The organism is Epilithonimonas sp., from assembly GCF_036780765.1.
In the GTDB taxonomy this organism is placed as follows: Bacteria; Bacteroidota; Bacteroidia; order Flavobacteriales; family Weeksellaceae; genus Epilithonimonas.
The window spans coordinates 1-57,671 of record NZ_DAIQCG010000005.1 but is presented as its reverse complement, the minus strand read 5'-3'; the positions used below and the strand labels follow the sequence as shown (position 1 = coordinate 57,671).

The 57,671-nt window shown below is 35.2% G+C and carries 47 protein-coding genes; 26 read left to right on the top strand and 21 right to left on the bottom strand.

Annotated elements, in window-relative coordinates; genetic code table 11:
- Window positions 1-253: 253 nt before the first annotated feature.
- From V7P73_RS09935 to V7P73_RS09880, 12 genes are all read right to left on the bottom strand, one after another.
- On the bottom strand, window positions 254-1,045 hold the full coding sequence (locus tag V7P73_RS09935; RefSeq protein WP_333853176.1) for a T9SS type A sorting domain-containing protein: 792 nt from the start codon (window positions 1,043-1,045) through the stop codon (window positions 254-256).
- Between the two features lie 356 nt (window positions 1,046-1,401).
- Window positions 1,402-2,373, bottom strand: coding sequence for a pectinesterase family protein (locus V7P73_RS09930; RefSeq protein ID WP_333853174.1), 972 nt, complete (start codon window positions 2,371-2,373; stop codon window positions 1,402-1,404).
- 4 nt (window positions 2,374-2,377) lie between these two features.
- The gene (locus V7P73_RS09925; protein WP_333853172.1) at window positions 2,378-3,322 is read right to left on the bottom strand and encodes an alpha/beta hydrolase; all 945 of its coding nucleotides are present in this window, start codon (window positions 3,320-3,322) and stop codon (window positions 2,378-2,380) included.
- Between the two features lie 28 nt (window positions 3,323-3,350).
- Window positions 3,351-5,018: a glycoside hydrolase family 28 protein gene (locus tag V7P73_RS09920; protein ID WP_333853170.1), complete on the bottom strand. Its 1,668-nt coding sequence runs from the start codon at window positions 5,016-5,018 to the stop codon at window positions 3,351-3,353.
- Window positions 5,019-5,116: 98 nt separating this feature from the next.
- Complete coding sequence (locus V7P73_RS09915) at window positions 5,117-5,953, bottom strand: rhamnogalacturonan acetylesterase (protein ID WP_333853168.1); 837 nt, start codon at window positions 5,951-5,953, stop codon at window positions 5,117-5,119.
- A gap of 26 nt (window positions 5,954-5,979) precedes the next feature.
- Window positions 5,980-7,617, bottom strand: coding sequence for a glycoside hydrolase family 43 protein (locus V7P73_RS09910; RefSeq protein WP_333853345.1), 1,638 nt, complete (start codon window positions 7,615-7,617; stop codon window positions 5,980-5,982).
- Between the two features lie 157 nt (window positions 7,618-7,774).
- Window positions 7,775-9,019: a glycoside hydrolase family 88/105 protein gene (locus tag V7P73_RS09905; protein ID WP_333853166.1), complete on the bottom strand. Its 1,245-nt coding sequence runs from the start codon at window positions 9,017-9,019 to the stop codon at window positions 7,775-7,777.
- Window positions 9,020-9,219: 200 nt separating this feature from the next.
- The gene (locus V7P73_RS09900; RefSeq protein ID WP_333853164.1) at window positions 9,220-10,218 is read right to left on the bottom strand and encodes a DUF4861 family protein; all 999 of its coding nucleotides are present in this window, start codon (window positions 10,216-10,218) and stop codon (window positions 9,220-9,222) included.
- Between the two features lie 108 nt (window positions 10,219-10,326).
- Window positions 10,327-11,349, bottom strand: a complete 1,023-nt coding sequence (locus V7P73_RS09895; RefSeq protein ID WP_333853162.1) for a pectinesterase family protein — start codon at window positions 11,347-11,349, stop codon at window positions 10,327-10,329.
- A gap of 120 nt (window positions 11,350-11,469) precedes the next feature.
- Window positions 11,470-14,040 (bottom strand): pectate lyase family protein, encoded by a 2,571-nt coding sequence (locus tag V7P73_RS09890; protein WP_333853160.1) that lies wholly within the window; start codon window positions 14,038-14,040, stop codon window positions 11,470-11,472.
- A 249-nt stretch (window positions 14,041-14,289) separates the two neighbouring features.
- Window positions 14,290-16,113 (bottom strand): RagB/SusD family nutrient uptake outer membrane protein, encoded by a 1,824-nt coding sequence (locus tag V7P73_RS09885; protein WP_333853159.1) that lies wholly within the window; start codon window positions 16,111-16,113, stop codon window positions 14,290-14,292.
- Between the two features lie 9 nt (window positions 16,114-16,122).
- Entirely contained in the window at window positions 16,123-19,413 is a 3,291-nt protein-coding gene (locus V7P73_RS09880; RefSeq protein ID WP_333853157.1) for a SusC/RagA family TonB-linked outer membrane protein, read from the bottom strand.
- 786 nt (window positions 19,414-20,199) lie between these two features.
- Between V7P73_RS09880 and kduI the strand changes: the two genes are divergently transcribed.
- The 10 genes from kduI to V7P73_RS09830 all read left to right on the top strand — a co-directional run bounded on the left by kduI (window position 20,200) and on the right by V7P73_RS09830 (window position 31,678).
- Complete coding sequence (gene kduI / locus V7P73_RS09875; RefSeq protein ID WP_333853155.1) at window positions 20,200-21,036, top strand: 5-dehydro-4-deoxy-D-glucuronate isomerase; 837 nt, start codon at window positions 20,200-20,202, stop codon at window positions 21,034-21,036.
- Window positions 21,037-21,125: 89 nt separating this feature from the next.
- On the top strand, window positions 21,126-21,911 hold the full coding sequence (locus V7P73_RS09870) for a gluconate 5-dehydrogenase (RefSeq protein WP_333853152.1): 786 nt from the start codon (window positions 21,126-21,128) through the stop codon (window positions 21,909-21,911).
- Between the two features lie 39 nt (window positions 21,912-21,950).
- Window positions 21,951-23,354: a glucuronate isomerase gene (gene uxaC, locus V7P73_RS09865; RefSeq protein ID WP_333853150.1), complete on the top strand. Its 1,404-nt coding sequence runs from the start codon at window positions 21,951-21,953 to the stop codon at window positions 23,352-23,354.
- A gap of 65 nt (window positions 23,355-23,419) precedes the next feature.
- Window positions 23,420-23,767, top strand: a complete 348-nt coding sequence (locus tag V7P73_RS09860; protein ID WP_307306081.1) for a cupin domain-containing protein — start codon at window positions 23,420-23,422, stop codon at window positions 23,765-23,767.
- Between the two features lie 61 nt (window positions 23,768-23,828).
- Window positions 23,829-24,833, top strand: coding sequence for a sugar kinase (locus V7P73_RS09855; protein ID WP_333853145.1), 1,005 nt, complete (start codon window positions 23,829-23,831; stop codon window positions 24,831-24,833).
- Window positions 24,834-24,930: 97 nt separating this feature from the next.
- The gene (locus V7P73_RS09850) at window positions 24,931-25,590 is read left to right on the top strand and encodes a bifunctional 4-hydroxy-2-oxoglutarate aldolase/2-dehydro-3-deoxy-phosphogluconate aldolase (RefSeq protein ID WP_333853143.1); all 660 of its coding nucleotides are present in this window, start codon (window positions 24,931-24,933) and stop codon (window positions 25,588-25,590) included.
- Window positions 25,591-25,622: 32 nt separating this feature from the next.
- Window positions 25,623-27,149, top strand: coding sequence for an MFS transporter (locus V7P73_RS09845; RefSeq protein WP_333853140.1), 1,527 nt, complete (start codon window positions 25,623-25,625; stop codon window positions 27,147-27,149).
- Window positions 27,150-27,153: 4 nt separating this feature from the next.
- Window positions 27,154-28,611 carry a tagaturonate reductase gene (locus V7P73_RS09840; RefSeq protein WP_333853138.1) on the top strand — a complete coding sequence of 486 codons (1,458 nt, stop codon included), beginning with the start codon at window positions 27,154-27,156 and terminating at the stop codon, window positions 28,609-28,611.
- 256 nt (window positions 28,612-28,867) lie between these two features.
- Entirely contained in the window at window positions 28,868-30,481 is a 1,614-nt protein-coding gene (locus V7P73_RS09835) for a UxaA family hydrolase (RefSeq protein WP_333853136.1), read from the top strand.
- A 216-nt stretch (window positions 30,482-30,697) separates the two neighbouring features.
- Window positions 30,698-31,678 (top strand): lipoate--protein ligase, encoded by a 981-nt coding sequence (locus V7P73_RS09830; protein ID WP_333853134.1) that lies wholly within the window; start codon window positions 30,698-30,700, stop codon window positions 31,676-31,678.
- A gap of 87 nt (window positions 31,679-31,765) precedes the next feature.
- Here V7P73_RS09830 and V7P73_RS09825 read toward each other — a convergent pair whose 3' ends face one another.
- Window positions 31,766-32,059: a helix-turn-helix domain-containing protein gene (locus tag V7P73_RS09825; protein ID WP_333853132.1), complete on the bottom strand. Its 294-nt coding sequence runs from the start codon at window positions 32,057-32,059 to the stop codon at window positions 31,766-31,768.
- Window positions 32,060-32,232: 173 nt separating this feature from the next.
- Between V7P73_RS09825 and ccoN the strand changes: the two genes are divergently transcribed.
- From ccoN to V7P73_RS09795, 6 genes are all read left to right on the top strand, one after another.
- Window positions 32,233-34,512: a cytochrome-c oxidase, cbb3-type subunit I gene (gene ccoN / locus V7P73_RS09820; protein ID WP_333853130.1), complete on the top strand. Its 2,280-nt coding sequence runs from the start codon at window positions 32,233-32,235 to the stop codon at window positions 34,510-34,512.
- A 22-nt stretch (window positions 34,513-34,534) separates the two neighbouring features.
- Window positions 34,535-35,410, top strand: a complete 876-nt coding sequence (locus V7P73_RS09815; RefSeq protein ID WP_333853129.1) for a cbb3-type cytochrome c oxidase N-terminal domain-containing protein — start codon at window positions 34,535-34,537, stop codon at window positions 35,408-35,410.
- A gap of 116 nt (window positions 35,411-35,526) precedes the next feature.
- Window positions 35,527-36,228, top strand: a complete 702-nt coding sequence (locus V7P73_RS09810; protein ID WP_333853127.1) for a response regulator transcription factor — start codon at window positions 35,527-35,529, stop codon at window positions 36,226-36,228.
- Between the two features lie 3 nt (window positions 36,229-36,231).
- Window positions 36,232-37,623 (top strand): sensor histidine kinase, encoded by a 1,392-nt coding sequence (locus V7P73_RS09805; protein ID WP_333853126.1) that lies wholly within the window; start codon window positions 36,232-36,234, stop codon window positions 37,621-37,623.
- A gap of 292 nt (window positions 37,624-37,915) precedes the next feature.
- Window positions 37,916-38,407, top strand: coding sequence for a hypothetical protein (locus tag V7P73_RS09800; protein WP_333853124.1), 492 nt, complete (start codon window positions 37,916-37,918; stop codon window positions 38,405-38,407).
- A gap of 49 nt (window positions 38,408-38,456) precedes the next feature.
- Window positions 38,457-39,305, top strand: coding sequence for a YoaK family protein (locus tag V7P73_RS09795; protein WP_333853122.1), 849 nt, complete (start codon window positions 38,457-38,459; stop codon window positions 39,303-39,305).
- Window positions 39,306-39,417: 112 nt separating this feature from the next.
- On the opposite strand, the gene trxB is transcribed toward V7P73_RS09795, so the two are convergent.
- Together trxB and holA are read right to left on the bottom strand one after the other, a co-directional pair.
- A complete protein-coding gene (trxB, locus tag V7P73_RS09790) occupies window positions 39,418-40,386 on the bottom strand; it encodes a thioredoxin-disulfide reductase (RefSeq protein ID WP_333853120.1) in 969 nt (322 codons plus the stop codon).
- A gap of 216 nt (window positions 40,387-40,602) precedes the next feature.
- Window positions 40,603-41,640, bottom strand: a complete 1,038-nt coding sequence (gene holA / locus V7P73_RS09785; protein WP_333853119.1) for a DNA polymerase III subunit delta — start codon at window positions 41,638-41,640, stop codon at window positions 40,603-40,605.
- 8 nt (window positions 41,641-41,648) lie between these two features.
- Here holA and V7P73_RS09780 point away from each other — a divergent pair, with 8 nt between their 5' ends.
- Complete coding sequence (locus tag V7P73_RS09780; RefSeq protein ID WP_333853117.1) at window positions 41,649-42,083, top strand: type I restriction enzyme HsdR N-terminal domain-containing protein; 435 nt, start codon at window positions 41,649-41,651, stop codon at window positions 42,081-42,083.
- Between the two features lie 79 nt (window positions 42,084-42,162).
- A complete protein-coding gene (locus V7P73_RS09775) occupies window positions 42,163-44,643 on the top strand; it encodes a hypothetical protein (RefSeq protein WP_333853115.1) in 2,481 nt (826 codons plus the stop codon).
- Between the two features lie 106 nt (window positions 44,644-44,749).
- On the opposite strand, the gene V7P73_RS09770 is transcribed toward V7P73_RS09775, so the two are convergent.
- From V7P73_RS09770 to V7P73_RS09745, 6 genes are all read right to left on the bottom strand, one after another.
- The gene (locus tag V7P73_RS09770; protein WP_333853113.1) at window positions 44,750-45,757 is read right to left on the bottom strand and encodes a VWA domain-containing protein; all 1,008 of its coding nucleotides are present in this window, start codon (window positions 45,755-45,757) and stop codon (window positions 44,750-44,752) included.
- Between the two features lie 4 nt (window positions 45,758-45,761).
- A complete protein-coding gene (locus V7P73_RS09765) occupies window positions 45,762-46,751 on the bottom strand; it encodes a VWA domain-containing protein (protein ID WP_333853111.1) in 990 nt (329 codons plus the stop codon).
- A gap of 33 nt (window positions 46,752-46,784) precedes the next feature.
- The gene (locus V7P73_RS09760) at window positions 46,785-47,729 is read right to left on the bottom strand and encodes a BatD family protein (RefSeq protein WP_442896969.1); all 945 of its coding nucleotides are present in this window, start codon (window positions 47,727-47,729) and stop codon (window positions 46,785-46,787) included.
- Window positions 47,730-47,865: 136 nt separating this feature from the next.
- Entirely contained in the window at window positions 47,866-48,726 is an 861-nt protein-coding gene (locus V7P73_RS09755; protein ID WP_333853107.1) for a DUF58 domain-containing protein, read from the bottom strand.
- 118 nt (window positions 48,727-48,844) lie between these two features.
- Window positions 48,845-49,318 carry a hypothetical protein gene (locus V7P73_RS09750; protein WP_333853105.1) on the bottom strand — a complete coding sequence of 158 codons (474 nt, stop codon included), beginning with the start codon at window positions 49,316-49,318 and terminating at the stop codon, window positions 48,845-48,847.
- Between the two features lie 3 nt (window positions 49,319-49,321).
- A complete protein-coding gene (locus tag V7P73_RS09745) occupies window positions 49,322-50,326 on the bottom strand; it encodes an AAA family ATPase (RefSeq protein ID WP_333853103.1) in 1,005 nt (334 codons plus the stop codon).
- 187 nt (window positions 50,327-50,513) lie between these two features.
- On the opposite strand from V7P73_RS09745, the gene V7P73_RS09740 reads away from it, so the two are divergent.
- The 8 genes from V7P73_RS09740 (at window position 50,514) to V7P73_RS09705 (ending at window position 57,621) form a co-directional block, all read left to right on the top strand.
- On the top strand, window positions 50,514-50,990 hold the full coding sequence (locus V7P73_RS09740) for a DinB family protein (protein WP_333853101.1): 477 nt from the start codon (window positions 50,514-50,516) through the stop codon (window positions 50,988-50,990).
- 7 nt (window positions 50,991-50,997) lie between these two features.
- A complete protein-coding gene (locus V7P73_RS09735; RefSeq protein ID WP_333853099.1) occupies window positions 50,998-51,441 on the top strand; it encodes a hypothetical protein in 444 nt (147 codons plus the stop codon).
- Between the two features lie 282 nt (window positions 51,442-51,723).
- Entirely contained in the window at window positions 51,724-52,476 is a 753-nt protein-coding gene (gene rlmB, locus V7P73_RS09730) for a 23S rRNA (guanosine(2251)-2'-O)-methyltransferase RlmB (protein WP_333853097.1), read from the top strand.
- Between the two features lie 71 nt (window positions 52,477-52,547).
- Window positions 52,548-53,591 (top strand): DUF6263 family protein, encoded by a 1,044-nt coding sequence (locus V7P73_RS09725; protein ID WP_333853095.1) that lies wholly within the window; start codon window positions 52,548-52,550, stop codon window positions 53,589-53,591.
- Window positions 53,592-53,600: 9 nt separating this feature from the next.
- Window positions 53,601-53,828 (top strand): hypothetical protein, encoded by a 228-nt coding sequence (locus V7P73_RS09720; protein WP_333853093.1) that lies wholly within the window; start codon window positions 53,601-53,603, stop codon window positions 53,826-53,828.
- 101 nt (window positions 53,829-53,929) lie between these two features.
- Window positions 53,930-56,467, top strand: coding sequence for a YfhO family protein (locus V7P73_RS09715; RefSeq protein WP_333853091.1), 2,538 nt, complete (start codon window positions 53,930-53,932; stop codon window positions 56,465-56,467).
- Window positions 56,468-56,494: 27 nt separating this feature from the next.
- Window positions 56,495-57,031, top strand: a complete 537-nt coding sequence (locus tag V7P73_RS09710; protein WP_333853089.1) for a hypothetical protein — start codon at window positions 56,495-56,497, stop codon at window positions 57,029-57,031.
- A gap of 86 nt (window positions 57,032-57,117) precedes the next feature.
- Window positions 57,118-57,621, top strand: a complete 504-nt coding sequence (locus V7P73_RS09705) for a GNAT family N-acetyltransferase (RefSeq protein ID WP_333853087.1) — start codon at window positions 57,118-57,120, stop codon at window positions 57,619-57,621.
- The last annotated feature ends 50 nt before the right edge of the window (window positions 57,622-57,671 follow it).

The following is a 57,671-nucleotide window of genomic DNA, read 5'->3' as shown; positions in this document are numbered from 1 at the left end:
CATTTTTCGAATTAAAATCTGCGCAATCGGTTGTCTTAATTTCACTAAAAATTGATCTGATTTCTTCAAAATAATTAATTTCAAAAAAAATCTATTATTAATATCATATTTACAGACATCCTTTGCTTCATAGTGAATTATTAAAACAAAATCATTCAAAATGGTAAATTACCGTCAAACAAAAACCCCTAGAGCATTGACTCTAAGGGCTTTCTTAAAAAAATAATACGAAAAATATTTATAACCTAATTTTTTATTTAATAATCACCTTCACAGATTTTTCTCCTGCTTCAGATTTCATATTAACAATGTAAATTCCTTTGACATTAATCTCAAAGTCTGTATTTAAAGATGTTTTTAGAGACTTAACAATTACACCATTAGCAGAATATACATTAACCTGAGTATTCTTAGCCTCTAAGTCTTTGATGTAAATTTTGTTCCCTGCAGAGAAAGCATTCAATTTATTTTTAGACTTCACATCTCCAACAGCCATTGTAACATTGTCTGTATATTCAATTTTATACAAACTGTTATCACCACTTCCTGTTGTAATCAGAATATTTCCCGCAGATCCCGTGTATGTGTAACTTGCAATAGCCACATCTGCAGTCGTACTTCCAGCAAATGTCGTTGAACTTAAAACTTTACCAGTTTCATCCGAAATCAAAATAGATCTATTCGCACCTCCACCTCTTGCCCAGAATTTAATCACAGCGTTGCCAGTTACCGCAAATTGCAAGTACCTTCTTGTTGGCATAGAAACAGCTCCCACAGCAGGATTCGTAGAACCGCTATAACTGTTACCTCCAAATTGTAAACGTTGAGTAGGAGCGTAACCATCATCAAAAGTTGCAAGACTGTTAGTCGCTACAGTAAGATTACTTCCACCTGTCACAAATGACAAACCATCTACAGTTTTATCAGCTGCAATTGCACCAGCAGGAAATTTCGTAGCATCACTAAAATCCCAAATTTTACTTTGAGCATTGAATGTAACTACGGAAATCCCCGCAAAAATTAAAGAAAATAATAGTTTTTTCATAATAAATGAGTTTATAGTTGTTTGTTTTAGTTTGTTGCGCAATCGATTACACTATTTAATGTAATAAACCGACGGTTCTAATATAAAATTATTTCTAATCCTTACAATTTTTTTATTTGAAATTTTGGAAAAACAAATTAATTTTAGTTAACATTAAACATAAAAACGCTTTTATAGTGATAGATTAAGCATTAAATATTTGTTTAAATAAATTTTTATAAATGTTGTTTAGAGTGAGAAAAAATTTCAGATTTCAATCAAAATTAAACGTAATCGATTGCATAAAAATTCCCAAAAAATAAACTTAAAACTCAAAATTTTGGAAACGCTTAAAAATTTAGTTGGTGCAACAATTCTTATGGAATCCAATTATCTGATTTTTTGAAAATATTTTCAATCGTATAATTCTTCAAATCTTTCTTAGAAAGCTGATGCGACCAATCTACTCTTTTGGCGGTTTGTCCACCTTCGCCTTTGCTTCCAAATTCTGCATAGAAAGTAGTTTTCTCTTTATCAGGGAACATTTTATCGCCTTTCCAAGGATTCCAGCCTTCTGGTAAAATATGGCTTTCCATAGTTGTATTAATGAAAACTGTCTTTGCAAATGGTCGCCAAGGTCGTCCGAGATAAACTTTGGTAATATCTTCTTTTGCAGTCAAATGACAATCAATAAAAACAAAACCATATTGATTTTCTTTGCTTGTTGCTGCAGCAGTGATGTAAGAATTCGCTAAACTTTTGATTTCACAATTCTTGAAAACTGCAGTCGCCTGCCCAAAAATAAAATCCGTAGTTCCTTCTATATAACAGTTTTCATAATATTGTCGGCTGTGATCAGTTGCTGTATAAAGCGTATCCTGACAACCTAAGATTTTGGAATTCTTCATTACAAATCGGTCACCTTCTACGTGAAGAGCAACTGCTTGTCCTTGATTGCACGATGAATTTTTAATTGTCAAATTTGAAATCTTAATATTATCTCCAGCAACTAAAAACGTATAAGAATTAAAAGTATTGAGTTTTTCATTGGTTAAAGGATTCAGTTTTCCGGAGAAATCATCATTAGTAATGATTGTATTTTCTTTGTCTTCCCCTTCAATTGTAATCCAATGTTTTGAGGAAGGAATCACGACTTTTTCATTGTAAATTCCGGATTTAATCTTAATCAAAGCTTCAGCAGGACCTAAATCCCGAATCGAATTAATCGCACTCTGAATCGTGGTAAAATCTCCAGAACCATCTTTAGCAACTGTAATCGTGATATAAGGTGATTGAGCAAAGGAAAGAATTATCAATAGAAAACTCAGAAAAGAAAATAACTTTTTCACCGGATTAATTTTTCAAAACTTTATCCAGAAAATCAACAGTATATTTTAAAGTCTCATCAAACCAAGGCTGAACCAACCAAAACGAATGCGGAGAATCTTTGATTTCGTGAAATTCTGTTGTGATATTATAACTTTTTAATAACTTCATCATATCATCTCTTCCTGCGTGAAATCTCGGTTGAGAACTGTTTATGAATAATGTTGGAGGCGTATTTTTTCCAACATACTCCAAAGGTGAAGCTTCTTTCCAGATTTGAAAATTTTGCGATTTTGTAAAACCAAACCAATAATCGCTGTAACTTCCTTCTTCAGATTCAGGATGAATGAAAGATACAATTCCGTCGATATTGACAATCGCCTGAACTTTATTTTTCACACCAACCAAAGTCGCCAATTGCGCTCCGGCAGAATTTCCTCCAATTGCAATTTTCTTTTTGTTAATAGCAAATTCTTTGTGATGTTTCTTAAAGAATTTCAAAGCATCTTCGATATCTTCAACTCCTGCAGGATATTTTGCAACATCACTCAAACTATAATTAATTGCCATTGCTACATAACCTTTTGAAGCCAATCCCTGAGCGAAAAACTTCTCATTTTCCTTACTTCCTGAAATCCAACCACCGCCGTGAACCAAAATAATTCCAGGATATTCCCGAGATGAATTTCCAGGGAAATAAATATCTGCCAAAAGTGATTTCCCGTTTCTGGTTTTGTATTCTACATCTTTTTTGACTTTGACATTTTTTGGAAATTCCAAATTCAGAGGCTGAATAAAAGGATATTTCTTTTTCAGTTTTTCGTAAGATCCTTCTATCGTATAAGGTTGTGCTTTTGGTCTTTCGATTTCCTGAGAATAAATCTTTGAAATCGAAATCAATACAATAGAAAAACGGATGAAAATCTTCCGCAGATGACTATTATGATTTAAGTTAACTTTGGTTGGCTTCATCCGTTTTAAGAAAAAAATATAAGAAAAATTATTTTACTGTATTCTTCGGAACATCTTTGGAGATAGACAATTTATCGCCCGTAATTCCTTTTGGCAATTTGATGGCTTTGGTCTTACTTCCAATAACTTTAATCAAAGGAGATTTAGAAGATTCCAAAGTCAATCCGGAGATGTCAACATTCTTACTGTTATAGATTGTTGCACCGGTTCCGTCGGTATATTTGATTTTTACATTTTTCAATGTAATTCCGTCTGCATCTACGATTGTCAAAGCTTTTTTGGTATCGAAGTTAGAATCTTCAACAATAATATTTTTAAGATTCATTTCAGATAAACCGTTTAATGACAAAGCTTCGTAAGAATTAGAAGCTGTGATATTTTTGAAGAAAACGTTTCTGAAAATCGGAGTTTCTTCAGTTACAGGTATATCCTTTACTACTCTTTTTTCGTCATCAGCATTTTGATCTTCTTCGATGATTGGTGAATTACCTTCATAGAACATATTAAAACCAATCACTTGAGCCGGAATACCTGTCATATCCACATTGTTAATCCAAATATTCTCAACAACGCCACCTCTTCCTCTCGTTGTTTTGAAACGAAGTCCGATGTCTGTTCCAATAAAAGTACAATCCGAAGCGTGAAGATTACGAACACCACCAGACATTTCGCTACCAATGACAATTCCGCCATGAGCGTGGTAAACCGTATTGTTTTTGATGATGACATTTTCTGTCGGGATGCCTCTGTCACGACCGTCTTTATCTTTTCCTGATTTGATACAAATTGCATCATCACCGACATCAAATGTATTATTGTAAACCAAAACATTTTTGCAAGATTCCAAATCCAAACCGTCGCCATTTTGAGAATACCAAGGATTTCTAACAGTTAGATTTCTCAAAATCAGATTACTGGACATTAATGGATGAAGATTCCAAGCCGGGGAATTCTGGAAAGTTGGACCGTCTAAAAGAACTCTGTCACAACTCACCAAACTCACCATTACAGGACGTAGAAAGTCCTTCACAGCTTCCAGTTGTTCTTTCGTGATTAGTTTTTCAGGAATGTTGAAATTCGCCGTGCTCTCGAAGCCTCTTTTGGAGCTTTCGCTTGGGAACCAAATTTTCTTGTCCGCAGACAAAACGCCACCTTTTGACAACAATTCTTTCCACTGTCCATCCGTCATTTTCCCTTTTTTCACATACCTCCAAGCGTCGCCGTTTCCGTCTATCACACCTTTTCCTGTAATCGCAATATTGGTTGCACCTTTTGCTGAAATCGGTGACTGGCAACGGGTTGTATTCAACCCTTCAAAACTGACATCAACCAAAGGATAATCCGCGAAATCTCTACTGAACATTATCAAAGCGCCATCTTCCAAATGCAGATTGATATTGTTTTTCAGAACGATTGGTCCTGTTAACCAGATTCCTCTTGGAACGACCACTGTTCCGCCACCTTTTTGGGAAGTTTCGTCAATCGCTTTTCTGAAAGCTTCTGTAATTTTTACAATTCCGCCCGGGACAGCACCGAAGTTTTTGATATTGACAGAAGTTGCAGGAAAAGATGTTTCTGCAACTGTCGGCATTTTGAATTCTACATTTTTGTAAATATCAGAAATACTCTGTCCAAAAGCGTTTCCTGAAATTAATGTTGCCAAGCTTAATGCTAAAATTTTAATCGTTTTCTTCATTGTTATCTTTTTAAATTCTCGCAGGTTAAACAGATATGGCTGATTTTAAAATTTGCTGAATCGGCAAAATCTACGAGATAAATTTTTGTATTTAATAATTATTTCTTACTTACAATTTTTTTGAATTCATTATAAACCAACTGAGCAACTGCTTTTGCGCCTTCCGGTTGGAAATGCGTATCATCTTTTTGACCTTTTGGATAGGCTTCGTATTTGCCTTCAGGAAGATTCATAAAATAAGTTGTGGTCACGAAGTCTTTTCCTTTTTGGGTGAAAAATTCTCTGGAAAGCCTGTTCAAATCAATAACATCTACTTTTTGTTCCTGCCCGACTTCTATCATCGCTTTCGCATAATCTACGTGGCTGTCGCCCAAAACACCATCTTTCCAAGGATAATTTCTGGAAACCGGCGTTACTAAAATCGGCGTTGCTCCTTTTTCCCTTGTCTGGTGAATGAACAATCTCAAATATTCTTTGTAACCCGGAACATCCACATAACGATCCACTTTTTTCTCAGATTCATCATTATGACCAAATTGAATCAAAACCCAATCTTTCGGTTTCAGATTTTCGAAAATATAACGCCATCTGCCTTCCTGAAAAAAAGTTCTTGTGCTTCGTCCCCCTTTAGCTTTATCGACAACCAAAACATTTTTTGTTAATGGTGATTTGAAAGTTTTAAGACTGTCAGCCACAAAAAACTCCTGAAAAACTCCGCCCCAACCTTGCTGTGGATAACGTTTTTCCTGATAATTACTTTCCAAAGTATAATCTGTCAACGTAGAATCGCCAGCTAGAAAAATATTGGTTGTATTTTTATCTTTGGAAGGTTGAACGATTCTCTCTTTTTGATTATCCTGTTCTGTCTGAGCAAAAGTCATCACAGAAGCTGTGATAAAAAATGCTGTTGAGATATTTTTGAAGGATATTTTCATTTTTGATAATTATAATTTATTTCGTTTTAATTTTTAGTAATTCTGAAAAAGTCAAAATCGGCGTAACCACCTCTTGAAACTTTGGAATCGCTGACAGAATAAATCCCGACTTTTGCGCCAATCCATTTTCCGGGTTTTGCCTGAAATGTTTCGCCGATATTCTCAAACTTCTTCCCGTTTTCACTATAACTGAAAGTACAGATTCCGTTTGGTTCGCTGACATTGACTTTCAGGTAAACTTCGTTTGATTTTAATTTAATTTCGTTCAGAATTTTTTCTTCTCCGCCTTTTTCTGCTTTTTGAGCATTTTTTAGCTGGAGATAAAATCCGTCAGGCTTGTTTGTAATCACTAATGACTGATAATCCATTCCCATTACCAGAAGTCCTGCCGTTTTTCCTTCTTTGACATCTTCAGGTAATAATTTGACTTTGGTAGTTGCTACAAAGTTTGGAGCTGGAAATTTCTGAGTTAGAAGATTCGGAACATTCCAAAGATTTTTTTCACCATCCGGAATTTTGATTGAGAATAATCTCAGATAATCTTTTCCTGGAAGTTTTGCTGACCAAACAATATTTTCATTCGCGCTCCACTTCCATTGCAAACCAATTTTATCATCATTGAATTCATCTGATTCCGCAGGTGTTTCTATTGGATATGATTTGCCAACATCAGGTTTTTTGAATGTTAGAACTGGTTCTCCTATTCCATTTTTATTATTATCAATTCCGATGACTGGCCAGTCTTTTTCCCACTTCATAGGTTGAAGATGAACGATTCTTCCGCCTGCGTCCACATCCTGAAAATGATAAAACCAATCTTCACCATTCTGCGTATCGACCCAAGCACCCTGATGTGGACCATTGATTTTAGACGAACCTTTTTCTAAGACAATTTTTTCTTCATAAGGTCCATAGATATTTTTTGAACGCAAAGCTAATTGCCAACCTGTAGCAACACCTCCAGCCGGAGCAAAAATGTAATAATAACCGTTTCGTTTGTACATCTTCGGGCCTTCAACTGTTGGATGTGCATCGTGTCCGTCAAAAACGTGAATGCCTTTGTCCAGAACTTTTGTTCCTTCTGGATTCATTTTATTGATGGTCAAAATACTCTTGACTCCTGCTCTACTTCCCGCCCAGCCGTGAACCAAATAAGCCTGACCATCTTCATCCCAAAACGGGCAAGAATCAATTAAACCTTTTCCTTCCATTACCAAAATTGGTTCATCCCATTTTCCAAAAGGATCTTTGGTTTTGACCATATAAATTCCGAAATCTGGATCGCCCCAATAGATGTAATATTCACCTTTATGAAAGCGGATACTTGGCGCCCAAACACCATCACCCCGTCTTGGTTTATTGAAATGTTCTTTTGGAATTAAATCTGTTATTGCATAATTCACTAATTTCCAATTGATCATATCTTTTGAATGAAGAATTGGTAAACCTGGCATTTCGTTGAAGCTGGAAGCAGTCATAAAATAATCGTCACCAACACGAATCGCATCCGGGTCAGAATAATCTGAATACAAAACCGGATTTTTATAAGTTCCATTTCCTAAATCCGAAACCCAAACTTCTGAAACGTAAGGTTTCGTTTTCTGTGCATCGAATTGATTGATTGCTATTGCAAACAAGGAAATGATGATATGTTTTTTATTGATTTTCAAAATTTTTATTTTATTTAGACTATTTTTTTGAACGCAAAGTCCGCAAGATTTTTTTGAACTTATTGAAAATATTTTAAGGTTCGCAAAGGCGTAAAACTCATCAAAGAAAAACAATGTAAGATTTCTAAGAATTATCAATATTACTTATTCATTATTTTTCTAATTCCAAACTGGCGAGAATGAATGGTCCGGTTCCTTTTGGATCGTTGGAACGGATCTCTTCATTAACGTAATAATCATAAGTTCCGCTTCTGTAAGGTGTTCCTCCTAAACCTGCAACTGCACAGTTTTGGTTAAGATTTACAGTTCCGTCTTTTTCAACCGTGATTAGATTTTTGATAATTCCATCATATCCTTTTTTAGCAATTGCCTTGTAAGAATCTGGCAAATAAGCTTTTCTCGCAGCTTTGGCGAATGTGTAAACAAACATAGATGACGCAGAAGCTTCCAGATAATTTCCTTTTTCTCCACCTTTGTCCAAAACCTGATACCAAAGTCCTGTTTTCTCATCCTGAACCTTCAACAAAGCTTCTGAATAAGATTTCAAATAACCAATCAATTTTTCTCTTCTCGGATGATTTTCTGGCAAGTAATCCAAAACATCTACGATGGCCATTCCGTACCAGCCCATTGCTCTTCCCCAGAAATTAGGAGAAAGTCCTGTTTCTTTATCTGCCCATTGTTGTTCCTTGCTCTCATCCCAGCCGTGATATAACAATCCGGTTTTAGGATCAACAAAATGTTTCTGGATTACGTCAAATTGATTAACAATATCAATATAAGCTCTGTCTGCTTCTGCGCCGTCATTAAACAATCTTGTATAACTCGCATAAAAAGGTTCCGCCATATATAAACCGTCTAGCCACATTTGGTTTGGATAGATTTTCTTATGCCAGAATCCACCTTCTGAAGTTCTTGGATGATCATTCAATTGTGATCTCAACAATTGAGCGCCTTTCAGATATTTTTCGTCTTTAGTTGCTAGGAAAAGATAAATCAAAACGTTGCCGGAATTCAGCATATCGAGATTGTATTTGTTGATATCATAGGTTTTGATGGTTCCATCTGCATTGACTAATTCGTCTGCATATCCTTTTATATAATCAAAATATTCTCTTTTTCCTGTTTTCTTGAAGAGTTGTTCTGCGCCTTTCAAAACCAACCCGTTGGGATAACTCCATTTTGGTGTTTTGAAAAAATCTAACATCCAAGCTTCTGGAAAACGTTTCATTTCAGACTGCATCATCCTTTCTGACCAAGGCAATTTTGTAGAAATGGTCTGTCTTGTAACTTTCGATACTTTTTGATTGGTCTGCTTCGGTTGTTGCGCATAAGAAAAAAATAATCCTGATGCGAATGCTGCAATAGTTAATATTTTGAGTTTGTTGAATCTCATTTTTCTTACTTTTTATTTTTCTCTTCTAATTAAATAGATTGAGATGATTGGTTTAAAGTTGAATTGCACGCAGCCCGACTTGAGCGGAAATCCTTTTTGTTATTGCGATTGTACTAAAGTTCAACAGATTGCTTCACTTTGTTCGCAATGACAAAAAGATTGGGAGCGGAAGGCGGATTAAGCTGCCCAAATTATTCCATTTACAATTTTCCTTCTTTATCTAGTTGGTCTAATTTTTTTTCTAAATCCTTATAGAATTCGGTTTCTGTTTTTAAGCCATTTGGTTCTTGTGACCAAGCTCCCAAAAAGTAATACGATACATTTTTGGTCTTTTTGAAAACCACCGTATGAGTGGATTTGGTCTTCACATATTTATCTAAATTGTTGATAGGATAGAAAACCGCCATCCCCAGATTGTCCTCTTTCTTAGCCAAAGTCTGCTGACCAAAAGTCGCAATGTAAGCCCACTTTTTGTTCTTGCTTACGGCTTGTTTAGCCGGAATATTATCAAATGCCACAATCCCAGTACATAATCCTGAAATGGTATTGCTCAACGTCAAATCTACTTTTACAAAACGATCTCTGTTAAAAATCGTGAGTTTGGATTGTAAGTCTATCGCATCGCCCCAAGTTTTCCAACCTTTGTAATCGATAATAGCTGAAGAATTATCTTTCCCGTTGATAACTTTTGCTGTTGTTGATTTTACCGTTTTGAATGTTTCTACAAAATCATTTTGTTCATCATATCTTCCATAAGAACCGATGCCAATTGTACGTCCGGATTTCAAAATATCCTGTCCCCAAGGCGCATCGTGATGGTAAGATTCGAAACCATCCTGACCAACTTCCGGTAATACTAAAGTGCTAACTTTTTTTCCAAAAATATCCGTTGCATTACGCCAATCCAAATACAATCTGTAACCAACCTGATTGTTTTCCAAACCAATTCCTTCGTACCTGATATACGACGAATGGTCTGTATGTTCCGCAGGAATAATTAGTTCACTAACGTTTTTGAAAGTTCCTCCAATGTACTTGTTTCTTTCCCACTTTCCGCCTTCTTTTACAGATAATTCGGCGTAAGAAAATGGTGCATTCCCATTTTTTTTAATTGATTGGATAACATCTGTCTGTGCAGAACAGTTGATGAAACTTATCAGAAGTCCTGAATAAACAGTTTTTAGGATGATGTTTTTCATTTTTACTATTTTTTTTTGAACGCAAAGTCTGCTAAGATTTTTTATTCAATTCAATATTTTTAAGTCGCAAAGACACTTCGACTTCGCTCCGTGTGACATTTCTAATAATTAATTTATTTTAAAATTCCAGTTGTCTTTTCCTGAAAGCACATTTTTGATAGCGTATTCTTTGGATTGTTCTTTGGTTAATTGATGAGACCAAGAAACTCTCTTTTCCGAATTAGCTCCAATTCCTTTAGAATTAAATTCTGCGTAAAAAGTTGTTTTCTCAGCTTCCGGTTTTTTCCAATTGTGCCAACCTTCCGCTTTTATGACATTCGAAATTTCTGTATTTATAAAAACTGTTTTCGCAAAAGGTCGCCAAGGTCTTCCAAGATAAACAGATTCTGGCTTAGCAGCGCCTTTGATTTTGCAGTCCCTGAAAACAAATCCATATTTGGTATTTTCCGGTGTTGAAGCTGCTGTAAGATAAGTTGCGCTTTCTTTCGCATAGATTGTACAATCCTTGAAAACGGCTGTTGCTGCCCCGAATATAAAATCAGTTGTACCTTCTATGTAACAGTTTTTGAAATAATGACGAATTTCTCTTTTTGGTGTCGGAACATCCTGCTCGCCTTTCAAATATAAAGTATCTTGAAATCCCAAAAATCTGCAATTTTCAAAAATGGCTCTATCGCCTGTAATCAAAACTGCAACTGCTTGCCCAACTTTTCCTGCATCATTTTGAAATGTGATATTCTTTGCCGAGAAATTATCTGAAAAAATGAAAATTGTAGAAGAACCCGTTGTTCCCATTTCTTTTACTTCAGCATTTTTTTTTGATGCAAAATCATCATTTATAATAATAGTTTCTGTCAAACTTTCGCCTTCAAAATAAATGGCACCTTTGGTTATTGGAACTGTGATTTTCTCTCTATAAATTCCTTTTTTGATGATAATCTTAGTTTTAGATTCTAACTTATCTTCAACTGCATTGACCGCTTCCTGAACTGTTTTGAAATCTCCTTTTCCGTCTTTTGAAACTGTATAAACTTTTTCAGAATTATGAATAACGCTGAAAGAATTGATACAAACCAAAACAAGGATGAAAGAAAAAAACGATAACAGGTTTTTAGACTTTAACAATTTCATTTTTTTTGAATCTTTTTTTAATATACAAGTTTCCACCCCTTTTGGGATGAAAACTTGTATGAAATTAACAATAATAATATCTTATCTAAATAAATTTAGAAAATCTAATATCATTGATGATTATTTTTTGATAATCTTCTTGGTAATAGTTCCTTTATCAGTTGTGATACTTATAATATAATTACCAGTTGTAAGGTTTCTCAAATCCACAGAATCTGCTTTAGCATCGGCAATATTCTTAACCAAAGCACCTGCAATATTGTAAACTTTAACACTTTTTACTTTTTCTCCAGCGGTGTTTATGTGCAGATAATCAGAAACTGGATTTGGATATAAAGTAACCTGAGCTTTGTTGATATCAGATGTTGCCATGGTTGCATAAGCCGTCTTGATATAGTACAAATTGGTTGTATCACCTTTCGAAATCGTATGTTGACCACCTGTGACATTAGGAATTGTAACAATACCGTTAGATGCTGTGTAATTCACGCCATCGAATTTAACTACTTTAGCAAAGTCAGCATCGAAAACTAAAGTTAATGTAGATTCTGCTGTTGTTGTGTAATTGATACTTGTAGAAGATTCCATTTTGAAACGTTTTGTCAACGTTAATCCGTCGTAAGATTGAGAACCATCCGTAGAGTTCATATTACCAGTAATTGTGTAGAACGTACTTATTTTCCCTGATGTTGTAAAATTGTGAATCATTCCATCTGTTGAACCAGGTTCACCAGGATTGCCAGGACCAACAGTTACAGTTCCACTGATAGATGCTGAAGTTCCTGAATTACCAACAGTTGTAACTGTATAAGAAGTAGTTTCAGTTGGCGTTCCAGTAATTGTAACAGTTTTAGCGTTTGCATCTTTGGTAAAAGTAAGACCGTTAGCAACGCCAGTTAATGTAACATCCGTCGCATCTCCTCCCCAAGTAAAAATAATTGGAGCAACCGCTGAACCAGTAGAAATTGTCTGATCTTTGTTCCCAGAAGTGTTTACCAAAGTCTGAGAACTTCCTTCTGCCTGAATATAAACCATAGAAGTTCCATAGCTTGTTAAAGCAGATTTTAAACCTGTAATGACAGTATAAGATTTGTCATCCACAGCGTTGTCAAAAGTCCATTTGAAATCGCCACCTTGCACACGTCCTGCATACGATTTAGTTCTATCTCTTGCTGCTGTTGGATCTTCAACCGATAAATTTTTCACATAAAGGGAAGCATCTGTGTCAAAGTTATTGTAAGTTTTTGCACCAACTTTTGATTTCACAGTTGCCGGAACAGTTTCGCCACGTGTTGTTGCTAAATATGCATCAAAATCTGTCAATGAATTGATTTTCCCCTCGATGTTATATAAAGGATTTGGATCCGCATAAGCTACAAAACGCATAGAATTAGTTGCAATATCAGCGTCCATTATGTTATTGAAAGCCTTAATCAAACCACCATCTTCACCAGAGAAAGTCCCCTGGTTGGTTGGATCATTCATTTGTTTTGAAGGATTCCAAACATCTGTTCCCTGCAAAGAAATCATCATTGGATTCTTAGCATTTCTGAAATAATTGTTTTCTAAAAATAAAGAAGAACCTTCTGTAGAGCCTGAACCGTATTTAGAAATTCCATCAAAATAATTATTATAAATATGAGCAGAATAATAACGAACTCTAGGATGTCTAGAATCTGAATGATCAAACCAGTTGTGGTGATAAGTCACGTACAAACCAGCAGTTGTATTTTCACTTAATCCTAACAAACTTGCTTTACCAGAATCCCAGAAGTGATTGTAAGCATACGTTGCATAAGATGTTCCTTTGTTATCCAATGCTCCATCACCTTTGATTTGATCCGCATCGCTACCAGCGTGTCCATAGAATAAATCGTTATTATGAACCCAGATGTAAGAATTGTTTTGTTGCATCCCGATATTATCACCTTCGCTACTGTCGCAATTCATAAATCCAAGATTTGAAATCTCAACATTGGTTGCATTCTTTACACGGATTCCCCAACCGTTAGCAGTTGCATCATTTCCGACACCTTCTACAGTAATGTAACTTAAATCGTTATTCTTGTTTTCAACCACAAGATCGCCACCTTCCATATCAGTAAAATCGGTAATATTACCAACTAGTCTGAAGATGTATGGTCTCTTGTCAATACCTTTTTTGATACCGGAAAAGATATTTTGGAAGCCAACATAGTTAGTTGTATTTCCGTTGTTATTCGTAATAACATTGAAAGAAATGGTGTTTTTACTTTTTTCAGTGATGTAAAGAATGACCGCATTATCTTTTGGTGTTCCGTCAGCTTTGTATCCGCCAGGAACCCTTCCTCCATTAAATGCAAATCCATTTCTATCCTGTGGAAGAACTGTCAAAGTACCAGTTGTAGAGCCAGAGCCTTCGATTCCTAAAATTACAGGCTTAACAGTAATTGTATAATTTCCTGCTTTAAGACCTAAAATATCAGCTCTCAGATATGATCCATAACTACGAATCAAATAATCGTCAACTTGTTTGTTTACTACACCTTCTCCGGAATAGTAAACATTATATCTTCCGGCATTTTCTACCGGTTGCCATTTTACAAAGGCAGTTTCTATCCAGCCTGCTGATTCGTTGAATGTAACAGACTGTCCTGATGCCTGCATAAATGCAAGTAAAAAGAATACAAAAAGTAGTTTCAGTTTATTCATATAAAATTTATTAAATGAGTTTTTTACGAGTTTTTATAAAAAGTAATTATTATAATTAGTGTTGACCTTCAACGAACCCTTCTCATTAACTAATTTTAAATAATATCAGTAGTTGTTTTGTGTAAAAATTTGGACAAAGAAGTCCTTAGAGTCAGCTCCATCAGGGAATAAAACCCTGACAGAGTGATTCTTCAAAAAAAATTAAAAATATAATAACTTAAAAAATTCTAGTCCAGAATTTCTTATATTCTAGTAACCGTAATCTTGTTTCAGATTATAGTTTGATAGTATAATATCATCATAGATCGGGAACAATTCTTTTCTGTTTGCCTCAAAATACTGAGCGTAACCTTTTAAAGGACTGCTTATATAATCTGCAGTTACCGCTACTCTCCAGTTAAGTCTCTTATAACCTGTAGGCGTCGTTGCAACTGATGGTGTGTAATAAACATCTGACCTATCCACACCTGCAGGAACATAAATATCGATTGCCTGAAGTGCTGATTGTGCTGATTTTGTTCTGTCATAAGGAGAATCTTTGTAATAGATGTATGAAGGAACATTCGCGTATTGTCCAGTCCCATTTAATAAATCTGATAACTTCTGTTTTGTTTCAGCAATTTTAGTTGCTAAAAGATTCCAACGGATCAAGTCATATTTTCTAAGACCTTCGCCACCAAATTCTAATAATCTCTCGTGAACAATATAATTAAAGAATCCTGTTTTATCAGTCGGGATAGTTCCAACTTGTCCAAGATTACCAACATAAGCTCTGTCTCTAACTTGCTTCACTGCATTCACCGCTTCTGCAGATGGCGAACCATTCACTTCATTATCAGCTTCTGCAAACATTAATAAAATATCAGAATATCTTAATAAGGGCCAGTCGATTGCCAAGTTCTGTGCTGTTCCAGTAATGCTCGTCCAAGATTTTCTGAATTTTCCATCTGTACAAAGAACCCCTGTTGAAGGTACTGCTTGATTAGCTGCAGTGATTTGCATTGATGCTACAGTTACATCTCTTCTAACATCATATTTTCCAAACTCATAGAAATAAGTTGCAATAGCGTTAATACCTCCACTACTTTTCCAGTTAGAAGCATCATCATGTCTCATCCCATTGTAATAACCTATTTTACTATCAGTTGCAGCATTCCCCCCAAAAGCACCTACCGCAAAAATCACTTCGTGTGCGGCATCTTCTGTATTATCGTGTAACGCTCTGAAAGTTGCTTCAAAATTAGCATTCAGGCCGTGTTGTCCTTTTTCAATAATATCTTTACACTCATCATAAGCGATTTTGTAATACACTTCTGAGTTAGAACCTTTTGCCATAATTCTGGGATCTCTTCTCAAAGAATATCCGGCTCTAGCCAGAGCAATTCTTGCTCTAAGACCTTTGACAGCTGCTTTTGAAAATCTTGTATTAGAGACAGAAGCCTCACTTCTCCAAGGAACTAATTCTGCAGCAGTTGCAAGATCTGCAATAATTTTATCATAAATGACATCTCTGTCTGTTTTTGGCAAATAAACCGATTCCAGATCAGAGGAAGGAACCATTTGCATTGGTACATCTCCCCAGTTTTTAATCAAATCAAAATAGAATAATGCTCTCAAAGCATAAGCTTCTCCCAAATAACGATCCATCAATTTTTTATCTGCTGCAGAACCTGTTTGATAAACCGGAGACAATGGAATGTTTTTGATTACAAGATTAGCTCTTTCAATCCCTGAATATAATTTCAGGAAAGGCTTGTTAAGATCCGGATTGGATGTACAAGCACCGTAAGTACTAAGTCCTCTTCTATCATTACAATTATAATCGCCTGATGTTTTGAAGTCATCTCCAGATTGTGGAAAATACAAACTGATTCTTTGCCCGTAACCATCATCACCAATAATCTGGTTGTAAACACCAATCAAAGCTGTGAAGGTATCTGCTGTACTGTCAAATTGCTGAGCTTCATTAGAATTAGAAATATTTTCTGCATCCAAAAAGTCATTACAAGAAGTAATTGTAGAAAAAGTTAGTGTACAGCTTAATATTGCAATTAAAAGTTTATGTTTTTTCATTTTTTTGAATTAAAAAGTTATATCAACACCTGTTAAGAAAAATCTGCTTCGTGGAAATGCTGCATAATCTACAGCAGGAGTAAGTGTACTTTTTCTAGTACTCACTTCTGGATCATATCCCGAATAACCGGTAATTGTAAATACATTATTTGCTGTTGCATATAATCTCAAATTAGTAATACCAAGTGCTTTAAGCGCATCTTTTTCCAAGGAATATCCGATGGTTACGTTATTCAGTCTTAGGAAAGAACCGTCTTCTATTGCATACGAATGTAAGAAATAGTTACCTCCTGTTGGTGTCCACATTGTAGTATTAGCATTTAGAGCTGCCAATGCCGTAGGATCGGTAACCTTTATACCCTCATCATTGAACCATCTCCATCTGTTGGCCATATCGCCTAACATGTTTTGGTCTGTGTATTGGAATTTGGTCGTAAATTCGATTTTATTAGCATTGTAAACTTTATTTCCAACAGAGAAGTTGAAGAACAAACTCATATCAAAATTCTTGTATTTGAAAGTTTGGTTGAAACCTCCATAAAACTTAGGTTGAGCATTTCCAAGAACCGTTTGATCCTTAGTATCAATTACTCCATCTCCATTAATATCTCTTAGTTTAAGATCTCCGGGTTGTACGGCTCTGTTTCCTAAAGCTACAGAACTAGTTGACGGGATTCCATCTTTCAATTTATAAGTATTATTAGTTGGATTAAAATCAAAATCACTAATCTCATATCTGCCCTCTGTTACATAACCGTAGAACATACCAACTGGCTGATTAACCTGTACTTTAAAATCAAATAAGTTATTAACCCATCCAGAAGGTTGCAAGTAATAGTCTGTCCCAGATTGTGTTAACGAGCCTAAACTTTTAATCATATTTTTGTTAGCCGCAAGATTGAAATCTGTTTTCCAAGTGAAGTTTTCATTACCAACCACAATAGCTCCTAAACTGAATTCCAAGCCTTTGTTCTGAGTTTTCCCAGAGTTTTGATACTGATATTCGTATCCAGAAGTTTGTGGAATCTTAGCCAATAGCAACAAGTCCTTCGTATCTGTGATATAAGCATCAATTGCTCCATATACCCTCTTGTTGAAAAGTGTAAAATCTAATCCCGCATTTTTAGAAACAGTCGCTTCCCATTTAATATTTGGATTTGCCATGATGTTTCCAGGTGCGGAACCAGTGATAATTCCTACTCCACCTGTATATCCATAAGTACTAGAAGGATTATAAAATGTATCATATAGGAATGCTTGAATCCTGTCATTACCAGATTGTCCGTAACCAAGACGCAATTTCAAATCATTTACGATTTTAGAATCTTTTAAGAAATTTTCTTCTCCAATTTTCCAAGCCAGTGATGCAGATGGGAAATTAGCCCATGGGTTAGCAGGACCAAAGAAGCTGGATCCATCTCTTCTTATAGAAACTGTTGCTATATATTTGTTATTGTAAATATAATTGGCTCTGGCAAAGAAAGATGCCAATCTATAAGGAGACAGTACGCCTGCATACGGAGCATCCTGTACCATTCCTGCCGGTGGAGCTGCAAGAATAATATTAGCAAAAGCTTGGTTAGCATCCATAGAAGTTGGCAACCATCTGACAGTCAAATCTGTTTTATTACCATCGGTCTGTACAATCTCCTGCCCTATAAGAAAATCCATTTTGTGATTTCCAAATTTCTTTTTATAAGCAAGTGTATTACTATTAGTAATCCTTCTAGTTTGTGTGCTTGTCAATTGAACAACAGACATATCCGCATTGATTCTTGAAAGATAAGTTTTCGGACCAGAGAATTGTTGAAGTTCCTGATCATTCTGAACATATCCTATGACACTTTTGAAAGTTAAATCCTTTAAGATATTATAAGTAATAACGCCATTCAAGAAAAGGTTGTCTGTATTGTTATATTTGATCTCATTATTAGAAAGCAATACTGGGTTCACCAAGTTTGTTGCTGCGAAATCATCTGTATCAAATTCGTCAGAACCCGTCCCTGCACTAATTCCATTTTCAAAAGGTCTGTATCGGATTACATTTCTAAGTCTGTTGGTACTTTGTGAACCAGTCGTTGTAGTCCCTGCACCATTTATAAAAGTCTGGCTGTATCTAGCCGTCAATCCAACTTTCAATTTTTTACTGATATCAAAATCGTACTTGAAGTTGGCCATATTTCTTTTATAGCCAGAATTAATCATAATTCCATCTTCCTCAACGTGGTTTAATGACAAAGTAAAAGCAGAATTATTATTACCTCCTGAGATATTCAAATTATGCGTAAAGTTAAAAGCCTCTTTCCCGAAAACTTCCTCTTGCCAATCTCTTGTTTGGATGGTTTTGTATCTATTGATTCCTGGATCTATTACAACGCCATTAGCATCTACTATTTCTTCATAATTACCATATAAACTTATAAATTTATCATGTAATTGAGAATCTCCATCTCTATTATAAAGTTCATATTGATAAAGCACAAAATCATAAGGACTCATAACGTCCAATTTTTTTGCAATAGAACGTACACCTGTATATCCGTTATAATTAACTGTGGTTTTAGCATTTTTTCTACCACTTTTTGTCGTAATCAATACAACTCCATTCGCACCTCTCGCTCCATAGATTGATGTTGATGACGCATCTTTTAGAACTTCAATAGACTCGATTTCCTTTGGAGAAATTAATGACAGAGCGTTATCCATCTGGATTCCGTCCACAATATATAAAGGTGCGTTATCCTGGGTAATAGACGTTCCACCTCTAACTTTAATTTCTGGATCAGACCCCGGAGAACCTTCTCCAAATGTAACCTGAACACCCGCCATTCTACCTTGGATAGCTTCCGCCGCACTGTTTACCGGCATATCATTTAACTGATCGCCTTTTACAGAAGCAATAGAATTAGTAACATCTTTTTTAGAAACTGTGGTGTATCCTACAAGAACAACTTCATCAATATTTTTTTCTTTACCAGCATCAAACTTTGCCAAAACAACATTGACAACAGTTTTACCATTCACTTCTACTTCTTGTTCCTCAAATCCTTTTGATCGAATGACAAGTGTAGCATTCTTTGGAACGTTAAGCTCATACTGTCCTGCTTTGTTGGTCATTGTAGAAAACTTCGAGTTCCTTACAGTAACTTCTACATTTTGTACAGGTTTGTTTTGATCAGAAGTAATTTTTCCTGAAACCTTGATTAATTCTTGAGCCAAACCAAATGCAGGTAATAAAAAGACAGATGCGATTGTCGTTTTAATAAAAGCACTTTGAATACCTAGTTTTAAACCACTCATAGATATTTTTAGTTTTTTATAATTAGTAATAGTTTTACTTATGTATAGTTTCGAAATCAACACTATAAAATGCAATCGATTGCACTTAAAATTTGTACATTTTCTTAACTCGACTAAACTAAGATTATTTTTCAATTGACAAATAAAAAAAAACTTTTTTTTATTAATATTAACTTAACATATAATAATAAAGAAATAAAATAAATACATAAACAACTGATAAACAAACAATTAGAAACAAATAATCGATAACTAAATTTATCTCACATTCAACAAATTAACCTCAGTCAATTATTTAAAATGAACAATTAAGACATATTTTTTTTGGTTTGGATCCAATTAATTTTAACCAAAAATTAACTTAACAAGTGATTTTTCTTTAAAATAAATTTTTTCTTAATGAAAATGACAAAGTTTTTTAGAATTTTGAATTTAAATATCAAAGAGTTGCATTTGAAAATTAAAACACTAATAATCAACAATTTAAATTCAATAAATTAATTTATTTCAAGTACTAATGAAAATTTCTTAAAATCTAAAAAATTCCTAAATTTTGATAATTATGTGCAAAATAGAGCATCAAAAAAGATATAAATATAGATTAAAATATATCAAAAAATCATTTTAATATATTGATTTTTAATATTTTAAAATTAAATTCATTTTTTTCTTCCTTGGTTAATATTTATATATATATTTACAGAAATTAATTTTTGTCTCAAAACAAGCATTTTTTAATGCAATCGATTACACAAAATTAATTTTAAGTTCACATATATAGATATTATGACTCAATCAGAATTCAGATACGCGCATCATCCAAACGATGCCAAAAATTACACAACAGAAAAACTTAGAGAAGAATTCCTTATCAATGATTTATTTCAAGAAGGAGAAATCAAACTAGTCTATACAATGTATGACAGATTAATTGTTGGAGGAGCAATGCCAACTGACAAAGCTTTGAAGCTTGAAACAATTGATGAATTAAAAGCAGAAAACTTCCTAGACAGAAGAGAAATCGGAATCATCAACGTTGGTGGAAAAGGAAAAGTAACAGTGGATGGAACAATTTACGAACTTAATAATAAGGAAGCCTTATATATAGGAAAAGGAAACAAAGACGTATCTTTTGAAAACCTTGATGGAGAACAAGCTTATTTCTATATCAATTCTGCCCCAGCTCATCAGCTTTATCCAACTAAAAAGATAACGAAAAACGAAGCTGAAATCGTAGAATTGGGCGATTCCAAATATGCTAATAGAAGAACTATCAACAAGTTATTGGTAAACAGTGTTCTGGAAACCTGTCAATTACAAATGGGAATGACGGAATTGCACGAAGGAAGCGTTTGGAACACAATGCCATCTCATACGCACACCAGAAGAATGGAAGCTTATTTCTATTTCGATTTGGAAGAAGGGCAAACGGTTTCGCACTTTATGGGTCAGCCTCAGGAAACAAGACACATTTTCCTTAAGAACAGAGATGCAGTAATCTCTCCAGAATGGTCTATCCACTCAGGCGTTGGAACTTCAAACTATACATTTATCTGGGGCATGGCGGGAGAAAATATGGACTATGGCGATATGGATGCTGTAAAAACGGACGAATTAAAATAATAAAATATTTTTCGCAGATTTTGCGGATTTATAATCTGCATCATTTGCGCAATCTGCGAGAGTAAAAAATTATCTAACGATATTTCTAAATGAAAAATTTATTCGACTTAACTGGAAAAGTAGCATTAGTAACTGGCGGAACACACGGTTTAGGCTTGGCAATGGCAGAAGGTCTAGCTTCAGCTGGAGCAGAATTGGTCGTAACCAGCACTACTCCATCCAAATTGGAAGAAGCAATTGCTTATTACCAGTCAAAAGGATACAAAGCAACAGGTTATATTTTTGATGTAACAGATGAGAAAATTGCTGCTGAAAAAGTTGCAGAAATCGAAGCTAATCACAAACAAATCGATATCCTTATTAATAATGCAGGAATCATCAAAAGAATTCCGGCTCTAGAAATGGAAGTTTCCGATTTCCGAAAAGTAATTGATGTGGATTTAACGGGACCTTTCATTATGTCTCAGTTGCTCGCAAAAAGTATGATTGCCAGAAAATCTGGTAAAATCATCAACATCTGTTCTATGATGAGCGAGCTGGGTCGTGACAATGTTGTGGCTTATGCTTCTGCAAAAGGCGGATTGAAAATGCTGACCAAAAACCTAGCGACAGAATGGGCAAAACATAACATCCAAGTGAACGGAATCGGTCCTGGATATTTTGCAACGTCTCAGACAGAACCAATCAGAGTTGATGGAAATCCATTCAACGAATTCATCATCAGCAGAACCCCGGAAGGTCGTTGGGGAAATCCCGAAGATTTAGCAGGAACTGCAATATTTTTAGCTTCCGAAGCAAGTCAGTTCATCAACGGACAAATCATTTATGTTGACGGCGGAATCTTAGCAACCATCGGAAAACCTTCAAACGAATAACAAAGTCTTTCATCTATCAGTCTATTATCTATTAGTCTTATGAGTACAAAACCTTTCATCACAGATACATTTCTATTAAAGAACAAATTCGCTGAAGAGTTGTATTTCAGATTTGCTGAAAACCAACCAATCATCGATTATCATAACCATTTGCCTCCGAAAGAGATTGCAGAAAACCGTCAGTTTGAGAATATTACTCAGGTTTGGATTGGTGGCGACCACTACAAATGGAGAGCGATGAGAACTATGGGCGTGAACGAAAAATTCATTACTGGAGATGCTTCTGACAAAGAAAAATTCGCAGCTTGGGCAAAAACGGTTCCTAATACTTTGAGAAATCCTTTGTTCCATTGGACACATTTGGAATTAGCAAGATATTTCGATGTTTATGATTTATTGAACGAAAAAAATGCGGACGAAGTTTACGAAAATGTATCAGCTCAACTTCAGACTTCCGAAAAATCTGTTCACGGCTTGTTGAAAATGAGAAATGTGGAAACAGTTTGTACCACAGAAGACCCGATTGACACTTTAGAATATCATCAGGCGCTTAAAAACGATGATTTCGGAATCAAAGTTAGCACGGCTTTCCGTCCAGATAAAGCGATTTTGATTGATAATGAAGATTACAATTCTTACATCGATAAATTAGGAGAATCTGCAGGAATCGAAATCAAATCTTACAAGGATGTACAGGATGCGCTAATCAAAAGGATTGAATACTTTCACGCCAACGGATGCAGATTGTGTGACCACGGATTGAATAACATTTCTTTTGAAACGTTCACAGATTCAGAAATCAACTCAATTTTTGAAACTAAGAGAAAAGGAGAAACCTTAACGCCTCACCAAATTGAGCAATTCAAAACAGCAATTCTGTTGTTTTTGGGTGAGACTTACCATTCATTTGGGTGGGTTCAGCAATATCACTTGGGCGCGTTGAGAAACAATAATGCAAGAATGTTGAAAGTTCTTGGGCCAGACACAGGCTGGGATTCCATCGGCGATTTCAGTCAGGCTGCTAATCTTTCGAGATTCCTCAACACATTGGATTCTAAGGATAAATTGGCTAAAACAATCATCTACAATCTGAATCCTGCCGATAACGAAATTATGGCAACAATGATTGGAAATTTCAACGACGGTTCTGTAAAAGGAAAAGTTCAATTCGGTTCTGGCTGGTGGTTTTTGGACCAAAAAGACGGAATGGAAAAACAGATGAATGCGCTTTCCAATATGGGACTCATCAGCACATTTGTTGGGATGTTGACCGATTCCAGAAGCTTCCTTTCGTTCCCAAGACACGAATATTTCAGACGTGTATTGTGTAATCTTTTAGGAAACGAAATCGAGTCTGGTGAACTTCCTGAAGATTTGGATTTAGTTGGAAAAGTTGTGGCAGATATTTGTTATTTTAACGCTAAAGAATATTTCAATTTCTAAATAACCAACCCAAAGGGTTGAATATCAATAGCCTTAGGTAAAACCTATGAATGACAAAATAAAAAATGGAAACAAAACAAACATCCAAAATATATTACAAATCCGATTCAACAGAATGGGAGAAAATCGATGATTATATCGACCGCCAAATTGTCGGCTACGACGAATCTGTAATGATGGTAAATGTCCGTTTCAAAAAAGGCGGAATTGGATACAAACACAAACATCCTCATATTCAGGTGACTTACGTTGCAGAAGGAAAATTTGAAGTGAATATCGGAGAAGATATTTCAATCCTGAAAAAAGGCGATTCGTTCTTCGTTCCTTCCAATGTTCTTCACGGTGTCGAATGTCTGGAAGACGGAATTTTGGTAGATGTTTTCAGTCCTTTCAGAGAGGATTTTATAAAATAATTAAATAAAAAATCTAGAATCTCGATTCTCCAATCCTGATTCTAAAAATAAAAATAGATTAATGAGCAAAGTTGTAACCTTTGGCGAAGTATTGATGAGACTGTCTCCATCCGACAGCAAAATGCTGAGACAAAGCCGTGAAATGGAATTCTTCTTCGGAGGAACAGAAATGAATGTCGGTGCGTCTTTAGCAATTATGGGATGCGAAACAAGACACATCACCAATGTTTCTGATTGTTTCATCGGGGATGCTGCCATTGCAACAATGAAAAGTTACGGGATTGACACAGAATTCGTAAACAGAACGGAACATCCGATTGGTTTATACTTCTTGGAAGTTGGTTCTGCGATGCGCGCCAGTAGAATCTCTTACAATAGATTAAACGGTTCTTTTGCCAACATCAAACCTGAACAAGTAGATTGGGAAAAAGCTTTGGAAGGTGCAGAATATTTCCACTGGACAGGAATTTCTCCAGGAATTTCGGAAGGTGCTTACGAGACTTTGAAGCAAGGTTTAAAATTAGCCTATTCAAAGGGAATCGAAATCACGGCTGACCCAGCTTATCGTTCCAATCTTTGGAAATATGGAAAAGAAGGATTTGCAGTTCTTAAGGAACTCATCTCCTACTCTACGATTTTCATTGGCGGTGTGAACGAAATTAATGAAATCCTTGGAACAACTTTCGGTTATGATAAAGACAGTTTTATTAAGGCCGCAGAAACATTAATGAAAGAAATTCCTTCTATCAAAAAAGTATTTGATAAAACCAGAATTGGTGTTACGGCAAGTAATCAGGCAACTCAGGGAAGAGCTTGGATTAATGGACAATATTTCGAAACCGAAATTCTGGAAGTGAATCCAGTAGTTGACAGAATCGGAACAGGCGACGCTTTCGCAGCAGGTTTAATTTATGGTTTAATACACTTCGATGATGAAAAAGCTCTGAACTTTGCAAATGCAGCTTGTGCCATAAAACACACCATTTTAGGTGACGTGAACCTGAGCAGTGCCAGCGATATTCTGGAAGTGATGGGCGGAAATTCTGGAGGAAGAATTAAAAGGTAAAATTAAAGTTTTTCACAGATTAAGCAAATTGGGCAAATTTTCAACCATCTGCCAAATTAGAACGATCTGCGAGAGATAAAAAAATAAAAGTCAAACAATGACAAAGATTCAATTAGTTACGAATGTAATCATCAAACAAGGACTTTTGCCTTTGTATTATAATGCTGATGAAACAGTAACTTTAGAAATACTGAAATCGCTTTACAGAGCAGGAATCCGTGCAGTAGAATATACAAGCCGAGGCGAATTTGCTTTGAATAATTTCACCAAAATGGTTGAAGTTCGAAATACAGAAATGCCAGATATGCTGCTTGGAATCGGGACAATTAAGAATCAAAAACAAGCGGAAGATTATTATAATGTTGGTGCTGACTTTTTCATCAGTCCCGGATTTGTTCCAGAAGTTGCAGAATTTCTGATTCCAAAAGATTTGCTTTACAGTCCAGGTTGTATGACGCCAACAGAAATCATCGAAGCTGAAAATGCTGGTGTGACTTTCGTAAAGTTATTCCCGGGAAATGCGCTTGGAACCGGATTTATGAGCGCCATCAAAGATGTATTTCCAAACTTGAAATTTATGCCAACTGGCGGTGTTGACACAACAAAAGAAAACATCGGAAGCTGGTTCAAAGCTGGTGTTTCTGCTGTCGGAATGGGAAGCAAATTGGTGAGCAAAGAATTGATGGCTTCCAAAGATTATCAAACCATTGAAAACGAAACGAAAAAAGTATTGGACATCATCCAATCTATTAAATAATCATAGCACAAAACTAAATTCCTAAAACCAATATGAGTTCTGTTAAATCCTTAAAACCTAGTAATTTCAGATGGTCTATTTGCGGACTTCTGTTCATTGCTACGACCATCAATTATCTTGACAGGCAAGTACTTTCTTTAACTTGGAAAGACTTCATCCAGCCAGAGTTTCATTGGAATAATAATGATTACGGAAACATCACGGCTTTGTTCTCGATTTTCTACGCAATCAGTATGTTATTCGCAGGAAAATTTGTGGATTGGATGGATACAAAAAAAGGATTTCTTTGGGCGATTTTCATTTGGTCAATTGGAGCTATTTTACACGCATTCTGTGGTATTGCAACTTCAGGAATCTTGACAGGAAACTGGTTTGTTGGATTTGCAGAATCGAAGGAAATTATCAGTACAGTTAATAATATTTCGCTTGTTACAAGCACGAGTGTGACACTTTTCATATTTGCGAGATTTGTTTTGGCAGTTGGTGAAGCAGGAAATTTCCCTGCGGCGATAAAAACGACTGCAGAATATTTCCCTAAAAAAGACAGAGCTTTATCTACAAGTATTTTCAATGCTGGAGCAACTGTTGGAGCGTTAGCAGCGCCAGTTACTATTCCTTTTATCGCCAAATCGATGGGTTGGGAAATGGCATTTATCATCATTGGTGCACTTGGATTTGTTTGGATGGGACTTTGGATTTTTATTTATAAAAAACCTCATCAACATCCAAAAGTTAACGAGCACGAATTGGCTTATATCCAGCAGGACCAAGATGATGTTGTAGAAAATGTAGACGAACCTCAGAAAAAAATGAGCTTGAAACAAGCTTTTGGATACAGACAGACTTGGGCTTTTATTTTTGGTAAATTTATGACAGATGGCGTTTGGTGGTTTTACCTTTTCTGGACTCCGGCTTACCTAAGTTCAGTTTACGGAATGGACAGCACGCAAAGTGCATTACCACTATTCGTTTTGTATATGATAACCTTGGTTTCGATTGTTGGAGGCTGGCTTCCAAAATATTTCGTAGACAAAAAAAGAATGAATCCTTACGCTGGAAGAATGCGAGCGATGTTGATTTTCGCTTTCTTTCCGTTGTTGGCTTTAGTGGCTCAACCTTCAGGAGCTATTTCCTATTGGATTCCGGTTTTGATTATCGGAGTTGCAGGAGCTGCGCATCAGGCTTGGTCAGCTAATATTTTCTCAACAGTTGGCGATATGTTTCCGAAAAAAGCAATTGCAACTATTACAGGAATTGGCGGAATGGCTGGTGGAATCGGTTCTTTTCTTATTAATAAAGGCTCTGGATTATTGTTTGACCACGCGCACAAAGCTTGGACAACTATCGATGGCGTTCCATTACTGGAAAAATTTCCTCAATATGCAGAAGAACGTCTTCCTGACGGTTTATTTGAACAATTAAAAACTTCTGGTGCTGTCGTTTCAGACGGTATCGACAAAGGATATATGATTATTTTCTCAATCTGCGCAGTAGCTTATCTGATTGCTTGGTTCGTGATGAAATCATTGGTTCCTAAATATAAAATCATTAAAGAATAAAGAAATGGAATATCAAACTAAACAAAAACTTAACCGTGAAAACTCAGGTCAAACTGAGAAACTTCCAATCAAATTTTTACAGTTCGGGGAAGGTAATTTCCTTCGCGCGTTTGTAGATTACCTTATCGACAAGATGAACAAAGAAGCTGGCTTCAATGCTGGTGTAGCTGTTGTACAACCAACTGTTGGTGGTCTTGTTGATATGTTGGAAGAGCAAGATAATCTTTACACGCTTTTCGTAAGAGGCATAAAAAAAGGACAAATCGTGGATGACCAGAGAGTGATTTCTGCAATCCAGCGTTCATTCAGTCCTTATGAACATTATGCTGAATATCTTGAGTTGGCAAAAGGTGAAGATTTACAATTCATTTTATCTAATACAACTGAAGCAGGAATTGCTTTTGACGAATCTGAAACGTCTTTAGATTCAGGTCCTCACAAGAATTTCCCTGCGAAAGTGACAGCTTTCCTTTACGAGAGATTTAAGTATTTTAAAGGAGATTCAGAGAAAGGTCTTCACATCATTCCTTGCGAATTGATTGAAAACAATGCTCTGACATTAAAGAAATATATTCTAAAATATGCTTTGCTTTGGAATTTAGGTTCAGAGTTTTCTAATTGGATAGAAAACAGTAACTATTTCCACAATACATTAGTTGATAGAATCGTTCCGGGTTATCCAAGAGAAGAAAAAGACGAATACGAAGCTAAATTGGATTATGATGATAATCTAATGGTAGTTTGTGAAGCGTTCCTACTTTGGGTTATCGAAGGTGATGAGAAATTGAAAGCCTTGATTCCGTTTGATAAAATTGATGACCAAGTTTTGGTTGTAGATGACATCACGCCTTACAGAACAAGAAAAGTGAGAATCCTGAACGGTGCTCACACAGCAATGTTGGCATTCTCTATCCTTGATGGAAAAGAAACTGTAAAAGAAGCTATTGATGCAGACTTTGCAGGAAAATGGATTTCAGAAACGGTTTATAACGAAATCATCCCTACCCTTGATTTATCAACAGAAGAATTAACAGCATTTTCGGATGAAGTTTTTGACAGATTCAGAAACCCGTTCTTGAAGCATTTGCTTTCCAGTATTGCTTTGAATTCGGTTTCGAAGTTCAAAGTGAGAGTGTTGCCAAGCTTATTGAAATATGTTGAAATCAAAAACGAATTACCAACTAATTTGACTTTTGCATTAGCAGCGTTGATTAGATTCTATCAAGGTGAATTTGATGGAAAACAACTTCCTGTGAGCGATGATGCACCAGTTTTGGAAAGATTCAAAGAAATCTGGTCAACCAACGACCTTGGAGAAGTGGCGAAAAATGCTTTATCAGAAGTGAGTTTCTGGGATACAGATTTGACTCAAATCACTGGACTAACTGAATCTGTTACTAAAGCTTTGCGTGCAATCGATTCCAATGGAATTGAGGAAGGGTACAAAAGTTTCATTCAATAGTATTTATTTGGCTTCGAGAACCTCAGCCTGACAAAGTTGATAAATTGTTGTCATCTGAATGGTTCAAAAGATTTACAAATCAAATTGCAGCCCGACTTGAGCGGAAATCCTTTTTTGCCAACCTTCAAGTTCTATTTAGACTGAAATCGTCTGCAAAAAAGATTGGGAGCGGAAGGCGGAATAAGCTGCCCAAACCTAACAAAGTGGTTCGACGAAGTCAAACTATTATAAAGAATAAAGTTATAATCTGAAAATTATGCAAAAAAAAGTATTAAAAGTAAACCCGAAAGACAACATCATTGTTGCGCTGACGGATTTGCCTGCCGGAGAAATCGTGCATCTTGACGGTGCAGATTACACGGTTCTGAAAGATACGAAAGCAAAACATAAATTCGCGGCGGAAGATTTTGCGGTTGGCGACCATATCATTATGTATGGCGTAATCGTTGGAAAAGCGAATCAGCCTATCCAAAAGGGCGAAGTTATTACGACTGAAAATGTAAAACACGAGAGTGAAGAGGTTTTCAAAAAGACAGGAGATTTGGGTTGGACGCCGCCGAATGTGGATAAATGGAAGGATAAAACCTTCAATGGTTATCATCGTGCTGACGGACAAGTGGGAACCAAAAATGTGTGGTTATTTTTCCCATTGGTGTTTTGTGAAAACAAGAATATCGAGAAGTTGAAGGATATTTTCGAAAACGAATTGTTACCGAAAAAAGAAGTTTCTTACAAGAATTTCTTACGCTCTTTGATTGAAGAAAAAAGCGTGGAAGAAGTTGAAGATAAGTCCAGAAACGAAAATCTTCTGGACAACATCGAAGTGAAATTCATCAATCATCAAGGTGGTTGTGGCGGAATCCGACAAGATTCGGAGCTATTGGCAAAATTGCTTGCCGGTTATGTGAATAACCCAAATGTAGCTGGTGCAACAGTTTTAAGTCTTGGATGTCAGAATCTTCAGGTTGATATTTTTCAAAATGCGTTGAAAGAAATGAGCCCGAACAGCGATAAAGAGATTCTAATCTTTGAACAGCAGAAAATCGGAACTACGGACAAGATGTTCCAAATGGTTATCAAAGATTCTTTTGAAGCGATAAAAAGAGCCAACAAAATCGAACGTAAACCTGCTCCTATTTCTAAACTTAGCATTGGTTTAGAATGTGGTGGTTCTGATGGTTTTTCGGGTATTTCGGCCAATCCAGCTTTAGGAGTTGTTTCGGACATTTTTGCAGCACTGGGAGGAAAAACTATCCTTGCCGAGTTCCCGGAATTGTGTGGTGTAGAGCAGGAACTGATGAACCGATGTGTGGATGAGGAAAAAGCGGATAAATTTTTATCACTAATGAAAGCTTTTGAAAAATCTGTTGTAGATGCTGGTTCAGGATTTGATATGAATCCGTCTCCTGGAAATATCAAAGATGGTCTAATTACCGATGCGATGAAGTCTGCAGGAGCTTCTAAAAAAGGAGGAACTGCACCAATCGTAGATGTTTTAGATTACGGCGAATATATTTCGAAACCGGGTTTGAATCTATTAAACACACCTGGAAACGATGCCGAATGTACAACAGGATTGGTTGGAGCTGGAGCAACAGTTGTTTTGTTTACCACAGGTTTAGGAAATCCGATGGGAAATCCGATTGCTCCGGTTGTGAAAATTTCTTCTAATACTGCATTAATTAACAGAATGACAGACATTATTGATGTGAATGCCGGAACTGTGATTACAGGCGAAAAAAGTATCCAAGAAGTGGGCGAAGAAATCGTAGACTATATTATCGAATTGGCAAGCGGAAACGTAGAAACAAAAGCTGACCAACTGAAACAGGATGTATTTATTCCTTGGAAACGAGGAGTGTCATTATAAATTTTTTGAATTTTAAGGTTTTTATTTTTAAAGGGCATTTCTTCTTTTTGAAGAGTGCTCTTTTTTTTAAGCTTAACCACAGAGTGCTCAAAGATTTAAAAAAGGCCACAAACTAGTGTTCTTGTTAAAGAACCTGGCGCACTTTGTGTTTAAGATGAGCAAAATCAATTTTAACATCGGCAAAAACTCACTAATTTAGCTAAAAAATAGAACGATATGCTCATCATAGACTCTCCTTCTCACAACGCTTTTTTCAACATTGCTTCCGAAGAATTCCTTTTGACTAAATTTCCAACTGAAGATATTTTCCTTCTTTACATCAATTCACCTTCGATTATTGTTGGAAAATTTCAGAATACTTTGGCAGAAATCAATTTGGATTATGTGAACGAAAATAATATCAAAGTGGTAAGAAGAATGTCTGGTGGCGGTGCAGTCTATCACGATTTGGGTAATCTTAATTTTTCATCCCATACTCTGCTGGGAACCAATGACTTTTTGGATTTTGGAGAGTTTACAAGTCCGATCATTAGAATCTTAAAGGAGTGGAATATCAATGCTAATCTGGAAGGGCGAAATGACCTTTTGGTGGACGGAAAGAAATTCAGTGGGAATGCAAAATTGGCAAAAGGTGGAAAAATGATTCAGCACGGAACGATTCTATTCAATTCTGAAATGAGTGTTTTGAGTGATGCTTTGAAGATCAATCCTCTAAAATTTATCGATAAGGCTACAAAATCTAATCGTCAACGAGTGACAAACCTTATTGATTATTTACCTAAAGACGCAACAATAGAAGTGCTGAAACAAAAACTGATTGACGAAATCCTGAAAGATTTTGCTGGAAAAGTTTACAACCTTACAGATGAAGATATTCAGGAAATCGAGAAATTAGCAAAAGAAAAATACGAAACTTGGGATTGGAATTTTGGTTTTTCTCCGAATTATAATTTTAAAAAGGCGATTAAAATCCCAGCAGGATTTATAGAAATCCATTTGGATGTTGAAAAAGGAATTATCAAAAAAGCTAAAATATTCGGTGACTTTTTTGCTTCGAAACCGATTGAAGAATTGGAAGATTTATTAATCGATGAAAAGCATGAGTATGAAAATTTGAACCAAATTCTTTCCAAAATTAATATCACAGATTATTTCGGAAAGGTAACGGTTGAGGAGATTCTGCAATTATTTTGGTAATAAAGATTCCATTTCAGCTTGCGATCAGATTTTTTTGTTTGCAATACTTTGGTTTTATAAATTTCAACACCTATTTCAGAACCTAAATCACATAAGTTCTTTCGGCAATTCAATATTATTCTTCTTCATAAAATCCAGTAGTTCATTATATTTGGTTTCATAATGACCGCCGCCACATTGGTCAGAAATACTGCAAATATCAGATGGTTTGATGTCCAAAATCGCTGAAACTTTGGTCAGAATATCAAGATTGATTTTCACTTTAGAATTTTCTATATCAGAATAAGCTTTCTGAGAAATTCCCATTTCAAAAGCCATATATTCCTGAGTAAAATCCCTTTCTCTTCTTATTTTTCTGATATTTTTTCCGCACAATTCCATAGTCTCGATTTTAGTAGTTTTCGGTATAGTTTAGAAGTAAATCTATTGGTAGTACACAAAGCTACAAAATACCTTTGTCAAAATATAATAACGGACGTATGATATTTATTTCCATCAAAAGTACATTCTGAAAAGTGCTTGGAATAAATTATCCTTGACCTCAAAACGTAAATATGGAGACACAAAAATTTCATTACGACAACAATATCGTCAGAGCATTTCTCTATGCCACCGTAACATTTGGAATTATTGGTTTTATCTTAGGACTTACTGCGGCTTTGATGTTGTTTTACCCAGAATTGCCAGAGTTTTTCTTTGGAACAGATGACACAACTATCCAAAGTTTACGAAGCGGTAATATCCAGGGTTTAATCAATACTCAAGGTGCGATGGGGTTTGGAAGAATCCGAATGTTGCATACCAGTGCGGTCATTTTTGCTTTCGTTTGTAATTCTTTTTTCTGCGGTGCTTATTATAGTATGCAGAGATTACTGAAAACCAGAATGTACAGCGATACACTTTCCTGGATTCATTTCTGGACTTGGCAATTGATGATTATTGCTGTTGTTATTACCTTTTTAATGGGAATTAATACCTCGAAAGAATACGCAGAACACGAGTGGCCAATTGATATTTTGATTACAATCTCCTGGGTTATTTTCGGAATCAATATGTTTGGAACGATTCTGAAAAGAAGAGTAAGACATCTTTACGTTGCGATTTGGTTTTATATTGGAACTTGGATTGCGGTTGCGATGCTTCATATTTTCAATAATTTGGAGGTTCCGTTATCTTTCACAAGTTGGAAATCTTATTCAGCTTATTCAGGTGTTAAAGATGCTTTAGTCCAATGGTGGTATGGTCATAATGCAGTCGCATTTGTATTGACAACTCCAGTTTTAGGTTTGATGTACTATTTCTTGCCAAAAGCAGCTAATCGTCCTGTGTTTTCTTATAAATTATCAATTATACATTTTTGGTCTTTGATATTCGTTTATCTGTGGGCAGGACCTCATCATCTTCAATATACTTCTTTACCCGCTTGGGCACAGGCTGTAGGAACTGGATTCTCTATTATGCTGATTGCTCCATCTTGGGGCGGAATGTTGAATGGATTATTAACCTTGCGAGGTGCGTGGGATAAAGTCCGAGAAGAACCAATCCTGAAATTCTTCGTAGTTGCAGTAACATGTTACGGAATGGCAACATTCGAAGGTCCATTATTAGCGACAAAATCCTTAAATAAAATCGGGCATTACACAGATTGGGTTATTGGTCATGTACATTTGGGTGCATTAGGTTGGAATGGATTTATGGCCTTCGGAGTTATTTATTATTTAGTTCCGATTATGTGGCGAAATGAATTATGGTCTAAAAAACTCGCCAACTGGCACTTCTGGTTAGGAACTTTGGGAATCATTTTCTACGCTTTGCCAATGTACGTTGCAGGTTTTACACAAGGTTTGATGTGGAAACAATTCAATCCAGATGGAACATTGGTTTACAAAAACTGGTTGGACACAGTTACCGCTATTCTACCCTATTTTAAAATGAGATTTTTAGGCGGAATATTATATCTCGCTGGTGCAATTTTAATGGTAATCAATGTTTACAAAACCGCCAAAAAAGGTTCATTCTTAAAAAATGTTCCTGCTGAAGCTCCAGCTCTTGCTAATGTCAGTCAAGGCAGAAAACAGGGCGAAGGTTTCCATCTTTGGCTGGAAAGAACACCACATCTTTTATCCATCTTAGCATTCGTTGCCATTGCTATTGGAGGAATTGTCGAAATTATTCCAACACTCACAATGAGCAGTAATGTTCCGCAAATATCAGCGGTAAAACCATATTCGCCGCTTGAGTTGGAAGGTCGAGACTTATATATCCGAGAAGGCTGTAATTCCTGCCACTCTCAAATGATAAGACCTTTCCGTGATGAAGTAATGAGGTTCGATGGAAAAAATGGACAATATTCTAAAGCTGGCGAATTTGTTTATGACAGACCGTTTTTGTGGGGTTCCAAGAGAACTGGACCAGACCTTCACAGAGAAGGACAAAGAAATCCTGATTCCTGGCACTTCAAACATATGTACAATCCGAGAATTACTTCAGCAGGTTCTATTATGCCACGTTTCCCTTGGTTAATTACCAACAAATTAGACCGTTCTCAGATGGTCAATAAATTAACATTAATGAAAAACAGTTTTGATGTTCCTTATACAAAAGCTGAAATCGATTCTGCCAATCAATGGGCAGATAATCAATCTAAAGCAATCGTGAAGAGAATTTTCTCAGAAGCTGCAGATTTGAAAACTCAAATGGAAGCGGAAAGAAAATCAAAAGGAAATGATTTTGTTCCATTCGAGCAAAGAGAAATTATCGCAATGATTGCTTATCTGCAAAGATTGGGTACGGATATCAAAACCACAGAAATCAAAACGGCAAGTGTAGAATAATAACCGTGAAAACTTAAATCAAATGAAAACAAGAACTCCCGTTTCAATTGGCATTATAGCCACTTTAGGTGTAACTTTTATCATCTTCGAACTGTCCGATAATTCCGGTTACTTATCTTCTCCTTTCTTTTGGGGATTGCTGGTGGTCATTATTTTTCTTTTTTTGATAATGAATTCCATTGGAGATTTGGTTGAAGATGCCCGTTTCAAAACTTTATCAGACGAAGGAAAAGAGGAATATCTGAAAGAAAAAGCTATTCCTTATTTTCAAAAACTTTGGAATTCCGCTTTCAAAAAACAATCTGCGAGTGAAGAGAAGACATTGCTCATCGACCACGGTTTCGATGGTATTACAGAACTTGATAATGCCCTGCCAAAATGGTGGATTGGGTTATTTTACGGAACCATTATTTATTGTGTGGTTTATTTGATTGCTTTCAAATTTACAGATTATGCCCATCCTGATGTAGAATATGAAATTGAAGCCAAAACCCAACTCGCATCCATCCAAGAATACGAGAAAACCGCTCCTGCAATTGATATTGAAACAGCAGTTTATAGCGCAGACAATATTGCTGAAGGCGAACAGATTTTCAACACCAACTGTATGTCTTGTCATTCAGATTCTGGAAAAGGTGGAATTGGCCCGAATCTTACCGACAAAAATTGGATTAACATCAAACAAAAAAGCCTTTTTAAAAATGTATTTTGGATGTTGGAAAATGGTTCTCCTAACAATCCAACGATGCGACCTTTCATTAAAGATGGGGTTATCACAGGCAGAGATGCTGAGAAAGTGGCAGCTTACATCTATCACATCAATCGTGAAAAAGCGCCAATTACTGAAGCTCAAGGCGGCGCTGCTCCACAAGGCGAAGAAGCGCATTGGGAAGAATAAAAACTCACATCAATCCTTATTTTTTTAGAAGCGATGACTTAAAAAAGATTAACCGAACTTATAATCATTCAAAATTTTTCTAATAATTGTAATTTTATATTTTTGTAGAATTAGTTATGAAAAAAATTATTCTGATAGAAGACGAATCCAGCGTTGTTTCCTTTATCAAAAAAGGATTGCAGGAATTGGATTATGAGATTACTGTAGCTTTGGACGGCGCAACAGGGATTAAATTGGTCGATGACAATGATTTCGATTTAATTATTCTTGATATAATGTTGCCTGACATCAATGGTCTAGAAGTTTGTAAAGAAATCAGGAAGCAAAATAAAACCGTACCTATTCTATTTTTAACCGCTTTAGATTCTTCCGAGAATATAGTCCTCGGGCTAGAAAGTGGTGGCGACGATTATCTTGTGAAGCCTTTCAAATTCATAGAATTGGTGGCAAGAATCAAATCTCTTCTTAGAAGAAGCGGACATCATAACGGATCTGAATCCAACGAAATTGATGATGAAAACACTTATCAATTCTCTGATTTAACAGTTAATGATTATACCAAAAAAGTAACCCGCGCAGGAACAGAAATTTCACTTACCTCAACAGAATACAAGCTTCTACTCTATTTTCTGAATAATCCTGAAAAAGTGATTTCCAGAGCCGAAATATTGGAAGCAGTTTGGGGCGTGAACTACGAATTAGGAACCAATGTTGTGGATGTTTACGTTAATTATCTAAGAAAAAAACTAGACACTCAGGATGATGATAAACTGATTCACACTGTAATAGGAATGGGTTACGTTCTAAAAAAATCATAAATAGTGCTGAAAGGAAATCCTACCAATCAAACAAAAACAATGCTTCTTTTGATGCTGGTTTTTACAGTTGTCATTCTACTGTTCAGTGGATTGGTATATTTTTCTATTGTTAATTTTTCACATCAGCGTTTTTACGAATTACTGAAAATCCGAGCAACGACAATTGTCCAAATCGAGAAAAGTAAAGAACATCTTGATATTCCAGAAAATCATATTCTGAATAGCTTGAATGACGAAGAACTTCCGATGGAAAAAGATTATGTTTTCGAAGTTCCGAAGGATTCTAATTACAGTCATATTTCTAATCAAATTCATATTCCAGATAGTTTTTTCAAAAGCATTGTAAAAAAAGGAGAATCCAATTATAATGACAAAGAATTCTATTATATAGGACAATCTTTTACTTCCAATAATAAAACATACATTGCAATAGCTTCGGCACAAAATCATTATGTAGTTCATTATTTGGGCTATCTGAAGAGAACTTTGATGACCTGTATGATCTTGGCTTTGTTCTTTTCGATGATTTTTTCTTTTTATTTATCGAAGACGCTGTTCCGTCCGATTCTTAAAATCACAGGAAAAGTAAAAGAAATCAGTTCAGAGAATCTGCATCTTAGGTTGGAATCTCAGCCGGGAAATAAAGAATTGAATGAACTGGTCGATACTTTCAACGATATGTTGAACAGGATTGAAACATCTTTTGAAACCCAAAATCACTTGATCGGAAATGTTTCGCACGAACTGAGAACACCTTTGACTTCAATTATGGGCGAAGCTGATGTGGCGTTATCTATCCCAAGATCAAAAGAACATTATCAGGAAACGCTTCAGATAATTCTGAATGAAGCTGAAAAATTAGATAAAAAAATCAAAGCTTTGCTAATGATTGCCCAAACTGGATTTGATGGGAAAATTCAGAAAATGGATAAAGTGAGAATGGATCAGTTGCTTTGGGATGTTATCGAAACAGCTACGAGAATCAATGCTAAAAATAATGTTTTTATGGATATCAGTATGTTACCGGATAATCCTAAAAAACTGAAAGTTCAAGGTAACGAACAGCTCCTGCACCTTGCAATGGCAAACATCATCAACAATGGTTGCAAATATTCTAACTTCCAACAAGTTAAAGTTTCTCTTGGTGCGACCGATGATCATGTTTATATTATTATTAAAGACAGTGGAATCGGGATTCCTGATTCTGAAATGGATAAAATCTACGATCCGTTTTTCCGTGCGTCAAATACGAAAAACTACGAAGGTTATGGAATTGGTTTACCTTTGGCGAGAAACATTATCAGAATCCATAATGGCGAATTAATCGTGAATTCTAAAGAAAATATTGGAACAACGGTCCAGATTCGTTTTCCTATTTATGTTCCGACTGAATAAAAACGTTGAATCTCTCGCAGCCCGACTTGAGCGGAAATCCTTTTTACGCAACGTAGTGGAGTGAAAAGATTGGGAGTGGAAGGCGGATTAAGCTGCCCAAATCATTATTAAATCACTCAAAATTCGTTATTTGAAATTTTGATTTTATTCTAAAATTAATTTTCTTAACTGAAATTCTAATCTCATTTTAATCTCTTTAATTACATTTTAATTTCGTTCCAAAAGCATTCTAATTTGGTCATAATAGTTTTGTATCATCAAAAAGTAACAAAACCAATTAAATCAAAATATTATGATCAAAACCATTTTAATTGCTACAGATTTTTCTTTAGAATCTCTGGATATTCTAAAAAAAGTTTTAAAAAACAAAAATGATCAAAATGATGAAAATCAATACAACATCCTTTTCGTAACTGGTTACGATATGGGAGATTCTATCAGAGATCTTTTGTTCACTTCTAAGAGTACCATCTTCAGAAAAATAAGACCGCAGGAGTTTTGCGATGCCTATAGCATTATCAATAACAAGTATCCGAATCTGATCAACAAAATCACTTGTGACATTTTCACTGGAAGTTTCCAAAGAACTTTTAACAATTATGTGGAAGCTACAAAGATTGCAGAAGCTTACTACTCCTCTTCAAAAAGTAATAATATAGGCAAAGGTCAGTTTGATATCACGCCGTATGTCAAAAAATGTAAGCATTTGGAAGCTGTGGAAATCATTACCCAAGCTCCGGAATTTGTTCATGAAAAAGGCAGACTTGCCGAAGTTTTCTCTTAGAATCTGATTCTCGGGAAATTTTATTATTCAATCATTAAATTAAATCACAATGTTAAGAAATTATAGTAACAGCAGAACGTTGGGAGACAACATTAGACTGGGGACGCTGACTGCATTCACTGCAGGGACTATAAATATAGCATCTCTATTGATATTCTTATCTTTTACATCCAACGTAACAGGACATTATGCGATTTTCGCAGCAGAAATAAGCCAAGGAAACTGGGCACAAGTTGCTGTAGTCGCTGGATGGATTTTCTTGTTCTTCTTTGGAGGATTTGTAGCGAATCTAAGTGTTATCAACTTCAACAAAAAAAGTAAATATTTTGCCCACGCTTTTCCAATTATTCTAGAAATACTCTGTCTTTTGACAGTGGGAATCTATGGACAATTTTACTACGAAAAAACATTAGGGGAAACCGAAGCTTTGGTAGCATTAATGTTATTCGCAACTGGTTTACAAAACGGTTTAACGGCGAGTATCTCAAACTTCTCTGTAAAAACAACGCACCTTACGGGAACCACTACAGATTTGGGAATTTTGGCATCGATGTTTACTAAGAAAAAATTCAGAAAAAACCCCGAATTAATTGCCAGAGCAAAACTATTGACAAGTATTATGGCCACTTACGTTTTAGGAGCAATCTTCTCTGGATTAACCTATTACAGTTTGGAATTCCGTGTGTTTTATGTCATCAGTGTATGTCTTTTGGTTGTCATTGGTTATGACTTTTATAAAATTAATATCAGACATTTCCAGACAGAATATCGATATTATAAAATCTATCACAAACCAACCTTCATCGCATTTTTGTACTACAAAATCCATAATAAAGACGAGAAAAGAACTGTAAGTAGACCTAATACTAATACAAAATTGGCCTTTAGCGACAAGTAATTATTCCTCTAAAAACACTTCACCATAAATCAATTTTTTGTAATAGTTCTTTATTAAAAAACCGCTTTAGAAATTCTAAAGCGGTTTTGATTTTATAATATTGAATTTTCAATTATTGTTCAACCCAAGTATGGTTTTCTCCAGCTAATTCGCCAAGATATTTTTCTGCATCCATTGCCGCCATACAACCACTTCCTGCAGCTGTAATAGCTTGTCTGTAATGGTGGTCCTGAACATCTCCTGCTGCGAAAACTCCAGGAAGATTGGTTCTTGAGGACTTACCTTCCGTGATGATATATTCGTTCTCGTCTAGGTCGATTTGTCCTTTGAAGATTTCCGTGTTTGGTTTGTGACCAATCGCAATGAAAATCCCGTGAACATCTATTGTAGAAACCTCGTCTGTCAAATTGTTAACAACTTTAGCCCTTTCTACTAAGGAGTTTTCTCCTTCGATTCCTATTAACTCGTGATTGTATTTCACTTCGATATTGGATGTACTCAAAACTCTGTCAACCATTACTTTTGAAGCACGGAAATGGTCTTTTCTTACCAACAACGTCACTTTGTTACAAATCTTAGAAAGATAAGTTGCTTCTTCTGCCGCTGTATCTCCTGCTCCAACTACAATTACATCTTTCCCTCTGTAGAAAAATCCGTCACAAGTTGCACACGCAGAAACTCCTCCGCCAGCGTATTTTTTCTCATCCGCTAATCCCAGATATTTTGCAGTCGCACCTGTAGAGATAATGACACTTTTTGCCAAAACATCGCGAGAACCTGTGCTCAGTTTATGAATCCCACCTCTTTCTTTAGCAAATTCCACTTTGGAAATCATTTCGTAATGAACTTTAGTCTCGAAACGTTCCGCTTGTTTCTGAAGGTGAAGCATCATTTCTGGTCCGGTAATTCCATCTGGATAGCCAGGGAAATTCTCTACTTCCGTTGTTGTTGTTAATTGTCCTCCAGGTTCCAATCCTGTGAAAAGTTCAGGTTTAAGACTTGCTCTTGCTGCGTAAATTGCCGCTGTAAAACCAGCTGGTCCAGAACCTACAATGACACAGTCTAAGATATTGTTCTCCATTTCTATTATTAAATTATTTTATTTTTAAGGAATAAATTCCATTTCCTTTCGAAATTGGAATTTTCAAATATAATTCTTTGTTTGAAAAATCGAGTACAAATTTCGGGAATTAATTATTCAGAACCTATCTAAACTGTCAATGTTGAATATATGATTGATGAATTATATTTGATCAATTACTGGTATGATAATCTAAGTTATAATGAAAGGGAATTTTTAAACGGACACTTTCAGTTCATCAATTTTTATGATTTTGTAAACCAGTTCTTTGTAGATTTCTTCATCTTCCATTTGTCTTACGCCAAGACCTTTGGATTTCAAATCCATCTCACGAAGAACAGAAATAACTCTGGTTGCGTGTTTCAATGGATAAAATCTTGCTGCTTCCGAATAATCTTTAATTGCATACGGACTCACACCCATTGTAGAAGCAATTGTTTGAGGCGATTGTCCGCTCAAAGTATGATAAATAATGATATTAGAAAAGAAATTATAAAGTGCACCAAAAGCCATTTGCACAGGATTCGATTTTTTGTTCTTTCCCATATAATAAGCAATACTGAAGGCTTTTGTTTGGTCTTTTCTCGCTAATGCTTTTTGTAATTCGAAGATGTTGAAATCTTTACTTATTCCGATATGTTCCTCAATAATTTTTCCGTCCAGAACAGCACCGTCTTTTAGAACGATTTTCAGTTTGTTAAGTTCATTCGCAATTCTGGAAAGGTCGTTTCCAAGATATTCTGCTAAAAGGTGGCTAATGTTGGGTGCGGATTTAATTCCCATCACAGTCATTTCCCCTTGAATCCAAGTCGGAAGCTGATAATCTTTCATCTTTTCACTCGTGAAAAGCATTCCTGATTTAGCCAAAGTTTTCGCTACTTTTTTTCTGGCATCTAACTTTTTGTGTTTGTGAGCAATTACCAGAATTGTAGAGGGAACAGGATTTTCTAAATAAGCTTCCAAAGCTTTGGATTCTTCGTCATTTAGTTTCATATCCTGCGCTTCTTTCACAATGATGAGCTGTTTATCTCCCATCATCGGATATTGTCTCGCCAAAGAAAGCACTTCCAGATAATTAGTATCTCGACCATATGCAACCGTTTGGTTGAAGGCTTTCTCATCTTCTTCCAAAACATCCTGCTCAAAATGCTTGACAGCCAAATCGATATAAAAAGCCTCGTCGCCCTGAAAAAAATAAACCGGTAAGAGTTCTTTATTTTTAATATTTTTGAGGATAATATCTATTTCTTTCATCTTAAAGTATGCAGGTTCCGAAGCTAAATTTTGATAACACGTTCGATTTTCAAATCAAACAAGACAAAGATACATTTTTTATCTATGATTTGGTTCGGAAAAGCTGGCTTGTACTCACACCAGAAGAATGGGTGAGACAGCATTGGTTGCATTATTTTCGGTTTGTAAAGAATAAAAATTTATCCTCATTAATCCTGGAACAAAAACTGGAACTGAACGGAACAACGAAACGAATTGACCTTCTAGTTACAGAAAAAACGAAACCAAAAATCCTCATCGAATGTAAAGCTCCGAATGTTCCTTTGAAGCGAATTCACTTTGAGCAAATTGCGCGCTACAACAGTTTGCTTGGAGCAGAACAAATCATCATCAGCAATGGTTTGCATCATATTTTCGCAGAACATACAGAGAACGGTTACAAGTTTCGGAAAGAGATGGAATAATCTAAAGAATAATGGTTTATAATTTTGGAATAAGTATTAATTATAACTAATTTGCATTTAATTCTTAATTCAAAAATGAATGACTGAAAAAACTACTAGACCATCTAAACTGAAAAAAACATTGATGATTATCGGTGGCATTATTCTTTTGCTTCTGTTGATTATTCCTTTTGCACTGGACTTTTATCTGAAAAGAAAATTACCAGACCTCATCAATGACAAAACAGCTTACAACTTGAAATTAGATGATTTTAATCTGAGTTTATTTTCAGGGAATTTGACTGCTAACAATATTTTCATCAATAATAAAAATACTAAAGATTCTACGGTTACGCAAATCAATGGAACTGTGAAGGAATTGAAAATTGAGAATTTTAATATTTGGAAAGCTGTTTTCAGTAAAACTTATAAAGCCAAAGATGTGCTTTTATCTGACCCAAATATCGCCGTTGTTTTCGCTCCAATAAAGGATAAAAAAAATGAGAAAAATAAAAAACCAGATATTGCTTTGGAAAATATTATTGTTTCAAATGGCAATGTAAAAATCCAGAATAAGAATAGAAAAACCTTATTCAACGGACAAAATGTGAATATCAAACTCATAGATATCCAACAAAGTGAAGATGATTCTAAAATCCCGATTGCTTTTAAAGAATTCAAAATTGATGCACAAAATGTAATCATCACAGCTAACGATTTTTATCAAATCAATGCTACAAAAATCTCGGCAAAAAATAAAACGCTGGAAATTTTGGGATTTCATCTTAATCCCATTCAGGATGCGAAAAATTATAACGCCAAGAATATTTTTGATTTTGCTTCCGAAAAACTTTCAGCTAAGAATTTTGTCATCAACCAAGATTCTTTGATAGTGGATGAAATCGATTTTGTAAAGCCTGATTTAAAAGTAACTTCTACAGGGAAAAAATCTGTGAAGACGAATAACAAAAAAGAAATCGATTTGAAAATTGGTTTGAAAAATATCAATTTCAGTCAGGGGAAAATATTGGTTTTACAATCTAATTTGCAGAAAACGGCTTCTATTGATAACTTCAATTTTAAACTCAGTGATATTGTTTTTGATAAAAAAACGGTGAAAGAAAAAATCCCTTTCAGATTCACGAATCATAATATTGAGGCTGAAAATATTTATCTCAAAGCAGACCAATTCCAAGCTTTAAAAATTGAAAAAATCAAATCCGAAAATCAAGACATTACGGTTGACAAATTTCAGTTGATTCCAATTGGGAAAAGCAGTCACAAAGATATTCTTGATATCAAAACTGATAAAATTTTAATCACAAAGAATCAATCCAAATATATCGGTCAAAAACTGAATCTCAATTTTGCAGGAATTGACGTTGTAAATCCGAAAATCACAATCCATTCTTCGAAACATAAATCAATCAAGAAAAAGAAAGGAAAAACAACGCCGGATTTCCAGGCTTTGATTGGGAAATTCAATATCATTAATGGACAATTCAAACAATATTCTGATGGGATAGAAAAATTGTCTGTGGCGAAATTTGATGTGAATTTGAATCAAATAAAATCAGACAAAAATATTTTCAAACAAGATATTCCGTTCGAAATCAAAAGCCGATTGATTACAGCAAAAAATATCAACTTAAATGCTGGCAAACATTATCGTTTGAAATTGGCTTCACTTAAAAATCAGGGCAAACAAACCGATTTACAGAATTTTGAATTTCTTCCAAAATATTCCAGAAAAGCCTTCAGCAAAGTGATTGCGAAAGAAGAAGATCTTTACACCATCCGGACAAAACATATTGCGATTACGGACAAAGATTCTAAAATTGGGAAAAATACAGTCATCAATCTGGAAAAAATCATCATCAATAATCTGGATTGCAATATCTACCACGACCTTGCTCCGCCTGATGATAATGCTGTGAGATATCTGTTCAGCAAGAAACTGAGAGATGTAAAATTTCCACTTTTTGTGAATCAAATTCAGATTCGGAATTCGGATTTGACTTATGAAGAAGATGCTGAAAATGCGAATAAACCAGGAAAATTGACTTTTGATGACTTCAATGCGACTATCAAAAATGTGAATAATACGAAAATCAAAGGTTTGCCAACGCTAATCACGGTTGATTCTGATTTCAAATTTTATGGAACTGCGCCAACGACTGTGAATTGGAAATTTGATGTGAATGATTTGGATGATAAATTCACGATTGTTGGAAATATTCAAAAACTCTCTGCAGATAATGCAAATCTTTTTGTACGACCTTATTTGAATGTGACTTTGGACGGAAAAATCGATTACGTGAAATTTGATTATTATGGTTCTAACGCTGGAATTGCGGGAAAATTTTATTTCAAATACAAAGATATGTACGTGAATTTCCTCAACAAAAAGAACGGAAAAGAGCGCAAAATCCTAACCACTGTTGCGAATTGGTTTGTACGAAACGAATCGACCGGTGAACCAGAACATGTGACCATCGAGAAGAAACGTGACCCGGAAAGAAGCTTTTTCAATATGCTTTGGCAAGGGTTTATGGAAGGTTTGAAGAAGTATGTGATTTAGTTTTTTTAACCACAAAGCCACAAAAGAGTTACACAAGAGTCACAAAAACTGAACAAAAATTTTGTGTTCTTGTGTAAAAACCTTGAGTTCTTTTGTGTTAAAAAATTTAAAGATTAAAATCTTTTTTCGGATTAAATAGGAAAATCAAAAAGAAAAAGAATATCGAAACTGCCAAGAAATATTGGTAATAATGAACCGCAGACTGGGAACTAATCGTGGTAGAAGTGGAACTCGTGGACTTGTGAAGTTCATTTAGCAAATTGCTTATCGTATTATCCAGATTGTTTCCGTCCAGATAATTGCCGCCAGTTGAAGAAGCAATATTTTTGAGTGCTTTGGTTTGTAATTTCGACACGACAGTTTCGCCGTAAATATCAGCTTTATAACCCATCAATTGTCCAAAATAATACTCTGGAATAGGCGCACCTTCCTCTGTTCCTACACCAATCGTAGTCACTCTTATACCTTCTTTTTTTGCTAAATCAATTGTTTCATCTTCGTGACCTTCGTTATCCTCGCCATCACTGATTAACACAATATTTCGGGAACCTTTTGTGATATTTTTGAATTTCTGAGCAGCAATCTGAATGGGTTTCAGAAAGTCGGTTCCTTGGTTTTGAACGACACTGGTTTCAATTCCCAAAAGATAATTTTCAGCCGCCGAATAATCGCTGGACAAAGGCATCACAGAATAAGAATCTCCTGCGAAAACAATAATTCCTACTCTATCATTAGTTAGTTTTTGAAGTGAATTGATGATGATATTCTTCGCTTCTTCCAATCGGCTTGGCTGAACGTCTTGAGCATTCATAGAATTGGAGACATCCAAAACGAAAATCGTACTGCTTACATTTTGTTTCACACTGATTTCTTCTTTCCCAGCCAAAAGGTCGATAATCGAAAATATCAGAAATAAAAAACCAAGCAAATACAAAAGTGGAAATAATTTGGCAAACCAAGACGTTTTTTCAAATAAAACATTCTGAAATCTACTTTCCGCAAAAAGGTCACGCTTTTGGTTTTTCCAACGCACATAATGGATGATGAAGTAACCAATGACAGGCAACAAAAAGAGTAAAAAAAGATACCAGTAATTTCCTAAATACCAATTCATCTGCTTAATTCAAAATTTTAAAAATTACCCATCTAAACAATGCATCCAACAACAAAAATCCTAATGCTATCCAAAGAAATATCCTGAAATATTCTTCGTAATTATATAGCTTGGAAGTTTTGACTTCGGATTTTTCTAATTGGTTGATTTCATCATAAACCGTTTGCAAACTGCTGTTAGAAGTTGCTCGGAAATATTTTCCACCAGTCAGCTGCGCGATATCCATTAGCGTATTTTCATCAATCTGAGTTTTAGTTTCCGTGAAAACCAACTCTCCAAAAATATTGGTCGCTGTTGGCATTGCTGCATATCCATTACTCCCGATTCCCACAGTGTAAACTTTGATGCTATTATTTTTCGCCAATTCTGCAGCGATTTGTGGGGGCATTGCATTGATAACGGTATTCACACCATCTGTCATCAAAATGATGATTTTGCTTTTCGCCTTGCTTTTTTTCAAGTGGTTGACAGCTACGGAAAGTCCTTCTCCAATTGCCGTTCCCGGTTGTAATTCCAGAGGATTGAGTTGATTCAATTCATCAATCACGACTTGATGATCGGTTGTCAAAGGAACTTTGGTATAAGCTTCTCCCGAATAAGCCACCAAACCAATCCTGTCATTTTCTCTTTTCTTAACGAAATCGATGGCGATTTTCTTCAAAGCTTCGAGTCTGTCTGGGTCCAAATCTTTGGACAACATACTGAGCGAAACATCTACAGAAAGCATTATATCAATTCCCTTAGTCTCGTCTCTATCCTGAGAAATTGTGTAAGTTCTAGGTCTTGCCAAAGCAACAATTAACGCTGTGAGAATGAAATATTTTGAGACTTTCAGAAACTTCATCACTAACGAAATATTTCCGCTTGGTCGCATATTAGTCACAGAAGGCACAGCAATCCCTCTACTTTTTTTCTTGCCCGAATCCAATATTAATAAAGGAATGAACAAAATAAAAAGCAGTAAAAACCACGGACTGTAAAACTCGAAATTCACGGATTGATTATAAATGATGATTGATAAATGATTTTATTTAAGCTTTCTAATTTTGGATTTGTCTGATTCTGAAAGTTCTTCAACAGAAACATTCCGAAGATTCTCGGCTTCTACATCTTTTGTAGAACGTTTTACAAAATCTCTGATTTCTGTGAAGTCTTTTGACATTATCTCTTTTGTAGGAATCGTTTTCGCAAACTTCACCAAATCACTTCGCAAGAAAATATCTTCCACGATTTTTTCATTTTCCTGAGAAATGGCGTTCGTATTTTTCATATAATCTACCAAATCATCTGTCAGCAAAACATCTGCAGGTATCTGATATTGTTTAGTGATAAAACCTCTTGTAATCTCAATTAATTCTACATAGAAAGCTCGGAAATTTTCGTTCTCAATATAGTTTTTCTTTCTCAGTTTTTCTAAATCTTTCAGAGTCTGATTCGTCGTTACTGCTGGACTATGTTTGCGTTTCCTTCCCCATTTTACGATGCCGATGATTAAAACAATAATTGCAATCACAATCAAAACAAGAAGAACGTAAAATTTGTACAAATCCCAATAATCCTGGACATTCAGTTCCACTTCTTTGTTCTTCATAATGTCATTAATCTGGTCACCTTTTTTGGCTGTATTAATGACTTCTACTTCATAAGGAATGGTTTTGAGAATTTCATCACCAACTTTGATTGCAATTTCTGGAATGGTAAATTTTCCTTCCTGAAAAACCGCAAACTTCACCGAACGCAGATAAATATCTTTCTGAACCGCAATACTGTCATTCACCATCTCAAAATGAAAAGGCAACAACTCATTTCTTGGCGCAATCTGAACATTCTTCCCATCCAAATCCAAAATCTGGATTTTAAAAACCGCCACTTCGCCCAAAGCCAAAGTGGTTTTATCAAGACTAGAAGTTAAAGTCTGACCAAATCCAAAAGTCGAAATGAAAAATAGAAGTAAAAGATAAACTTTATACAAAACAGAACATTTGTCATTCCGTAGGAATCTAAGCGTCGAGATTCTTTCAGAATGACAAAGATTGCGTTGATTAAACATTATTAATTTCATTAATTATTTAAAATTCTCGCTGATTGAATTGATTTAGCTGATTAATCTATTTCCTAAAATATTGATACAAAAACTTGCTATAATCATCAGAAGTTTTGATATCTAAAAAATGAGCAGAAGAATTTTCGAATTCGTCTTTTACCTGTCGCATTTTTTGTTTTTGTTGTTCTGCAAAATCGTAACGCCATCTTGAACTGGACGTATTTGCCCAGATTTGTTTTCCTGTTTCTGCATCACGGAAAAGCGCATAACCAATATCCGGAATTTCCATATCTTTTTCATCAAAAACCCGAAGTCCTAAAACCTGATGCTTTCTTGCAGTGACATTCAGGATTTTTTGGTCAAACTCGTCCTCGAAATCAGAAAAAACAAAAACAAGAGATTTTCTTTTGAAAACACTCATCATATAGTTGAAAGCGACATCCAAATTAGATTTTGAAGGCACATAATCTGCGGACAAAATTTTGCTGATAATCGACAAAACGTGTTTTCTGCCTTTTTGTGGCGGAACAACTTTCAGAACTTTGTCTGCGTACAAAATTAATCCGACTTTATCATTATTTCCAGCTGCCGAAAATCCTAGAGACGCGCAAATTTCTGCAACATATTCTCTTTTCAACTGGGTTTTGGTTCCGTAATCCATCGATGCGGAAACGTCCACAACCAAAATCATTGTCAGCTCCCGTTCTTCCTCCATTACTTTTACGAATGGTTCGCGGAAACGCGCTGTTTTGTTCCAATCAATTCTTCTTGTATCGTCTCCGAATTGGTATTGGCGAACTTCCGAAAATGTCATTCCCTGACCTTTGAAAGCGCTGTGATATTGTCCCATAAGCGATGCTTCCGTTTTCTTACGAGTCCGGATTTCTATCTGCTTTACTTTCTTGACAATGTCTTTTATTTGCAATTTAAATTGATATTTTAAGTTGGAAAGCTTTGGCGGTCATCGGTTGATAGTTTTCAGACATCTCATCTATAAAAAGAATTCGACGAGTGACCACTATCAACAGATTAACCAGATTTAATTAATTTATTAAAACATCTTCATTATTCACTACAACGAGTTTGTATTCTGATGATTCATTATAATTTTCAGGAGCCATAAATATTTCTTTGCCTAATAGTTTTGAAATAGTCATCATATATTCAACAATAGAATTATGTTGTTCTAAATCACCAACATCGTTTGGCCAAATATCATTTTCAATTTCTGTATCTGAGAAAAAATAACATTTGAAAACTACTTTGTTAATCAAAAACTCAGCATTTAAAACAGAATCAAGAGTATTTTCCCAATATTCGACTACTTTCTGAAAATCTATTTTGTTATTACTAATTTCTTTTCCTTCTTCATTATAATAGGTAAATTTAACTTCATAATTTTCATTAATATAATTTATCCATTTTTCCCAATCAGCTTGGGTTGAATCCAAAACATAAATATCTCGAAATGAACCATCGGAATAATATACATTTTGTTTGATATTCTCCCAAGTCATATTCTAAGGAGCTTGTATTTTCCCTAAAATTTTATTGACAATATCATCTTGAGAAATTTCCTCTGCCTCAGCTTCAAAGCTTAATCCGATTCTGTGTCTCAAAACATCTTTTGCAATTTCTTTCACATCTTCCGGAATCACAAATGCTCTTCCTTTGATGAAAGCATACGCTCTGGACGCAATTGCCAAGTTGATACTTGCTCTAGGCGACGCTCCAAAACTGATATAATTTTTAATTTCAGACAATCCGTATTTTTCAGGATAACGGGTTGCAAAAACCATATCCAGAATATATTTCTCGATTTTCTCGTCCAGATAAATTTGATTGATAAGTTTCTTAGCCTCAACAATTTGATTCAAATCCACTACTTTTCTGATTTGCGGAATATCCTGCGTCGAAATCATTCGCATTACTTTTCTTTCATCTTCAAACTCAGGATAATCGATTTTACACTTCAACATAAAACGGTCAGTTTGCGCTTCCGGCAAAAGATAAGTTCCTTCTTGATCGATTGGGTTTTGAGTTGCTAAAACTAAGAAAGGTTTTGGCAAAGCCATCGTCTCGTCTCCTATTGTCACTTGTTTTTCCTGCATTACTTCAAGCAAAGCAGACTGAACTTTCGCAGGTGCGCGGTTAATTTCATCCGCCAAAACGAAATTGGCGAAAACAGGTCCTTTTTTTATAGAAAAATCGTTGTCTTTTACGTTATAAATCATCGTTCCTACAACATCTGCAGGCAACAAATCTGGCGTAAACTGAATCCTGGAAAACTCACCATCAACAGCTTCGGATAAAGTTTTGATTGCCAAAGTTTTAGCTAAGCCTGGAACACCTTCAAGAAGAACGTGACCATTGCCCAAAAGTCCTATCAAAAGACGGTCAATCATATATTCCTGACCGATAATAGCGCGGTTAATTTCTTGTTTTAAAATAGAAAAAAAGTAATTCTGTTCTTTTACTTTTTCGGTAAGTTGTCTGATATCTTCTGCTTGATTCAATTCTGACATAGTAAATCTTAAAAATATAATTGGTAAATTTCATATAAAAACCTGCAACAGCAAACACAATAAAAGCTAATCTTGCGTTAAATATTTGTTAAAACAGAGATTGATATAAAAAATCCATAAAAACACGTTAATAATATAGTGTTACACACATTTTTCTTACATTTATCAATTAATATCAAAATTTAAAATGAATTATCATTTTGCCAATCATAGACAAGTCAGAAAAAACTTGTTAGACATTTTACAAAGTACGTCCGAAAAAGACTTGCTTGCGATTCCAGACGGATTCAACAATAATATTTATTGGAACATTGCCCATTGTGTTGCTCAACAGCAATTGCTTTGTTATTATCTGAGCGGAAACCAATTCCGAATCGACAAATATTGGGTGGAAACTTACAAAAAAGGAACATTCGCTAATGTGGATGTGAAATCTTCTGAAATGGAAGATTTGGCTTATCTCTTAATTGAGACTTCCAAGATTCTGATGAAAGATTTTGATAATGATTTCTTTTCGGATTACACGCCATATTCTACAAGTTTCGGAATTGATTTGAAGAATATTGAAGATGCCATCATCTTTAATAATATGCACGAAAGTATCCATTACGGCTATATTCTGGCGCAGAAACGAGCTTTGATTGGGGAAGGATTGAGTTTGTAAATTACAAATGATTTCAATGAATCTGCGATATATTTTTCCGATTTTAATTTTAATAATTCTATCTTTTTCAAAGTCTGAAAATGAGCGGTTCAAATATTATCAACCAATCAGCAAAACTCAGGAAATTGAAGTTCTATATTTGACTTGGAGCGACACAAATTTGCCCAACTTCATTAAAGTTTCTGATTATAATAAATATGTGGACAAAGCAGATTTATTCGATCATTGTTTCTACATCGATTCCAAAGATCCAGAAAAAAGGAAATTCAAAATTCCAGTTACGACGGATAAATTGATTAAGAAAATCCCATTAAAGCTGAAAGGAAAATTCTACAAAACTAAACAGTTTGACGACAACTTTCCTACGCAACTTTTCGAAGATTTGAGAAAAACCGGTGATTTGAAATTCAAAACTGAAAATGATGAGTTTTTGGTTTTTGTGTTGGATTAATTAATGAAACCACAAAAGTTATTTTATCTTTTTTTAGAGTGGTTAAAATTCCATCAAAATTATTCCCCCAACCCTAAAGGGAGTAATTTTGATGGAATTTTTAAAGCCTTTTTCACCCTTTAGGGTTGGGTAAAAGAAAAACGTTTTGAAAATTTTATTTTTATTTCTCCCCCATAAATGATTTCCTTTTGTAACTTTTGTGGTTTCATAAAGAACTTTACAATTTCCTTAAGACAAAACTAATCTCAAAAACCTTACTTTTGTAAATTCAAAATCTCATTAATGAATCAAGAGAAAAAAGATGATTTCATCTTCGGATTAAGACCCGTATTAGAAGCCTTGGAAGCTGGAAAAACCATTGACAAAATTTTTGTTCAAAATGCTCTGCAAGGCGAAATCTACATAGAACTAAAACAACTTCTTGCAAAACACAATCTGCGTCCCAACTACGTTCCGGTAGAAAAACTCAACCGTTTTACGAGAAAAAACCACCAAGGTGTGGTTGCCTTCATTTCCGACGTTCCTTTTTATAAAATCGAGGATGTTTTGCCTCAACTTTTCGAAGAAGGAAAAACGCCATTTATCTTAATTCTTGACAGATTGACCGATGTCAGAAACTTCGGAGCGATTTGCAGAACGGCAGAATGTGTTGGCGTTGATGCGATTCTGATTCCGGAAAAAGGCGGTGCACCAATCAACTCGGATGCGATTAAAACTTCGGCTGGAGCGATTTATAACATCAAAATCTGTAAAGAAAAAAACCTTGCACATTCGGTAGATTTTCTTCAGCAAAGTGGTGTAAAAGTTTTCTCTGCGACAGAAAAGGCGCAGAAATTGATATACGATGCGGACTTCACAGAACCTTGCGCAATCGTGATGGGAAATGAGGAAACTGGGATTTCGAAAGAAGTACTTCATCACTCGGATGAAAAAATAAAACTTCCCATTGAAGGTAAAACCCAATCCCTAAACGTCTCTGTAGCGTGTGGCGCGATTCTTTATGAAGCCGTGAGACAGAAAAGAATTGTTGGTTGATAGTTTTTAGTTGATAGAAATCAGCTCATCAATTATCATTCATCAAATATCATTTATAATTAACATCATATATGAAAAAAATAACAGCGCTTGCGCTAATTGCAATAACCTTAGTCGCTTGTAAAAAGGAAACCAAAACCGTTACAAGAGTTGACCCAAAAACAGGAAAAACAGAAACTGTAACCGTAGAAATCTCGGACGAAGAAGCTTCGAAACCGAAAGCAATTGCGGACAGCAGTGGCATTTTCAAACAAAAATTCATTCTCGAAAAAGGAACAACCTATCCTTTAGTTTCCTATCAGAGAGAGATCCAATCTTTGACAACGCCAGACGGAAAAACAATGTCCGGAACCAACGAAACAACAGACGAAATGTCTGTAACAGTCAATGATTTCAAAGACAACATCTACGATATGACTTTGAATATGACTGGCAAAAGAATGTCCAGCACATCCAACGGAAAAACTTTGACTATCGATACCAAGCAACCTGCACCGAAAGATGAAAATCTAAAAATGGAATATCTCGTGAGCAAAGGTTTGGCAGGCAACAAACTGAATGTCAAAATGGATGCTTCTGGCGACATTAAATCAGTCACTGGTTTTGATGCTGTTTATGCCAATTTGAAGAAAGCAATTGCCGGAACTGTGAAAGACAAAAAACAGCAAGATGGTTTTATAGAAAGCTTCAAAGCTGGTTTCAATGAGGAAATGATGAAAGAACAATTAGGCAAAAACCTAAAACTTCTTCCACTAAAAGGAACTAAAATCGGAGAAAAATGGACAACTTCAGAAGATATTGACCCAAGCGGAAAATTAAAACAAAACCTGACTTTCACTTTGACAAAAGTTGAAAATGGAAAAGCCGAGATCTCTGTAACCGGTACAATTCCATCGAAATCTGATAAGCAATCGCAAAATGGAATGACGCATTCTATAAGTATGGGCGGATCTCAAAGTGGAAAAATCATCATCGATGAAAATACAGGTTGGCTTCTGAATCAGAATCTTTCCATCAAAACCAATCAGAAAGAAACGATTTCCGATGGCAAGCAAACGCAGAGTATGACTAAGAATTCTACCACTTCTATCATCATCAATCCATCGTATAAATAAGAACCGGAAATGAAATATATTTTAGAACTCATCATTGCAACCATCGTTATATTCTTTGTTTGGAATATTTTGAAACGATTGTTTTTCAATGCGTTTTATAAAAACTTCCCAGCATTAAATCCGAAAAACCAACAACAGAATCAACAAACCAATTCTAAAAAAGTGCCTGATCCAAAAGTAAAATGGGATGCAGAAACGGTAGATTTTGAGGAAGTGAAGGAAGAGAAAAAACATTAGTTTAAATCTTAACTAAAATAAACACAAAACCTTTCAGATTATGAAGTCTGAAAGGTTTTTTAATATTAAATTTGGAATTTAAAATTTAAAAGACATTTTATATGTTCAAAAACAAGAAAAATATCTTATTCGTTATTGCCAGTTTGGTAATTTTCATTTTGCTAGCAGTTTTGTATGCCAATCCAATTATCTCTGGAAAGCGATTGATGCAACACGACATCGTTTTCTACAAAGGTGGTGCAGAAGAACTTTTGCAATACAGAGCAAACAACGAAAACGAAACATATTGGAGCGACGCAATGTTTGGCGGAATGCCAACTTACCAGACTGGCGCACAGTTCCGTGGCGATGTCATCAAAAAAATTGACGATTTGTTTTTGTTCCTTCCAAAACCTGCGAATTATCTATTCTTATTATTTGCCGGATTTTTCTTTTTGGGAATGGTCGCTGTCAGAAATTGGAAATATGCTTTGCTGGGGGCGACATTCTTCGGATTATCGACTTATTTTTATATCATTATTTCGGCAGGACACAATGGAAAAGTTCATACGATTGCTTATTTTGCACCATTGGTAGCGGGAATTATTTTAGTTTATTTTAGGAAAAAATACATTCTCGGATTTATAACCACTGCTCTATTCGCAGGTTTGCAGATTTGCGCCAATCATCCGCAGATGACTTATTATTTGTTCCTTGGATTAGGATTTTTATTCTTGTCTGAATTGATAAGAGCTATCAAAGGAAAAATCGAATGGAAACATTTCTTGATTTCCACTGCAATCGTTGGATTTGCAGTAATCATTGGGGTTGGAATGAATTCCCAAAGATTAATGGCAAATGCCGAATATGTGAAAGAAACCGTTCGTGGAAAGCAAATCCTTAATACCAAATCTCACACAGCTGGAAAATCTGGAATGGACAAACAAAGCATCACAATGTGGAGCTACGGAAAACTAGAAACGCTTAACTTATTCATTCCGAGATTAATGGGAGGCGGAAGCCAGGAACCAGGTTCTGAAAAAATGATGGAACACGTACAACAATTGGCTCAAGACAACATCAGATCTCAACAAGAATACGAAATGATGATGAAAGGTTTTGGAAGCCTGACCTATTGGGGCGACCAACCAAACACGTCTGGACCAGCTTATCAAGGTGCTGTTGTTTGTTTCTTGGCAGTTTTAGGATTTTTCTTTGCCAGAAAAAAATACAGATATTGGATTTTAGGCGCTTCGATTTTGACGATTTTCTTAGCTTGGGGAAGCAATTTCGCAATTCTAACAGATTTCTTTATCGATTATGTTCCGTTGTACAATAAATTCCGTGCGCCATCTTCTATTTTGGTAGTTGTGGAATTTTTGTTCCCATTGATTGCCATTCTAGGATTGTACAGATTTTTTACTGATGATAGCTTGACAGAAGAGTACAAAAAGAAAATCTTGCTTTACGTTTCTGGAACAGTTCTAGGAATCACGTTGATTTTGTTGGTTTTCGGAAAAGGGATTTTAGGTTTCTACACAGCAAACGAAAAAACTTATCTTCCGCCATTTTTGCTGGATTATTTGGTTGATGAAAGAGCTTCGATGTTCCAAACCGATGCGTTCAAGGCGATTGTTTATGTTTTGATTACAGCAGGTGCTTTATTTTTAGGACTAAAGAAAAAACTGAATGTCAATATCGTTTTATTGATTATAGGATTTGTGAGCTTATTCGACCTTTGGACGGTTAACAGAAGATATTTGAATGATGATAATTTCGTAGATAAAACTTTTGCTGACTCGCCATTCCAGACAGAAAATTCGGAATATCTGATGAGCAAAGCTGGAAATGATTCTTTTGTTCAAAGTCTTTTGCAACAGACAGAAGTAAATAAAGCACTTCAAACAATTGCCGAAAAAGATAAAGACCATTACAGGATTTTCAATAATGTTTTAGGAACTTTCAGCGAGACAAATACATCTTTCTTCAAATCTTCAATCGGTGGTTATCACGCGGTTAAATTGAGACGTTACGATGATCTCATCAACAAATATTTCTCGACAACTGATCAAGTAAAAACGGTGAACATTCTGAATATGCTGAACACCAAATATTTCTTAGTTGGCGACCAGCAAAAACCGGAAATCACACCAAATCCTGAAGCTAATGGCAACGCTTGGTTTGTTTCTGATATCAAATTCGTGGACAATCCAAACGAGGAACTGAACGAAACCGGAAATGTTGACACCAAGAAAATCGCTGTGATTTCTAAAGATGACAAAGCTTATTTCAATGGAAAAAATCTGGCAAAAGATTCCACAGCTTATTTGGATTTGAAAACTTATCAAGCTAATGAATTATCATTTGAATCATCTTCTAAAACACCTCAGTTAGCAGTATTTTCAGAAATCTATTACCCTCACGGCTGGAATGTTTATTTGGATGGAAACAAGGTAGATTACATCAAAGCAAATTATCTTTTGAGAGCGCTTTACGTACCAGCAGGAAAACATAAAATCGAAATGAAATTTGAACCAGCTGTTATCGAAAAAGGGAAATTATTCTCTTTGATAAGTTTCGGATTGTTTGTTTTGTTGAGTTTAATTGGAGCTTATTTTCTGTTTAAGGATTCTAGAAAGTCTGAGGTTGCGGAAGCTTAATCTAATTATTTCAAAAAAATATCAAATATGAAAAATTTAGTAAGCATTTTATTTTTAACTTTCTTTCCATTATGCTTAATTGATTGTCAGAAAAACAATAAAATTAAAAATCTCGAGATAACAGACTCAAAGCAAATTAAAAATGATATTGTAACAGAAATTCCAAAAGATTTTTATTTTGTTTATGAAGATTATATTAATACATATAACTTAAAAACTAAAACGTTCTCTCGCAAATATTCAAATAAAACCGAAAATATTAAATGCGAAATTTCGAATGAGGCAATCATCAAAATATACAATATCATTTTGAGAAACAATTATTATAATCTTCCAGAATCGATTGAATGTAATCATATTTATGTACAACCAATAGGTTTAATTAAAATAAGTATTCCTAAAAATAATAAGGAAAAATCAACTACATTTATGATTGATATTAAAGGAAATAATTGTCAAGAAGTTCAATCAATTCTACAAATACAAGAAATTCTCCAAAAAGATATTTATAAAAGATATTCTAAGATTAAAAACTTAAAAAACTCTGATATATATTTAGAATAAAATATTGACAAAACAAAAAAGCAACTCAAACCGAGTTGCTTTTGTTTTTTGCTTAGATTTGAAATTAGCTAAAGCTTTAAAACCAAATGAAAGAAATCTTAAAAACCGAAAGACTTTTATTAAGAGAATTAAATCCCGACGATGCAGAAAATTTCTACAAACTAAACCTGAATCCAAATGTGATAAAATATACAGGAAATTCCGCTTTTAAGGATATTGACGAAGCCAAAGAATTTCTTGAAAATTATCAGGATTATAAAATTAATGGTTTCGGAAGATGGGCTGTGATTGAAAAATCAAATAACGAATTTCTTGGTTGGTGTGGTTTGAAATATGATAAAATTCTGGATGAAACCGACATTGGTTTCAGATTTTTCGAGGAACATTGGAACAAAGGTTTCGCCACAGAAAGTGCAAAAGCTTGTATTGATTTTGGATTTGAAAATTTAAACTTAAAATCAATTGTTGGCAGAGCAATGAAAGAGAATATTGCATCAATCAAAGTTCTTGAAAAAATCGGGTTGAAATTTGAGAGAGAATTTGATTTTGATAAAAATAACAAAGGCGTGATTTATAAAATCGAGAAATAAAAAAGCAACCCAAAACTGAGTTGCTTTAATTTTTTGCGTGAGCTTAGGAT

Excerpts from the sequence above, each read along its gene's own strand:
- V7P73_RS09920 (WP_333853170.1), bottom strand. The coding sequence starts at position 5,018 with ATGAAGAAAACGATTAAAATTTTAGCATTAAGCTTGGCAACATTAATT.
- V7P73_RS09915 (WP_333853168.1), bottom strand. The coding sequence starts at position 5,953 with ATGAAAATATCCTTCAAAAATATCTCAACAGCATTTTTTATCACAGCT.
- V7P73_RS09750 (WP_333853105.1), bottom strand. The coding sequence starts at position 49,318 with ATGACTTGGGAGAATATCAAACAAAATGTATATTATTCCGATGGTTCA.
- rlmB (WP_333853097.1), top strand. The coding sequence starts at position 51,724 with ATGAATCAAGAGAAAAAAGATGATTTCATCTTCGGATTAAGACCCGTA.
- V7P73_RS09770 (WP_333853113.1), bottom strand. The coding sequence starts at position 45,757 with ATGAATTGGTATTTAGGAAATTACTGGTATCTTTTTTTACTCTTTTTG.
- V7P73_RS09710 (WP_333853089.1), top strand. The coding sequence starts at position 56,495 with ATGAAAAATTTAGTAAGCATTTTATTTTTAACTTTCTTTCCATTATGC.
- V7P73_RS09830 (WP_333853134.1), top strand. The coding sequence starts at position 30,698 with ATGCTCATCATAGACTCTCCTTCTCACAACGCTTTTTTCAACATTGCT.
- V7P73_RS09715 (WP_333853091.1), top strand. The coding sequence starts at position 53,930 with ATGTTCAAAAACAAGAAAAATATCTTATTCGTTATTGCCAGTTTGGTA.
- V7P73_RS09735 (WP_333853099.1), top strand. The coding sequence starts at position 50,998 with ATGATTTCAATGAATCTGCGATATATTTTTCCGATTTTAATTTTAATA.
- V7P73_RS09795 (WP_333853122.1), top strand. The coding sequence starts at position 38,457 with ATGTTAAGAAATTATAGTAACAGCAGAACGTTGGGAGACAACATTAGA.
- V7P73_RS09720 (WP_333853093.1), top strand. The coding sequence starts at position 53,601 with ATGAAATATATTTTAGAACTCATCATTGCAACCATCGTTATATTCTTT.
- V7P73_RS09885 (WP_333853159.1), bottom strand. The coding sequence starts at position 16,113 with ATGAAAAAACATAAACTTTTAATTGCAATATTAAGCTGTACACTAACT.
- trxB (WP_333853120.1), bottom strand. The coding sequence starts at position 40,386 with ATGGAGAACAATATCTTAGACTGTGTCATTGTAGGTTCTGGACCAGCT.
- V7P73_RS09905 (WP_333853166.1), bottom strand. The coding sequence starts at position 9,019 with ATGAGATTCAACAAACTCAAAATATTAACTATTGCAGCATTCGCATCA.
- V7P73_RS09745 (WP_333853103.1), bottom strand. The coding sequence starts at position 50,326 with ATGTCAGAATTGAATCAAGCAGAAGATATCAGACAACTTACCGAAAAA.
- V7P73_RS09815 (WP_333853129.1), top strand. The coding sequence starts at position 34,535 with ATGAAAACAAGAACTCCCGTTTCAATTGGCATTATAGCCACTTTAGGT.
- uxaC (WP_333853150.1), top strand. The coding sequence starts at position 21,951 with ATGAGTACAAAACCTTTCATCACAGATACATTTCTATTAAAGAACAAA.
- kduI (WP_333853155.1), top strand. The coding sequence starts at position 20,200 with ATGACTCAATCAGAATTCAGATACGCGCATCATCCAAACGATGCCAAA.
- V7P73_RS09870 (WP_333853152.1), top strand. The coding sequence starts at position 21,126 with ATGAAAAATTTATTCGACTTAACTGGAAAAGTAGCATTAGTAACTGGC.
- V7P73_RS09855 (WP_333853145.1), top strand. The coding sequence starts at position 23,829 with ATGAGCAAAGTTGTAACCTTTGGCGAAGTATTGATGAGACTGTCTCCA.
- V7P73_RS09835 (WP_333853136.1), top strand. The coding sequence starts at position 28,868 with ATGCAAAAAAAAGTATTAAAAGTAAACCCGAAAGACAACATCATTGTT.
- V7P73_RS09845 (WP_333853140.1), top strand. The coding sequence starts at position 25,623 with ATGAGTTCTGTTAAATCCTTAAAACCTAGTAATTTCAGATGGTCTATT.
- ccoN (WP_333853130.1), top strand. The coding sequence starts at position 32,233 with ATGGAGACACAAAAATTTCATTACGACAACAATATCGTCAGAGCATTT.
- V7P73_RS09840 (WP_333853138.1), top strand. The coding sequence starts at position 27,154 with ATGGAATATCAAACTAAACAAAAACTTAACCGTGAAAACTCAGGTCAA.
- V7P73_RS09900 (WP_333853164.1), bottom strand. The coding sequence starts at position 10,218 with ATGAAAAACATCATCCTAAAAACTGTTTATTCAGGACTTCTGATAAGT.
- V7P73_RS09890 (WP_333853160.1), bottom strand. The coding sequence starts at position 14,040 with ATGAATAAACTGAAACTACTTTTTGTATTCTTTTTACTTGCATTTATG.
- V7P73_RS09850 (WP_333853143.1), top strand. The coding sequence starts at position 24,931 with ATGACAAAGATTCAATTAGTTACGAATGTAATCATCAAACAAGGACTT.
- V7P73_RS09725 (WP_333853095.1), top strand. The coding sequence starts at position 52,548 with ATGAAAAAAATAACAGCGCTTGCGCTAATTGCAATAACCTTAGTCGCT.
- V7P73_RS09895 (WP_333853162.1), bottom strand. The coding sequence starts at position 11,349 with ATGAAATTGTTAAAGTCTAAAAACCTGTTATCGTTTTTTTCTTTCATC.
- V7P73_RS09775 (WP_333853115.1), top strand. The coding sequence starts at position 42,163 with ATGACTGAAAAAACTACTAGACCATCTAAACTGAAAAAAACATTGATG.
- V7P73_RS09780 (WP_333853117.1), top strand. The coding sequence starts at position 41,649 with ATGCAGGTTCCGAAGCTAAATTTTGATAACACGTTCGATTTTCAAATC.
- V7P73_RS09800 (WP_333853124.1), top strand. The coding sequence starts at position 37,916 with ATGATCAAAACCATTTTAATTGCTACAGATTTTTCTTTAGAATCTCTG.
- V7P73_RS09925 (WP_333853172.1), bottom strand. The coding sequence starts at position 3,322 with ATGAAGCCAACCAAAGTTAACTTAAATCATAATAGTCATCTGCGGAAG.
- V7P73_RS09860 (WP_307306081.1), top strand. The coding sequence starts at position 23,420 with ATGGAAACAAAACAAACATCCAAAATATATTACAAATCCGATTCAACA.
- V7P73_RS09705 (WP_333853087.1), top strand. The coding sequence starts at position 57,118 with ATGAAAGAAATCTTAAAAACCGAAAGACTTTTATTAAGAGAATTAAAT.
- V7P73_RS09935 (WP_333853176.1), bottom strand. The coding sequence starts at position 1,045 with ATGAAAAAACTATTATTTTCTTTAATTTTTGCGGGGATTTCCGTAGTT.
- V7P73_RS09810 (WP_333853127.1), top strand. The coding sequence starts at position 35,527 with ATGAAAAAAATTATTCTGATAGAAGACGAATCCAGCGTTGTTTCCTTT.
- V7P73_RS09880 (WP_333853157.1), bottom strand. The coding sequence starts at position 19,413 with ATGAGTGGTTTAAAACTAGGTATTCAAAGTGCTTTTATTAAAACGACA.
- holA (WP_333853119.1), bottom strand. The coding sequence starts at position 41,640 with ATGAAAGAAATAGATATTATCCTCAAAAATATTAAAAATAAAGAACTC.
- V7P73_RS09740 (WP_333853101.1), top strand. The coding sequence starts at position 50,514 with ATGAATTATCATTTTGCCAATCATAGACAAGTCAGAAAAAACTTGTTA.
- V7P73_RS09825 (WP_333853132.1), bottom strand. The coding sequence starts at position 32,059 with ATGGAATTGTGCGGAAAAAATATCAGAAAAATAAGAAGAGAAAGGGAT.